Source organism: uncultured Tissierella sp., assembly GCF_902479755.1.
Classification (GTDB): domain Bacteria; phylum Bacillota; class Clostridia; order Tissierellales; family Tissierellaceae; genus Tissierella; species Tissierella carlieri.
The window spans coordinates 1-41,148 of sequence record NZ_CABSQO010000034.1 but is presented as its reverse complement, the minus strand read 5'-3'; the positions used below and the strand labels follow the sequence as shown (position 1 = coordinate 41,148).

Below are 41,148 nucleotides of genomic sequence, written 5' to 3'. Positions count from 1 at the left end.
ATAATAAAAAAGAAAGGAGAGTATGATTTTAGTCGTTGACTATATCATACAAGGAACATATGAAGAAAAGAATATTAATGGCAACTATGATATTTTCTTTAATTATCACTATGGCAGGATGTGGAAAAACTCAAGCTCCAATAGTGAATAAAGAGAGTGTACAAAATGGAAAGAGTATAGACGTAGAAACATCTGCAACTGTCGATGGAACAACATCAGCATCAGTTGTACCAGAAGATTTAGTTGAGGAATATAAGCCAAAAGGTTTTACAGATGGAGATGCAAAGAAAGCATTATTTGTAGTAGGCGATCCAAGAAAATATAGTGTAAACTATGATTTAGTTAACACAGCTATGAAATATTTTGAGGAAAAAGGTGTAGAAGTTGAACTAAGAGATTTATATGATATGAAATTTAATCCAGTACTTTCACTAGAAAATTTCTATTATGCTAAGGATGGTTTTGGTGAACCAACTCCAGAAATAAAAAAAGAACAAGAATATGTAACACAAGCAGATTATATTATATTTTGTTACCCAAATTGGCATGATACTCCAACATCAATAGTTAAAGGATATATGGAAACTGTATTTGCTAAACAATTTGCATACCAAGATACAGATAAGGGACTAGAAGGAATGCTAAAAGGAAAAAGCATTTATACCATAATGAATGCAGGATTCCTAGGTGGTGGTAGAGGTTATATAGGAGATGGAGTAGGAATAAACGATGAAGCTTGGGATGAATATATGAATGCTTTCAGAGTTATGGATGATGATACAGCTGGATTCTGGGGTGTTGAAAATAAAGGAAGATTTGTAAATGATAGAACACCAAAAAATAACTCTGAAAACTACAAAGAAGAATTAACAAAATTAAGGGAAGATTTAGCTGAAAAATTAGATAAAGATTTCTTTAATTAAATATGTAGGACTCCTAGAAATTTATCAAGACCTAATTTTATAAAATATTGAAAAACAAGAGAAGGAGCATATTATACATGTATAGTATGTTCCTCTTTTCCATTATATCTGTAACTTATTAATAAATTTATTTGAAACTTTTATTGCACATAATATAAAGAATGTTCAGCTATTATGATTTTTTAAATTATAAATGTTACTCTTTGTATTCTTTATATCCTTTATATTCCTTGTATTCTTTGTAGTCTCGAATTGATTTTTTTAAATACGGTATAAATAAGGGTATAAAAATTCGAAGTAGAAGAAGCATTGTTGTCAGATTTACGATTGTTTTTAGAGACTGTTGAAGAAACTGATATAAATTATGTTTTCCAGGATAAAATATGCCATACCAACTTAAAGTCCCAAACATTAAATATATATCCAATTTTGACTTTCTAAAAGAATAAAAACAATATATAGCTAAAGGTGTAAAAATTAATATAGTACCAATATCCATAATAATCCTCCTCTCTCTAAAAACTTTTTTGAAAATAGAATTATTTTTTAATTTAATCTATTTTATTTCGCATTTATCTATAAATACGCAACAACTATAATTATATTATACCATTTAGATTAATTTGTTTATATGCCTTTTATAGATATAATATATAAAAAAAGATATAGAATAGGTGGTTATATTAAACTACCTATTCTATATTCATTATACTACATTTAAAGAAATAGGAGCCTTTTTAATCTCTATATTACTCATTGTAAATTATTTGGGTACTTGCTGCTTATTATTTAATTAAATGTAACAGATATATTAAATTAGTAAAAGTTATACTAATTTTGATGATTTGTAATAGCTATAGGATATGGAATTATTAGAAATACAGTAACTTTTAGTTATCTAACTCCAATTACATTAAATTATTAGATATAAAAACAGATGCTCTTTTCTATAAATCTAGAAAGGAACATCTATATTTACTTAACTTGGATTGGAAATATTTTTATTCTCAAGCTGTTCTTCTGCCCTTGTAACTAGATCCCTAGTCATGATTCCATCTGATTTCTCCGCTCTAATTAATTGAGCATCTAATTCATTTGCTATTTCTGTCTTCATCTGATCTAAGGCTATACTAGCATTTCTATCGGACAATCTAACCATAAAATCACCTCTAACTAAATTATTTGGTCTTATTTTGCATATTAAATGCATATTTCATACTAGGAAAATTAATGAAAATTACTGTGAATGAACTAGGAATCAAACATATATTGATAAAATTTATCCCTTATGATACTCTAAATTAAGGATTGGTCTTTATGACAATATGCTAAGTATTTGTGAAAACATAATCACAAAGTACATAATTTAGAGTATGTATTTTATGATTATATTTTTTATAACGAATAGGAAAGTTCTACTTTTATTATATAATATAAGGATGGTGAAAAATATGATTAAAGAAATCCTTTCAAGTGAATATCATATTGTAAAAAAATTTGTGGAAAAGGATATTGCAAGAAATTATTTTATACTTTTAGGACTGGCAAGTAAAAAGCAAGTATATGATAAAATGTATGGAGAATATAGAGACGATGAACTTATAGCTGTGTTATTTAGAAGAAATACTGGAGTCTTACAATTCTTTTCTTCACAAGAATTTGATTTAGATGGTTTTGCTGATATAATCTCTACTTTGAAATATGATTCATTAATAGGTCCAAAATCATATTGTGAGAAATTCTTAGATAAAGGGGTATTTACATCTATAAAGGAGGGAGCTTATATATCTAAGTTGAATAGGGACCGTAAAATGGAACCTTATGAAATCCAGCATAAAATAAGAGATATAACAGTAGATGATCTAGATAAAATAGTGGAATTATATAAAGAGATTTTCCAAGGCTTTAGTTCAAAAGAGGTAATGGAGGAAAAATTAAATAGCAATCGTGGTCGTGGTGTTTGTATTGAAGAAGATGGAAAAATAATTTCTGTAGCTCAGACTGATTTTGAAACAGAGGATGCAGCTATTATTGTAGGGGTGGCAACTGATAATAACTACAGATGTAAAGGATTAGCTACAGAATGTATGCAATTATTATGTAGCACTTTACTTAAAGAAGGGAAAGATTTGTATCTTCAATATGAGAATTTAGAAGCCGGAAAAATATATGAAAGAATAGGATTTAGAGAAATAGATCAAGTAATTCATTGCAGAAAATAAAGAAATGAGGGAAGCAGAATGAGAAATATTAAAAGAATTTTTGTAGTAATATTGGCAATATATATGATTTTTTCATTGGCAGGCTGCGAATATATTATGGAATCTGAATCTAAGGCCGTCACAAATGAGAATCTAGAAGTTCATTTTATTGATGTAGGGCAAGCAGATTCTATTTTAATAAAAAAAGGAAATGAATCCATGTTAATTGATGCAGGGAATAATGCAGATGGTGATTTAGTTGTAAACTATCTTCAGAATCAAAATATAAATAAGCTAAAATATGTAATAGGAACTCATCCGCATGAAGATCATATTGGCGGTTTAGATGATGTAATTGATAACTTTGAGATTGAAAAGGTAATTATGCCGAATGCAATCGCTACAACTAAGACCTTCGAAGATGTACTAGATAGTATAAGTAAAAAGAATTTGTCTATTACAAAGCCTAAAGTAGGAAATAGTTATGATTTAAATGGTGCAGAGTTTATTATTCTTGCACCAAATGGAGAAAATTATAGTAGCTTAAATGATTACTCTGTTGTTGTAAAACTTATAAATGGAAATAATTCATTTTTATTCACAGGAGATGCTGAGGAATTATCAGAGAAAGAAATTCTGACAAATAATAAAAGATTGTTGAAATCAGATGTATTAAAGGTAGGTCATCATGGAAGTGTAACATCGACATCTCAAGATTTTTTAGATGCTGTTAATCCAAGTGCTGCTGTTATTTCTTCAGAAACGGGTAATAGCTATGGTCATCCCCACAAAGAGATATTGGAAAGATTGACTAAAAAAGGAGTAGATATATATAGAACGGATTCACAAGGAACAATAATAATGAAAAGTGATGGTAAGACTATAAACTTCAATGATAAAGAACTTTTTACCTATGATACTTCACCTAAGCCTCAAGTGATAATTAGTGAACTTGATAAGGTAGGAGAAATTGTAACTATAAAGAATGATTCATCAATAGATATTAATTTAGAGGGATGGAGACTATTATCTGTTACAGGTAATCAGGAATATATATTCCCAGATTATGTCCTAAAGGGAAATGCTACGGTTACCATAACTAGCGGAGAAAGACAAGGTGATCTTATCTGGGGCAGTGAAAATATCTGGAATAACTCAAAGAGTGATCCAGCTGTTCTTTATGATAAAAAGGGTAATGAAGTATTTAGATTTGATGATTAGGGGTGATAAGGATGAAAATTACTATTGATAGATTCGAAGAGGAATTTGCCATAGTAGAATTAGAAAACGGAGAGATAATAGAAATCCCAAAGGTCATACTCCCCATAGAGGCTAAGGAAGGGGATGTTGTATCTATTACTGTGGAGAAAACTGAAACTGAGGAGAGGAAGAAAAGGATACAGAATAAGTTTGATAGATTGTTTTGTAGTGAATGAATAGTTTGAGAAATTATTTTATATACTTCCAGAGTACATAATTTAGGCAATGTACTTTGGAAGTATATTTTTATTAAGATTAATAAAGCTGATAATTGACAGCCTGAGAATTAAATAGCTTATAATATAGACTATCTGTTTTTGCATTAAATTTTTATGATTATGATAATCAGAAACCGTTATTAAAAGTTTTTAGCTATTTCTTGTGCATCTTTAATTGTCTTTTCTAAAATGTGATCCACATCATTACCCATGACATCTAACCCATCAGCAGCTATTGTAGTGAAGTCTGTAATGCCGAAAAATCCAAATATTGTTCTTAAGTATCTATCACCCATTTCATATGCTGAAAACGGTTCTACAGAATAATTTCCACCTCTTGCAGAAATATTAATTGCCCTTTTTCCTGTACATAGTCCGACAGGACCCTCTTCCGTATATTTAAAAGTAATTCCAGTAACACATACATAATCCATATAGGCCTTCAAAATTGCAGGGATACTTAAATTCCACATTGGTTCTGCGATTACATATTTATCTACTTCAGCAAATTGATATGCATATTTTAGAATTCTATGATATCTGTTTTCATTTGTTTTAGGTCCAAAGATAGTATCTATATCATCTATTGATAAAAAGTCTATACCTTCATTATATAAGTCAAGTGTTATGACTGTATCATTAGGATGACTTTCCTTATAGGCTTCAATAAAACTATCAGAAATCTTAAATGTTCTTGACTTGCCTTCTGGCTTTGCATTTGCTTTTATATATAATAATTTACTCATATGTTTTTCCTCCAGATGTTTACCTAGTATTTACTTTTAGTTTATATAGTTAAAAAATATTAATACTAGGTAATTAAATGAAAGAATGTAAATTGAATATAGAAATATAGAAAACTTAGAGAGATGGATAGAAGATTTCAATAAAGGGTATAAGGTTATTAATAGTTAGCATAAATTTTGAGTGGAATAGAGAAAATAAATTAGGAGGAATAATATGATCAAAAATCAAATACTTAAAATTGAAAAATTAGATTTTATGTGGGGGACTGAAAATCCGTTTTTATTTTGTGCTCATCATAAAGATGCTTATCCTAAGGGAAATGATGAGCTGGGACCACCTAATTCTGATTTGTTAGGGAGAAATATTGGAAATGATTTCCAAATCAAAGATGGCTGGAGGATGTATCATGGTAAAAAGATACCTGGGTTTCCCAATCATCCCCATAGAGGTTTTGAAACCGTAACTATTGTATTGGAAGGATTTGTAGATCATTCTGATTCGCATGGAGCCAGTGGTAGATATGGTGATGGAGATGTGCAGTGGATGACTGCTGGAAGTGGATTGCAGCACGCAGAGATGTTTCCGTTGATTTATAAGGATAAGGATAATCCACTTCATTTATTTCAAGTATGGCTCAACCTTCCTAAAAAAGATAAATTTACAGACCCTCATTATAAAATGCTTTGGGCAGAAGATATTCCTGTGATAGAGGAAGTTGATTCTAATGGAAGAGAAAGTTCAGTAAGGCTTATAGCGGGTAAATATAATGATATAAGAGCATTAGGGCCAGCACCAGCATCTTGGGCAAGTGACGAGAATAATAATGTGAACATATGGATAATAAAGATGAAGCCAGACGCAATATTTGAGATACCAGCATCCTCTAGTACCATTACTAGGAACTTATATTACTATGATGGAGAGACTATCAAAATACATGATACAGAAATTGATTCATCTAATAGAATTAAGCTTTTAGGTGATGAAAGAATAGTTATAAGAAATGGAGACAGAGAAAGTCATTTATTTTTGCTTGAAGGAGAACCAATAGATGAACCCGTTGTAACCTATGGACCTTTTGTTATGAACACTATGGAGGAAATAAAAGAAGCTTATGAGGATTATAAGGAAACTGGCTTTGGTGGATGGCCTTGGGATCGTACCGATCCAGTACATTCTAGTGAAGAAATTCGCTTTGCTAAATATTCTGATGGGACTATAGAAAGAAGACTGTAATTAAAATGCTCTTTTCTAGATTTATAGAAAAGAGCATTTTAAATTTAAATAGGGTAAAATGTATCCCTGTCTTCTTCTCCAAACTGTTTTTCACCCATTTTAGCCAAATTCCTAGTCATTCCTCCAGCTGCATTGCCTTTACTGGGGTCATATCCTAATTCATTAGCTATTTCCAATTTCATTTCTGCCAAAGCTTTCATAGCGTTTTCGTTTACTGGTTTTCTAGTCAAAAAAATCACCTCAAATTAAATTATTTATCCTTATTTTTATACTTAAAGTATATTTCATACTATGTAATTTAATGAAAATATAAAACTTTATATCTCTTATTGATAAATTTTAAATATTGCCCTTATGATGTTAAATAATATATCCATATCTCATTTTTAGATGTCTCTTTTTTGACAAATGGAATCATCCATAGTACAATGTAATAAACATAAGTTCTAATGTTAATCTATTATAATTAGGTGATAAAATGAATAAGCAAACTGATATGTTCGATATAATAAATATAAATAATAAAAATCCTGATATAAGCATTCCAGAGGGAGTGAAACTAAAGGCAAAAGAGCTTTGGTGTCCTTATTGCTCAAAGCCTGTTATCTTTAAAAAAGATAAGGATTTGGGAGTTCGAAAATGTCCTTATTGCAAAGTAAGTGAAAGAGATTATAATGTAAAGCAAGTAAATAAGAGATGGCTATAATGTCAACCTTTACTTTTTCGAGTAAGGGTTTTTTTGTTGAAAAAATTTATAAAAGGACAGAGTCGAATTATGTCGAAATATGTTAAAATTAACTATAAAAGTAAAAGGAGGATGGGTATATATGTACTAGAAATATGTGGTATTAGAAACTTTATTAGTAAGTTAACTATCTTATGTTGAATGTCTATTAAAAGGAAGGGGAAAAAAGGTGAAATCCATCAAAATCAAAATGTTAGTGAGCATTTTATCCATTGTATTAATAGTATTTGTATCAGTTATTGGATTTATTACAATCAGTTCCTATAATATGCAAGAAAAAGATTCAATAAACTATGTAACGGCAGAAACAGAAAAATATGTAGAAGTAGCTCAGGATGAAGTAGAAAATGCTTTAATAATAGTCACAACACTATCAAAGGTATTTGAAGGAATGAAACAAAGTGGAAATACAGATAGGGCTGTAATGAACGAGGTTATAAAAAATACAATAGAGGATAATCCAAATCTAGTAGGAGTATGGACAGTTTGGGAACCGAATGCTTTAGATGGAAAAGATAGTGAATATATAGATACAGAGGGACATGATAAGACGGGACGATTTATTCCTAACTGGAATCGAGGAAATGGTGCAGTAGCTCTCGAAGCTTGCGACGGCACATACGATAATTCAGATGACAGTGGACTCTGGTATCAGACTTCTAAGAATTCAAAGCAACCAGCAGTATTAGAACCAGTTACCTATAGATTACAGGGTGAAGATGTTATGTTGGTTTCTATTACATCTCCTATTATCTATAATAGTAAAGTAGTTGGTGTAGTAGGAATTGATATTTCATTAGATAGATTACAAGAGGTTATATCTAATGTCACTTTTTATGATAGTGGATATGCTCAATTGATTACGGGAGAGGGATTGATTCTAGGACATAAGGATAAAGAATTGCTTGGTAAAAATGCATTTGAGTTATTAAATGATGAAGAACTTCAGCAAGCTATAGAAAATGGAGAAAAAGCCAATATTGACAGAATATCTCACTCAACAGGACAAGAAGAACATTATGTGGTTGTTCCTATAAATACTGGTGCGACAGGTGCAAAATGGTCATATATATCAGTTATGCCCCGTAATGAGATATTTAAAGAATTAAAAGAATCTACAATTATAGCTGTTATTACCAGTATTATAGGAATAATAGTTTTAATAGGATTCATTTTAATAATTACAAAATCCATAACAGGACCAATTGTGCATGTGTCTAAAATCATTGACAGATTATCAAACTTTGATTTAACTTTTGATAAAAATGGTAATGTAACAAAATATTCAAACAGAAAAGACGAAATAGGGCTTATTACTAGGTCTCTGGAAACTATGCAGAAAAATTTTATAGTTTTAATTAAAAGTATTGCTGACACTTCACAGCAAGTAGCATCTTCCTCGGAGGAATTAACTGCTATTACTCAACAATCAGCCTCAGCTTCTGAAGAAGTAGCGAGAACAATTGATGAGATAGCAAGAGCTGCTGGGGAACAGGCAAAAGATACAGAAAGAGGAGCATCAGAAATCAATATATTAGGAGCAGAGATAGAAAAAAATCAAGAGGATTTAATTAATCTAAATAATGCTGCTGATGAAGTCAATAGGCTAAAGGATGAGGGCATTGAGATTATAGAAGAACTTGTTGAAAATACTAAATCTAGTAATGATTCTGCCGCTGAAATATATGAGATAATTGTAAATACCAATGAAAGTGCAGAAAAGATAAAGAATGCTAGCCAAATGATAAGAAGCATAGCTGGACAAACAAATTTATTGGCCCTTAATGCGGCTATAGAAGCAGCAAGAGCAGGAGAAGCAGGAAGGGGTTTTGCAGTTGTTGCAGAAGAAATAAGGAAACTAGCGGAAGAATCTAATACCTTTACTGAAGATATAACAGTAGTAATAGGGGAGCTAACAAATAAAACAGAATATGCAGTTAATACAATGCAAGCAGTCAGTAACATTTTAAAATCTCAAACTGAAAGTGTAGAAATGACTAATAGTAGGTTCCAAGGAATAGCCTCTGCTATTGAAAATGTAAGGGAAGCAATAGAATCTATAGCACAATCAGGAATAGAGATGGAAGGTAAGAAAGAGGAGATTGTAGAAATAATACAAAATCTATCAGCTATATCTCAGGAAAATGCGGCTGCAACAGAAGAAGCTTCCGCATCTATGGAAGAACAGACTGCTTCTATAGAAGAAATTTCAAGTGCTAGTGAAGCATTATCAAAATTAGCAGAAGAAATGCAAGAAAGCATTGCTAAGTTTAAATATTAAAGATCACATAAATAGACATCTAATTTTTAGGTGTCTATTTGTATTTATTTCTTTAAAAAGAAGGAATTTAAGAATTTTTGTAGAATAATATTAATGAGACAAATTTATACCTTTAGTGTATAATTTATAACAACTTACATTATTAGTGTTAATGGGGGGATAAGATGTTTAGATTTCCAAAGAAGAAAAAGGAAAAAGAGAAACCTGTACTCATGGGGAAGAATAATGAGGTAGAAATAAAAGAAATCTCTAGAGATACAGGAATCTTAAAGAAAAATCAGAAACATATAGTTGAAAGACTTGCTATGAAAATTGATGAAACAGCCTTTGCAACAGATAATTTAATTGAGATTACATACAATTTAGCTGATCATGTTGAAGTTCAGATGGATTCTATTCATAATGTTATAAATGAAATTGGAAATTATTCTGCATTAGCAGAAGAAGTTTACGCTAGCACAGAGAATTCTAAACAAATTGCAGCAGATACCTTGGATATTGCCTATACTGGCAATGATGCTGTGAATAATTCTATTAACGCAATGAAAGAAATAGAGAAATCTGTAATTTATGCTAGAGATGTAGTAAACAATCTAAATGAAAAATCAGAGCATATTAATGAAATGCTAAAGGTAATAAATAATATTTCCTATAATACGAATTTACTTGCATTAAATGCATCTATAGAGGCTGCAAGGGCAGGCGAAGCTGGTCGAGGATTTGCTGTTGTAGCTAATGAAGTAAAAAAGCTTGCGGATAATAGTGCTAGATCAACTAATCAAATAGCTGAAGTAATTAAAGAGATTAATGATGAAGTTGCTAATACAATTAAGGCAATGAATGACAGCATGATTAAGATACAAGAGGGAACAGACATTGCTAATAATACTATGATAGTTTTCAATGAAATCATAGGAGCTGTCAATAACACTACAAAGGTTACTGAAGAAATAAATAACGCTATAGCTAAGCAAACAAAGAGTTTAGAAAATGTAATTGGTTTAACAGCTGATATGACTAACAATTCAAATAAAGTTACATCCCTTGTAGATATTGCATCTCTAAATACTCAATATACTAAGACTTCATTGAATATACTGTCAGGTGTATCTAAAGATCTAAGAGCTGTTTCAGATAGATTATTGAAAGAGATTGAAACAGAAGATTTTCAAGAAACTGTTTTAAATATATCGTTAAACTCCAAACCATTAGAATTTAATCCTCAGCTATCAAATGATCAAGACAGTGCCCAAGTTTTATTTAATATATATGGTTCTCTTCTTTATATTGGTGCCACAGGTGAGGTTTCTCCTGGTATAGCAAAAAGCTGGTATGTGGAAGATGATGGAGTTACTTGGATATTTAGTTTGAGAAGAGGGGCAAAGTTTCATAATGGGAGAGAAATAACTGCAAATGATATTAAGTATTCCTATGAAATGATGATGAATCCAAAACTTCAGTCTCCCAATACTTGGTTTTTAGAGCATATTGAAGGGGCAGAGGCTTATGTCAATGGTAGAGCTAAGGAAATAACAGGTGTTAAAGTACTAGATAAATATAGAATTTCTATTAAGTTGATTAGTCCATATAGTGGATTCCTACTAAATCTAGGTCAGTTTAGTGCATGTATCTTAGCTAAGGAAGATGCTGAAAAGGGAAAATTGACTGGTTGCGGTCCATATATCCTTGAGGAAGTAACTAATGAATACTGTATCCTCAAAGCTTTCCAAGGATATTATGGTGGTGCTCCTTATCAAGATAAAATCATCGTTAACTATAGAGATGATGATATAGTACAAGGATTTATTGAAGGTAAGTATGACTTTGCTACCTTTAATAGCAAAGAAGATCTTGAAAGGATTAAGAAGGTACCGCATACTAGCATAGATTTAAACGATGTAATGGGAACATATTATGTTGGATTTAATTTAGAGGGGAATTCCATATTTGCAAAGAGTAAGGAAGCAAGACGTGCTTTAAATATGGGAATTAACAAAAAGAAAATAATCAGCGATTTATTAGGAGATTTAGGAGAAGAAGCTAAAGGTCCTATTCCTCCTAAAATTATAGATAATGCATATCTTCCAGAATTCCCATATAATCCTTCAATGGCAAAAGAAATACTGAATAAAGAAGGATTATATAAATCAGGACCTATAAAGGTAGTTATAAGAGATGAACTTGAGTCTGCTTTGTTTTATAGAATTAGTGAATGTGTTATTAAAGATTTAGAGGAATTAGGAGTTAAGCTTGAAATAAGTAAAGTTTCTCCTAGAGATTACCTAAAACCTGATACCATTGCAAAATGCCATATATTCATTGGTAGATGGATAGCTGATACAGGAGATCCTGATAACTATCTACAGCCTTTGTTTAATTATAATAATCAAACAAACTTTACAAGATATAATAATCCTAGAGTTATAGAGCTTATGGATAGAGCAAAGGAAATAATAAATCCTAATAGAAAGATGGAAGTATATAAGGATATACAAAGAATTATAGTAGATGATTGTCCATGGGTATTTATCTATCATCCTAAGATAGCATTAGCCTCAAAGAAGGGAATAGTAGGGGCTAGGATGAGTCCTTTGGGAATAATAAATTACGAAAATGTTTTAATTGAATCAGATAACTAATATAAAAGACACTCAAAATGAGTGTCTTTTGGTATAATAGATATAATGATAATTTATTAAATAGTAAGAGGAAGATAATATAATATGAGCAATGTAATTAAGGTATCCGTTAGAAATTTAGTTGAATTTGTTCTGAGATCAGGAGATATAGATAATAGTTTTATGTCGATGTCAAGAGCACTAGAAGGCACTAAAGCCCATCAGAAGGTACAGAAATCTTATGGCTATGAGTATGAGCCGGAAGTTACATTAAAGCATAGTGTTTATTATGATGATTTTACTATAGAACTTCAAGGCCGTGCTGATGGTATACTTACCTATGAAGATGAAGTTATTATAGATGAAATAAAAAGTACTACTAAGGACTTAGAGGATATTGAGGAGAATTATAATGAACTTCACTGGGCACAGGCTAAATGTTATGGATATATTTACTCTCTACAAAATGGTTTGGATCATATACATATTCAGCTTACATATTTTCATATAGAATTGGAAGAGAGGAAAATATTTAAGAGGAGATATACTAAACAGGAATTGGAAGAATTTTTCTTATCTTTAACTGATAAATATATTGAGTGGGCTAGTGTTACTTTTTATTGGAGTGAAACTAGAGATAGTTCTATAAAAAGATTGTTATTTCCCTTTAATAACTATAGAAAAGGGCAAAGGGAGCTTGCAGTAGCTGCCTATAAGACCATAGAAGAAAGAAAAAGCTTATTTGCCCAAGCTCCTACTGGTATTGGTAAAACTATGTCTACTTTATTTCCATCAATTAAGTCTATTGGAGAAGGAATTACATCAAAGATATTCTATCTTACTGCTAAAACCATAACTAGAGAAGTTCCTATAGCTTCTATGGAAATGATGATAAAAAGAGGTCTAAGGGCTAAGACTGTCGTAATTACAGCGAAAGATAAAATTTGTTTAAATGATGAAGTGAAATGTAATCCTAGAGATTGTGCTTTTGCCAAAGATCATTATGATAGAGTTAATGATGCCATAATGGATATCTTTGAGAATGAAGATTTGATCACTAGAGATGTGGCTATTATTTATGCTAATAAGCATAATGTCTGTCCCTTTGAATTTATATTAGATGTGAGCCTTTGGGCAGATGTGATAATATGCGATTATAACTATGTTTTTGACCCTCAGGTATATCTGAAAAGATTTTTTGAAAATCCTATGGAGAACTATGTATTCTTAATAGATGAGGCTCACAATTTAGTAGATAGGTCTAGGGAAATGTTTTCTGCTGAGATAAGTAAAAGTAGTTTTTTAGATATAAGAGATATATTTAAGGAAAAATATCCTCCTATTTATAAGAGCTTAAATAAGGTAAATAGTATATTGAACAAATTGAAGAAGGATTTAGAAATAGAGGGGGAATATTATCAAAGAGAGGGAATAGACGATTTATACTATCCAATTAAGAAGCTTATGACAGTTCTTGAACCTTGGCTTATAGAGGAAAAGAATAATGAAGAATACGATAAGGTTCTGGAACTCTATTTTAATCTAATAACTTTTAATAAGATTTCAGAGTTCTATGATAGCCATTATGTAACATATGTCAAGGAATCATCTAAGGATTTAGTATTAAAGCTATATTGCATTGATCCATCGTATCTTTTAAAAGAAGCATTGTCTAGAGGGAGGAGCAGTATACTTTTTTCAGCTACCTTAACTCCTCTAGATTATCATATGGATCTGCTTGGAGGTAAAGATGGAGACTATAATATAAAGCTTAGCTCACCTTTCCCAAGGGAAAATCTATGTCTTATGGTTGCTGACAGCATCTCTACAAGATATAAGGATAGAGAAAAAACTTATATAGATATTGTAAGATGTATAGAATCCTTTATCGACGCTAAGAGAGGCAATTATTTTGTATTTTTTCCTTCCTATGCTTATATGACTAATGTATATAATTTGATGATGGATAGAAATCAAGATATAAATATAATTATCCAAGATGGCAATATGTCAGAAGTTGAAAAGGAAGAATTTTTGCTGAAATTTGAAGAAGGAAATGATCTTATTGCCTTTGCAGTAATGGGCGGAATATTCTCAGAGGGCATAGATTTAACAGGTGAAAAGCTTATAGGAGCTATAATAGTAGGTGTTGGTCTGCCACAAATTTGCTTTGAAAGAAATATAATTAAAGATTATTTTACTCACAATCTAGGTGAAGGATATGAATATGCCTATGTATATCCTGGTATGAATAAAGTACTACAAGCTGCAGGTAGAGTAATTAGATCTCCTGAAGATAGAGGAGCTATTCTACTTATAGATGATAGATACGGCACTAAAGAATATAAATCTTTATTTCCCAATGAATGGTTAGGAGCTAAAAATATAAGGAATGATATAGCTATGAAAAGGATTCTAGAGAGATTTTGGTGATTAAAAATCTCCTAGAATCCTTTCATATAGTTAATATTTGCTAATCAACATGTCGCAGCCTTGAAACAAGACTTTCCTTTTGAAATAATCTTACTAAAATGCTGGAAACAATAAGCGGAACTATAATGATGATTATAATGTACACCATAAAGTAATATATTGGAAAACGGTAATGAAGATAGGTTGCACCAACATGCTGTAAGACTTCTATTAACCCGTAACCTAGTGTACTACCGAATATCAAAGTGATTATTAAATTTCCAAAAGATAAACTTAATCCTTCAAATTGAATCATTTTTACTAATTGTTTATTACTTAGACCAATGGCTTGAAGCATTGCAAATTCTTTTTTCCTTGAAATAATATTGGTTATTATTGTATTTACTAGATTAATTAAACTGAATAAAATGACGAATCCACTTAATCCTATCATTGATTTATATAATAAATCAAATGACTCCTTATCTTCTATTAGATTTTGTCTTAATGTATGCATCTCTAGTAAAGGGTTTTTATCTATTAACTTATGAAGATTCTCTTCTACTTTGTCTCCTTCAGTTTCAAAATCATTAATAGATACTACCAATGTATCTATTGTATTGAGATCTGGGAATAATAATTCTAGTTTTTCTACTGGCAGCAAAAACCAACCAGAGTGATGTGTCACATTGCTAGGTTTCTCTATAGAACCTGCAATCTTAAATGATTTTTCAACTTCTTTTTTTCCATCAAAATATCTAAAATTAACTTTATCTCCGATTTCAAATTTCCAACCATAGATTTCTTCTGCAACTTTATTATATACAATAAGGATTTCATCATTTTTTATCATTTCATTATAGTCAAATCTTCCTTCTGCCAATGTTTTATTTATTGTATCTATATCTTCTTTAGTAAATGCTGAGAAATGATCTCCTACATTGATTGCGTCTTTATAGTCAAATTTTACGGAGGTTCGATGAAATTCTATGACTTTATTAACCTCTGGTAGTTTATTTATTTCTTGTATCAATTCTTTATCTATTGGATTATCTAATTGAACGCCTGTTACGCCTTTATCCATAGTTTGTACTGTATTATAATCAAAGGAAATAATATATTCCCCAAATTCATATAACCCTTGTCTTGAATATTCTTCTAGAGAAGTTGATACTATTAGTGTTGAACCCATAATAAATAGTACTCCGCCTACTCCGAGAGAAACCAATGTCAAGAAAGATTTATTCTTATTTCTTTTTAGACTTATTTGTGCCATAGAATATGGAGATAGCTTTCTGTGCAAATTCTTTGTTTCTTTTACTCCATTATGTTTATTGCCAGAAAATCTTGATGCTTCCACAGGAGAGATAGAAGAAGCTATTTTAGCTGGTTTTCTAATAGATATAATAATAGTGATATATTCAGCAATTGCCACAATTAAGCTAAGAATAATGGTATATGTCCAACTCCAACCATCTGGATTAATCAAATATGAAACAATCCAAGATATTAACAATCCTACTGGAGTACCCTTAGAAAACATAATTTTTCCTTCTCTTCTTACGATTACTCTAATCTGTTTTTTAGAAGTTCCTATGGTTCTAAGCTGACCAAATCTTTGAATATTTTCTAAAACTGAAATATAAAATACATTATAAACCACCAATATACTAACGAATAGAATTCCTATAGATAGTCCTATAATAAATAAAGCATTTTGTTTTGAAAGGGATAATGAATTGGCGAAGGCGTTATGTGGATTAATGTTTTTTCTTTCAATCCCTGCATATCTTCCAATTCTTCTTACTGTATCCAAAAACTCATTTTCTGACATTCTATCTGCATTTTTTATTTTACAAAGAACTGTGTAAGGGACATCTTTCAACTGTTCTCCACTTTCAGAATACTCCTTAGAAAATAAGACTTGAAAGATATTGGAATTCTCATTTCCTTCAATAAACCCACTTATGTTAAATTCTTCTTCTCGTCCATCCAAAAATTTTATCCGTATAGTATCCCCAATATTTTTTACATTGTGAAATAACTTTAACATAGGTTTATATACTGCGATTTCATTTAATTTTTCAGGATAACTCCCCTGTATTATTGCTGGTGTCTTTATATTCTTTGTATCTTTTTCAAAATAAATTGGATGAATCATTTTAGCCTGTATTTTAAAGCTCTTACCAAACTTTGCCAGAGTCAAAAAATCTATTTCATCAGAGGCTTTTAATTTTTCAATCTGCTCCTCATTAACATCTTCATACATAACATGCTGTACCATATCTAGCTGCCTTTTAATTTTTTGTTCTCTTGCTGATTGGGTAAGAGACATAACTCCTAATAATGAAACAGATAAAATAATAGTTATCAGAATAAAAATATTCCTTGTTCTATTAAATTTGATATTTCTATTAGCCAATTTTCCTATGACTGCTCGATTATTATTTGATATCATTGTCCTACCTCCTATTGATTAGAAATTCTTCCGTCTTCAATTCGGATAATACGATCAGCCAATTGGGCAATTTCATTATTATGAGTGATCATTACAATAGTTTGATTAAATTGTTCACTTGTCTTTTTTAGTAATCCTAATACCTCTGCACTGGTTTTGCTATCTAGATTTCCAGTGGGTTCATCTGCTAAAATAATGGATGGTTTGGTTGCTAAGGCTCTTGCTATTGCTCCTCTTTGTTGCTCTCCTCCTGATAAATAATTAGGAAATCTTCGTTTTTTCTCTTCTAGATGTAACAATTCAATTATTTCGCCTATGTATTTTCCGTCGATTGTTTCTCCATCTAGATCTAATGGTAGAACAATATTTTCATAAAGATTTAGTATAGGTACTAAATTATAATTTTGAAAAACAAATCCTACATTTCTTCTTCTAAAAATAGTTAATTCTTCATCTGAGAACTTAGAAATATCCTTGCCAGTTACAATAACTTTGCCAGATGTAGGATTATCTAAACCACCCAACATATTTAATAAAGTTGATTTCCCTGATCCGGAGGTTCCAACAATAGCGACAAATTCGCCTTTTTCTATTCTTATATTCACTCCGTCTATGGCTTTTACAAGGTTAGACTCTTTTCCATAATACTTTTTTAAGTCAATGGTTTCTAATATATCCATATCTGTATTCCTCCTTTTCTTAATCTAACTCTATCAAGTAAATATAACAGAAATATAACAAAAAATATTTTTTATTAAAAAAAACAATACCAATACTAACTTTTCTGTTAGAATTGGTATTGAATATAATCTTTATAACTCATTTGGTAAAAAGATAGAAAAAGTAGAGCCTTCTCCTAGAGTAGAAGATACTTTTATATAGCCGCCTTGTCTCTGAATGATTTCTCGTGATAGATACAACCCAATTCCAACTCCTTCTTCATCACAACCATTTTCTCCCCTAAAAAATCTTTGAAATATTTTTCCGAAATATTCTTCTGATATACCTATACCTTCATCTAGGACATCAATTTTTGTATACATTTCCCATCTGTATACTTTAATTTCCATTTTGGTATTCTCTGGCGAATACTTTATTGCGTTTTCTAATATATTAAATAGTGCTTCTGCCGTCCATTTTTTATCATGTGGTAAAATATAATTTTCTGGACAACTCACAAGAATTTCTATGTTTTTTCTTGCTGCTTTTACTGTAATACCAGATATAGCTTCTACAATTGTATCAAATAAATTGTAGGAGGTTTTATTTAATTGGATTAAACCTGTTTCTAGTCTTGATGATTTAATCATAGATTCTAATAAAAAACCTATTTTATCTAGCTGTCCTTCCATAGATTTTAATAGTTGATCCTTATGTTCTTTGGATATTCTTTCATTTTCTAAAGCTGTTTGTAGCATTTTTAAATTGGTCATAGGTGTTTTTACCTGATGAGAAACATCTGAAATTAGACTTTGTAAGTTCTTTTTTTCTTTTATTCCTCGTAGGGATTCATCCTGCCAAATCTCCCATAATCGTATTATCTTTTTATTAACTTTTGAATCAAAGGTTTCATGTAAAGTCTGTAGCTCATTTAATTTTTTATAATCCCGATTGATTAGATGGCTTAGTGAATCATTGAAGGAACTGATGAATTTCATATACTGATTAACAGATTTTTGTGTGCTGCGATAAAAAATCAACATAATAGTAAAATAAGTAATCAAGGAGAATAATAATAGTTTAATATTATAAAAATAGGAAATTAAAAAAATATGATATATAACTCCTATGATAATGACACTGAGTATTGTAGAAAAATTCCTATTCTTCATAGGCATCTCCTATCCATTGATAACCAATTCCATAGATTGTTTTAATATATTTTTTATCTTTGGTCTCAATCTTTGTCCTAATTCGACTAATCATCATAGTCAAGGCATTTTCGTCAACATATTTTTCATTATTATCCCAAAGCTTTTCTAACAATAGATTTCTTGTAAGAACCATTTTATAATTGATAACAAATAAATATAATAGATTAAATTCTCCAGTAGTCAATTCAAGATTTTCTCCTTGTAACTTAGCGGTTCTATTTGTGAAATTTAATAATAAGTTTCCATCATCATAGATATGTTCTGTATTTTTTTTATCAGTATTCTTTAATAAGATTCCTATTTTCTTAAGAAAAACACTAACATGAAATGGCTTCGTGATATAATCTTCTCCTCCTAATTCATAGCCCTTTAGCATATCACTTTCCATATCATTCGCAGTTAAAAATATAATAGGAGTTGTTATTTTACCTCTCCATATTTTACATAATTCAAAACCACTTCCGTCAGGAAGGTTTATGTCTAGTATAATCAAATCAAAACCATCTTTTGAGAGATAATCTTCTGTAGACTTTATATTATGGGAAGAGATAACTTCATATCCTTCTGCCGTTAAATGGTAGGCTAAGGTTTGATTTAGTAGTTTATCATCTTCTACTAATAATATTCTTTTCATTTTTATTCCCCCCTATCCGATACAGAGCTATTTTAATCATATTATATACCATACTCTATATAACTAAAATAACATTTCTATGCTGTTGTGTAAGATATTGTCCAGATTCTTGTATATATTCCTTATATATTGGATCCATTTAATTGAGATTAAATTAGAACATACACTATATTAATATAATAAATTTGGATAGGCTGTTCCACTATTAGGTGAAAATATAGTAAAATGGAAGAGAATTGAATTTATAAGAAGGATATTGGAGTTATATAACATCTGGAGTTTTTATTATTGAGATAGAGGTATAATAAGGCTATATGGAGTATGTGACAATACTCAATTGTAAAAATATGAAACATCCAATGGAAGAAAGAAAAAATAACTGTGGAGAAGAGGAAGCTATGAGAATTATTATTTCACCTGCTAAAAAGATGAGAATAGATTCTGATGACCTTGGGCATCGTCATATTCCAGAATTTATAAAGGATGCAGAAATCCTGCTTACCTATTTACAGGGACTAAACTATAAAGAAGTGAAATCAATATGGAAATGCAATGATAAAATTGCAATGCTTAATTATGAGCGTATTAGAAATATGGATTTACATAGAAATCTGACACCTGCCATTCTATCCTATGAGGGAATTCAATACCAGTATATGGCTCCCGGAGTATTTGAAGAAGGGGAACTAGAATACATAGATGAGCATTTACGTATTCTATCTGGGTTTTACGGAATATTACGTCCCTTTGATGGTGTTGTTCCATATAGGCTGGAAATGCAGGCTAAACTTATAGATTGGCATTTTAATTCACTATACCAATTCTGGAACGATAAACTTGCTAAAAAACTTTTTTCACAAAGTAAGTGTATTGTAAATCTGGCATCAAAGGAGTATAGCAAATGTATATTCAATTACTTAGATGAAGGAATGAAATTTATTACCTGTGTATTTGGTGAACTAATTAATGGCAAGGTAGTTGAAAAAGGAACCTTTGCTAAAATGGCAAGGGGAGAAATGGTACGCTTTATGGCAGAAAAACGAATTAAAAATGTAGAGGAGATAAAAGATTTTGATAGACTTGGCTACATTTTTAAGCATGAGTTATCTAATGAGAATACTTATGTTTTTATTAAAAATAACAATGAAGGTTAAGCTATAATAGATAGAATATACATTATAGATTGAATTATAATTTGAATAGAAGAGCATTTATGAGCACAACCTTATGATACTTGTAAATACTATGGCTTTTCTGTATAATTGTTCTATCAATAAAAAGATAGATATTATTTAATGGTAGGTGGATTATGGTAAAGAAAAATGATTTAATTGAATTTGAGATAAAAGAAGTAGGTTTTCCTAATAAAGGTAAAGCTGTATTTGAGGAGCATAATATTAAGTTTAAAGGTGGAATAGAAGGGCAAAAGGTACAGGCGAGGGTAAGTAGAAAGAGAAAAGGCTATATTGAGGCTAAACTAGTAAATGTACTTGAAAAATCTCCGCTTGAGACTGAAATATCCTGTCCTCATTTTGGATTCTGTGGTGGCTGTACTTATCAGTCATTATCCTATGAAAACGAATTAAAATTAAAAGAAAGGCAAGTAAAAGCCTTATTTGAACAAGAGGGACTAGATATTAATTTCTTAGGAATAGAGAAAAGTCCAGTAGTTGGCGGATATAGAAATAAAATGGAATATACCTTTGGTGATGAAGAAAAGGATGGTCTATTAGCATTAGGACTTCATCGTAAGGGCAGATTTTATGAAGTAGTTAATGTGGGAAATTGTAATATAGTAGACAATGATTTTACCACAATACTTGCAGCAGTTCTTAACTATTTTCAAGAATTAAATACAACTTATTATAATAAAAGATCCCACTCAGGATTTTTAAGACATTTGGTAGTTAGAAAGGCTTTATCTACGGGAGAAATACTTGTAAATCTAGTAACATCTAGTCAGGGAGAATTAGATAAGGAAGGATTTATAGATAGACTAATCAATCTTTCGACTGTAGGTAAGATAACAGGAATTTTTCATACTACTAATGACAGTTTATCTGATGTAGTAAAGGCAGATAAACTTGATTTACTATATGGTAAGGATTATATCATTGAAGAAATGTTGGGATTGAAATTTAAGATATCGCCATTCTCTTTCTTCCAGACCAATACCTTTGGTGCTGAGAAATTATATTCTATGGTAAGGGAATTTGCAGGAGATATAGATGATAAAATAGTTTTTGACTTATATTCAGGCACAGGTACTATTGCGCAAATAATGGCGCCTGTGGCGAAAAAGGTAATCGGTATTGAGATAGTAGAAGAAGCAGTAGAGAAAGCTTGTGAAAATGCAAAGCTAAATAATTTAGATAATGTAGAATTTATAGCTGGGGATGTACTAAAGGCTGTAGATGAACTAAAGGAAAAACCAGATTTAATAGTTATAGATCCACCAAGAGATGGAATTCATCCAAAGGCTATAAATAAGATTATAGATTTTAATCCAGAAGTATTCGTATATGTATCTTGTAATCCAGTTACTTTAGTAAGGGATTTAAAGGTATTTATTGAAAGAGGATATAAAATAGAGAAGGTTAAATGTATGGATCAGTTCCCGAGAACTCCTCACGTTGAGTGTGTGGTAAGACTATTGAAAAGTTAGTCTACATGATGCAACTAAGAATAAATCTAGTAGTATTAGCAAACAACATTAGTATATTAGCCAAGTCCATGAAACAAGGAAAAATTCTAATTGTTTTTTTCTACAGTAATTTTACACTATCTACAGGTTGTTCTAAGTTGCATTAATGTTGTAAAAGTAATTATATATTATTATAAATAATTAGCAATTGGAAAGGGTTTTCAAAATGAAAAAATTATTAAGGATGTATTCATATTTGATACAGCCAACTATATATAAGATTACATCAAGGGCATTTTTAGGAATTACTTTTTCACTACTTTGGAATCATTTTACAAATAAGAATGAAACATACATAATGGTTGAAAAAGCATTCTTTTTTGTGGGAGTTGTTCTATTAACTATGGCATGGTTTAGCTATCTAAAGTTAGATGGAATTAGTATTGGCATGGCAAGGAAGGGTAACAAGGGAAAAGATAAGTCAGGGCATCAATCAAAGAACATAATTGACTTTTTAGAAGAAGATGTTACAAGTGACGAGCTTGAAGAAGAGGATGAAATATTATCAGCAATGATAGCTAATATTTTTACAGGGATTTGTTTTTTAATTCCTTCAATAATCGCTATATATTTATAAATGATTGTTGGTTTTCAAAAATATAAAATAAAAAACTAGATAGATTATGTCTATCTAGTTTTTTATAGCATAAGGATATTATATAAAATTTATCAATTAAAATATAAATTATCATAAATGAAATTAAATATACATCTGAACTAATAAAATTAAAACAAATATTTATGAATAACTTAAATTAGTGGATATGGAATTTTGGGGGAGTTATGTAATTTATTGGCATTTATAAGAGTGTTAAGCCATTTCAAATCTGATTGACAATGTAGATTGTTTTTGATAAACTATTTTCAAAAGTATAATCAATGTTCAGAATATTACCAATAACTTTTATTTTCCAAATAGTAAATATCCACATCAAAATTATGGTAAAATGAATGATTATATTTTGTTACTTTTTTATTAAAAAAAGGGGGAAATATTATGAAAAAGTCAAAGTTCAAGTTATTATCATTGATTTTAGTATTAGTTTTAATGCTTAGTGCTTGTGGCAGTGGAGGTTCAAAGACTACTGATACTAGTGACAATGGTAGCAACGATGTTGTTAACAATGAAGAACCAAAAACAGCTAAAACTATTAAGGATTTAGTTATATCTAAGGTACAAACCAGAGAACTAGAAACATTCAATATTTTATATAGCCAAAGAGCTGAAGACTCTGAAAACTTGACTAATTTACTTGATCCATTGCTAGAAGTGGATACATATGGTGAATTGGTTCCAGGAATAGCAGAAGAATGGGGTACAGAAGATGGCGGATTAACATGGACATTTAAAATTCGTGATGGCGTAAAATGGGTAGGTATGAATGGTGAGGAAAAAGCAGCTCTTACAGCAGAAGACTTTGCAACAGGACTTGAGTGGATTCTTAATTTCCATAAAAACGATTCATCAAATACATCAATGCCAATTGAAATGATAAAAGGCGCTGAAGAGTATTATGAGTGGACAAAAACTCTTTCGGCAGAAGAAGCAAAAGCTTTAACAGCGGAAGCGGGTTCAAAGTTCCGTGAAATAGTTGGATTAGAAATAGACGGTAATAAATTAGTTTATAAATGTATAACAGAAAAACCATATTTTGATACAGTAGCAACTTATAACTGCCTATATCCATTGTCACAACAAATGGTTGATGAACTAGGTGGAGCAGACAATGTCAGATCTATGAATAATGAAAACATGTGGTATAGTGGAGCTTATACAATGACCCAATATATCCAAGGTAATGAAAAAGTATTTACTAAAAATCCATTATATTGGGACAAAGCAGCAAGTTTATTTGATACAATAACTATAAAAATGGTTGAGTCTCTAGATGTAGCATATCAATTGTATCAATCAGGAGAAATTGACTATGTTCAATTAACAGAAAGTCAAGTAAATACAATAAGTAAAGATAAAAATCACCAATTCTATAACTATTTAGTACCAGACGTACTATCTAAGTACTCATTTCAAATCCATTTTAACTTTAATAAAAATAAAGAAGATGGAACACCTGATACAAATTGGAATACAGCAATTGCAAATAAAGCATTTAGACAAACTTGGTACTATGGATTAAATTTAGAAAATTATTATAAGAGACAAAATCCCTTAGACCCATATATAGGAGAGAATAATTTCTATACCATGAAGGGCTTAGTATATACTTCAGACGGTACAGAATATACAGAATTAGTTAGACAAGAAATGGGCTTACCAGAACTTAATGGAAAGAAAATGGTGAGACTAGATGAAGCAAAAACAGCTGCGTTAAAGAAACAAGCTATGGAAGAATTAACAGCATTAGGTGTTACTTTCCCAGTAGAAATTGATTATTATATCGCAGCAGGTAACCAAACTGTTTTAGATACAGCTAACGTATTAAAACAAATATTCTCAGAGAGCTTGGGAGATGATTTTGTTAAATTTAATATAAAAACTTATGTATCATCAATAAGAAAAGAAGTTGTACAGCCGCATCTTCACTCAATAGCAATTAACGGATGGGGTGCAGACTATGGTGATCCACAAAATTATCTAGGACAGGAAACCTATGGCAATGACAATGCTTATTATTCAGCAAACTATTCATATATAAATGATATAACAGAAGAGACAGAAGCAAACAAGGAATTACTTGCAGCTTATAAGGAATTTACTAAATTAGTAGAAGCAGCAGATGCTATAACCACTGATCTAGATGCTCGTTATAAGGCTTATGCAAAGGCAGAAGCATACATGCTAGAAAATGCATTTGCTGTACCAGCTATGTATCAGCAGATGGTTGCATTGGCTAAATATGACAACACTAGTAAAATGAATGCCATGTTTGGTATACAAAATGAAAAATTTAAAAATATCAGAACAAATTCTGATGGATACACTACAGAAGAAGCTGCAGCTCTTCAAGATGCACATAATGCAGGTAAGAAATAGGACGGTGACTATATATGGTTAAATATAGTGCTAAAAGACTGTTACAATCTATTGTAACAGTCTTACTAATAGCAACAATAGTATTTTTGCTTATGAGAATGCTTCCAACGGATTATTATTTTACTGAAGAACAGTTGATGAAGTTTACAGAAGAACAGAAAAATGAACAATTATTAGCTGCAGGATTACTAGATCCTATACCAAAACAATTAGTCGATTTTTATGGGAAATTAGTTCGTTTTGATTTTGGGGAATCCCGAAGAATTCAAAATGGTGTACCTGTAGTTAAAATCATATCTGATAGATTTGCTATATCTATGAAACTAGGAATAATGGCACTAGGTATTTCATTAATTACTGGAGTTACAATGGGTATGATGCAATCAAGGTTTAAAGATAAACTAGGAGATCATATTGGTACAACCTATACTATTTTCGCTAATGCGGTGCCGCCATTGGTATCATATTCATTGATCTTAATATTTGGTACAAGACTATTAAAATTACCATCGATGTATTCTACAAGAAATCCAGGACCATCAAGTATATTACCAGTTATATGTTTATGTATAAGTAGTATTGCATGGTGGGCACTATGGACTAGAAGGTATATGGTAGATGAAATAAATAAAGATTATATAAAACTAGCAAGAATAAAAGGAATGTCTACTAGAAAAATAATGGGCAAACATATACTTAGAAATGCATTTGTACCATTGGCACAGTATTTGCCAATGTCATTTCTAACAACCGTAGGCGGTTCAATCCTTGTGGAGCGTTTTTTCTCTATACCAGGGATGGGTCCTTTATTAATTGATTCAATAACTAGATATGACTTAAATGTTGTCCAGACAGTAACTATTTTATATGCAACTCTAGGTATATTAGGTGTATTTTTTGGAGATATACTTATGATGTTAATTGACCCAAGAATTACACTTACCAGTGAAGGAGGTTCTAGATAATGACTGCTCATATTAAAACATTAGAAGAAGAAATAATAAATGAAGATGAGCTTTTTCACTTTGTAGAGTATTCTCCGGAAGCTGCAGAAAAAATTGGATATTCAGATTATTCCTATTGGAAGTCTGTATTTCAGAACTTTTTAAAGAAAAAATCAGCAGTAATTTTAAGTTTTATATTTTTTGCATTGGTAATATTTTCTTTTATAGCTTTAAGAATAGGCAAATATGATTATGCATCCTTAGTTCCAGATACTACAAAAGGATTTTTTAGCCCAAACTCTGAGTATTGGTTTGGGACAGATAACTTAGGCCGTGACTATTGGTCTCAAGTTTGGTATGCTTCTCAGATATCTATTAAACTAGCTTTAATAGTTGGCTTAGGAGAGTGTATATTAGGTGTTATTATTGGCTGCCTATGGGGATATGTTAGAAAATTAGATAGATTTTTTACAGAGTTGTATAATCTAATAAACAATGTTCCAAATATAATATATTTAACCTTAATTGCACTTATGGTAGGACAAGGCTTTTGGATTATGGCATGTTCTCTTATTGCATTTGGTTGGTTAGTAATGGCAAGAAACGTACGGAACCTAGTTATGATTCATAGAGATAGAGAGTATAATCTTGCATCTAGATCATTAGGTACACCTACATGGAGAATTTTATTAAAAAATATTCTGCCACAATTAATAAGTGTTATTATACTAAGATTGGCATTGTCAATACCACAAACAATTGCCACAGAATCAATGTTATCATACTTGGGACTCGGGCTTGATATAAATACACCTTCATTAGGTATATTACTTAGAAATGCTAGAACATTCTTCTTGGATTATCCATATTTATTGGCATTCCCAGCAGCTATTGTATCTATTATTTCTATAACATTCTATCTTTTAGGAAATGCGTTTTCTGATGCAGCAGATCCAAGAAATCATGTATAAATTTAAGAACAGGAGGAAGAATCAATGGCAAAAAAACTAATTTTATCCGTAAAAGATGTTGAGATTCAATTTAGTTTACGTGGACAAAAATTAAAAGCAATCCGTAACTGTTCTCTAGATTTATATGAGGGTGAAACATTAGCAATTGTAGGAGAATCAGGTTCGGGAAAATCCGTATTTACAAAATCTTTTGTAGGTATGTTAGATGCCAATGGTAGTATTACCAATGGATCTATTATGTACAAAGGAGAAGATATTTCAAAATATAAGACAGAGAAAGAATGGCTTAATATTAGAGGTAAAGAGATAGCTATGGTAATGCAAGATCCTATGACTTCCCTTAATCCATTAAAGGTTGTAGGAAAGCAGATTCAGGAAAGTATAGAGTTGCATCAAGGTTTAAGGGGAGAAGATGCTAAAAAGATTGCAATTAATATGTTGGAGAAGGTAGGAATTGATGATCCAGAACGTCGTTATAATCAGTATCCACATGAATTTTCAGGTGGTATGAGACAGCGTGTAGTTATTGCCATAGCAGTAGCTTGTCTTCCCCAAATATTAATTTGTGATGAGCCAACAACGGCTTTAGATGTTACAATTCAAGCTCAGATATTAGATTTAATTCGTAGTTTACAAAGAGAATTCAATATGACAGTTATATATATAACTCATGATTTAGGCGTTGTAGCCAATGTAGCTGAACGTGTAGCAGTTATGTATGCTGGTCAGATAGTAGAATATGGACTTATAAATGAAATATTTTATAATGCATGGCATCCATATACTTGGGCGTTATTGTCATCACTACCTCAGTTAACTGTAAAAGGCGAAGCATTGCCATCTATAGAGGGAACTCCACCAAATTTATTCCATGAAATAAAAGGTGATGCATTTGCTCCTCGTAATAAAAGAGCATTAGCAATAGATTTTGTAAAGGAACCACCATTCTTTAGTGTATCCGAGACTCACAAGGCAAAAACTTGGTATTTAGATCCAAGATCTCCAAGGATAGAACAGCCAGAGACTATTCAAAGATTACGTGCTCATAGCCATAATATAGGGAGGAGTTAAAGGATGACAGAAAGAGAAAAATTAATTGAATTAAAAGATTTGCAGATAACATTTGGAAAAGGGAAAAAGAAATTTGTAGCAGTAGATGATGTTAACTTTCATATTTATAAAGGTGAAACTTTTTCCTTAGTAGGGGAGTCAGGCTCTGGAAAAACTACCATAGGTCGTGCTATATTAAGATTAAATCCAACATCATCAGGTGAGATTTATTTTAAAGGGCAAAAGATAAATGGCAAAATTTCTAAAGAATTAGATGAAGAAGTTATCAGAAAATGTCAGATGATATTTCAAGATCCTATGGCTTCTCTAAATGAAAGAGCAAAAGTTGAATATATAATATCAGAAGGATTATTAAATTTTCGTCTATATAAGGATGATAAAGATCGGGCAGAAAAGGTTCAAAAAGCATTACTTGAAGTAGGTCTTTTGCCAGAGTTTGCTTCTCGATTTCCACATGAATTTTCAGGTGGTCAAAGGCAACGTATTGGTATAGCAAGGGCATTAGTTATGGAACCGGAGTTTATAGTAGCAGATGAACCCATATCAGCATTAGATGTTTCTATTCGTGCACAGGTTCTTAATTTACTAAATGAACTTAAAAAAGATAAAGAATTAACATATTTATTTATTTCTCATGATTTATCTGTAGTACGTTTTATATCTGATAGAATCGCAGTTATAAGTAAAGGTAGAATAGTGGAGTTAGCAGAATCTGAAGAATTATTTAGACATCCTTTACATCCATATACAAGAGCTTTACTATCAGCAGTACCACAGCCAGATCCAGAAATAGAAAAGAATAAAAAGCTAATTGTTTATGATCCGTCAGTTCATGATTACTCTGTAGATAAACCAATTTGGGAAGAAATTATTAAAGGACATTTTATCTATGGAAATCAACGTGAACTTGAACAATATAGAAGAGAAATTGCTATAATGGATGCAATATAGAATAATATTAATGATTTTAAATACACCTTAGAAAGATAGATATCTTTACTAAGGTGTATTTTTGTGTATTCATTAGAAATAAAGAGTTCAATGATTAATAGTGGTTCTATTGGAGCTGCTTGAAGTTTTATTGCGTGCAATTGACCGCTAAAGTAGTAAATGAAGCACAGCAAGGATAGAAATCTATTGAGTAAATCCAATTCAATATTGCTTTCTAAATGAATATAAATTAAACTAAAGGTATGTAGCATAACTGCACTTGATAATCATTCAACAAATATGTTTAAAAAATATAAAACAAATAAAAAGGGAGGGAGTTACCAAGGAATAGAGACATTACAAAAATGTTCAAATTATAGATTTTTATAAATCTTTGGTAGCAATAAAATGAATAGAAAGTTATTTGATAAAACGAGAACAAGGTTATTAGGATTAATAGCTTTTATTGCAACTGGAGGGGGATTGATTATCTCAACAGCAGCTAATGAAGAAAACTTTTATAAGACAGAAATTTTAATAATTTTTGGATGTTTCTTTGCTATAAGTTTAGCGGATCACTTTAGAAAATTGATAGAAAGAGACGACAAAAGTAGGGTTAATAAAAGAAATTTATATGTTCTGATATGTTCATTTATAGGGGTTACTTTAACATGGTTTATAAATCATAAAATGGGATACGGAGCAGTTATTGCTAATGGATTAGTAGGTGTAATGGCTGCTATATTTCTTCCAAACGACTTGGCTGGTATAACATATACATCATCCTTTGTTGGGATGAGTTCATTGGCAGTAATACCTTCTATGGCAGCAGCTGCACTAGGAAGTTTGATAGTAGGACTAATTCTTTTAGCTACTGCGGAAATTTATGCAGGCATCGGTGGAAAAGGTGGAACTACCGCAGCATTGTCTACAATAATTACGAAAGCAATAATGAGAATTTTTAGTTAGGAGGTATTACATGGAGGAAGTGATTATTTTAATAATATCAATAGCTGCAGGCATGGCTACTTATATAGTATCCAATATTTTAAAGAGAGGAGCGGTTATTGCTTCAGCCATCATAACTTTGGTGTCGGGGCTTATGCTTCCCTATTTTTTTCCTTTAATGGGTGGTGTATTGGCAACAGCTGCAGCCTGTTCTTCTTATGCTGGAATGATTTCCGTTGAAAATGCATTAAATCTTTTGGAAATGGCTGTAATATCTTTAATGACAGGAATATTGTTTATAGCAGCTAGAAGTGCATATGCAGGTATTGGTGGAAGGCTCGGTACAATAGCCGCTATATCATGTTTTGCATGGCTGGGCTTTAAGAAGGTATTTGTAGGGATAGATGAATAGTCTGAGAGCTAAATCTTTGTTATATAAAGTCTGAAGTGCAAATGGTAAAACGGAGGGAGCAATTTATGAAGATTAATAAAACAAAATTAATAGCATATTGTGGGATGATAGCCTTGTTAGCTAGCTTGATTGTAGGTTTATTAGGATTTTCATACAGCACCAAAGAAATGGATAATATTAAAAATCAATTGTTAAAAAAGAATGTTGAAAATAATATAAATTTAACAATGAAATATATCAATAACTCTTATGGTACATTAACTCAAGGAGATGGAACTTTACTTGATAGTGATGGTAACAGTATAGAAGGTAGATTTGGAGTGGTAGATACTGTATTAGAAGATTTAGGAGATAAGTCTTCTATTTTTGTTAAAGTTAACGATGACTTTAAAAGAATTTCAACAAATATTATGTCTGAGGAAAACGAAAGGGCAATAGGTACATTCTTAGGTACTGACCATAATGCATATCAAACAGTAATGAATGGAGAGTTATATATAGGGGAGGCAGAAATACTAGGTGAAAGCTATTATACGGCTTATCAACCGATAAAAGATAAAAATAATAATATAATAGGGTTATTGTTTGTAGGTACACCAACAAGAATATTGGATAATATTATAAAAGTACATGATGCTACAATGAGTAAAATCAACATATTAATTATTGTATTAAGAGCTATTTCACTAGGTTCATTAATTGCATTGGCCAGTGCATCTGTAAGGGATAGAGAATTAGATGGGCAGGACTTAGCAAAAAGATAGAATAAATTAAGATAATAGTTAGCAAATTATAAAGTTAGTATAAACTATATCTACTGTTAATAGTTTATATAACTTTTATCATTATAATCCATTCCTACGATGCAATAATCTGGTTTCTGATTTTCTTCCAATATAATATCATCTGTTTTATTGATAAATAAAAAAATGATTGAAAATATGACATTGCAAGAATTGAAAGGGGTTTCCATGAACTGAAATGAAATACATATCCTGAAGAAGCAGATGTACGTCTCATATCAGGAATGTCCAAGAACACGAGAGTAGCGAAATGTGATTGGTAACATTCTACGGCGGAGAGTATAATTCTGATGACGTATTATGGCGACAAGAAGAAATAAGGTGGCAAACAAATGAATTTCTTTCTCTATATTAAAGAGAACTTATATCCCATGTAAGGAGGATAAGTATGAAAAACTTTCAAAGAAAAGACCTAATGTTTTCATTATGCGGTTTGAATTGCGAACTTTGTACTATGAAATTGGATAATTACTGCCCGGGTTGTGGTGGAGGTGCAGGTAATCAGGGTTGTGCTATTGCCAGGTGCAGTTTACAGCACGGAAACATTGAATACTGCTATCTTTGCCATGAATATCCTTGTGAAAAATATAAAGGCATAGATGAATTTGACTCTTTTATTACCCACCGCAATCAGCTTAAAGATATGAAAAAAGCGCAGAAGATAGGTACAGAGCAATATAATTCTGAATTAATAGAAAAAGCTGAGATACTAAAACATTTGCTCGCAAACTATAACGATGGACGTCGAAAAAGCTTTTTTGGTATAGCTGTAAACCTTTTAGATTTGCATGATCTGAAAAATATTATAGAACAAATCAATTCCAAGACCGCATATGAAAATTTAACGCTAAAAGAAAAAGCAAGTGTTGCAGTAACAGTTTTTCAAACTGTTGCAGAACAGAAAAATATTGTCTTAAAGCTTAACAAAAAGCATACAAAGAAGTAATATATTTCAGTAACAAATATTTGATTAATGATTAAATAGGCTAAGCCTTAGGTTTCTTAAGACCTATAGACTTAGCCTATTTTTTGAACACAAGGGGACGGTTATTGTGTGTTAATTTTTGTATTATCAAAATTGCCCTTTTGATTTATCTGGAAAAGAAGTAATATGTAGTTTCACTATTGACTTGATTCAAATGACACAAGAGAAACGTCCTCTTGTGTCCCTAACAGGTCAAATTGTTATCGAAGGAGTTGAATATGGTCAGTTTGATGAAGCGGAAGTAGAAGCAAATCCATACGAAGAAGAGCCTGTAATTACAAAGAAGAAAACTCGTAAAGGATATTCAAGAGAAAAGGCTTTGATTAATCTTCCAGAAGAAGATAGAGTATTGAAGGAGATAAAATCTGTAAAATTGATGGAGATAATTTACACTATGCAGGAAAGAAGTATATGCGTAGTGAAATTGAATATATCCCTGCAATCATGAAACTTGTACATATCTATGAAGAAAATTGTGAATGTAGAATCTGTCGTAAAGAAGAAAGAACATATCTTAAACAAGCTAAAGCAGATACTCAACTTCTACAGCATTCCATGGCATCACCATCTAGTGTTGTGTGGACTATGTACCAGAAATATGTTAATCATGTTCCTTTATACCGTCAAGAAAAGGACTGGCAAAATCTCGGAATGGAAATCAAAAGGAGCACACTATCCAATTGGATAATTAAAACATCAGATGAATGGTTACATAAAATAGCCATAAGACTCCATGAAGAGCTTCTTAAAGACAATTATCTACATGCTGATGAAACTCCCATTCAAGTAATGAATGAAGAAGGTAAGAAAAATACCGCAAAATCATACATGTGGGTATACACAACAAGTAGCCATAGCAGCAAGCAGATTCGGATTTTTGAATACAGTTCTGGTCGTGCAGGTGTAAATGCAGCAGACTTCCTAGATGGATATAATGGATATCTCCATACAGATGACTATAAAGGTTATGGAAAGATAGAAGGGGTTACTAGATGCCTCTGTTGGAGCCATGCTAGAAGATATTTTACAGATGCTATTCCAAAAGACATAAAAAGTCCAGAAGCAACATTACCAACACAAGGTTTGGCATATTGCAATAAACTTTTTGAAATCGAAGAGAAACTAAAAAATTTATCACCAGAAGATCGTAAAGAAGAGCGCCTTAAATTGGAGAAACCAGTATTGGAGACTTTTGGGTCATGGGTTGATTTAAATATAAATGGAGTATTGGCAAAATCTAAGATTGACCAAGCTTTACAATATGTAAAAAATCAACAATCTAGCTTAATGACATATTTGGAAAATGGGAATTGTGAAATTTCAAACAGCCTTGCAGAAAACAGCATACGCCCATTCACTGTGGGAAGGAAAAATTGGCTTTTCGCAGGAAGTCCAAAAGGAGCAACAGCAAGTGCAACAGTTTATACTCTAGGAGAAACAGCAAAAGCAAATGGATTAAATCTTACAACTTTTACTTGCTGCATTACCTAAAGATAATATTCTAATAGATAATTTACTTCCGTGGAATCCGCAAGTCCAAGAAGTGTGTAAAATTAAATAAATTAGATAAAATATGAATGCAGCCATTTAGATGTGATATTGGCTACATTCATTATATATACATGTGATTATTTATCGCTTACTTTTAAATCTTACAAATAAAGAAAAAGCAAGCCTTAACAGACTCGCTCTTTTTTTTAAGAGCTGTTGTTTTTACAACAACTCCTTTATATTTATATATTGATCAAAAATTTTATAAACTACGCTTAATTAACAACTAGCGGTAACAATAGTATTAATAGTTAACGGCTTTTTGTGGAAGATAGTTGGCTCACTAGCAAGCTGAACCGCCACCGCCGCCACCACCGCCGCCACCACCGCCGCCACCGCCGCCACCTCCGCCTCCGATGCCTCCGCCTCCGCCGCCGTCGAAGCCACCATCACTTGACATCGGACTAATTCCAGAACCTGGTAGGGAAGTAAATAGCTTGATAAAATCTAAATCAATATCCATAAGGTCTCCTAAATTAATATTATCCATTACTTAACCTCCTTTTTGTAATAAATACAACTTACTTTAGGTATAGCTAAACAACTTTTACATACATTTACGTAGACACAATCATTACATAAATAATTTTTAAAAGATAACTTGTGTCTTTTGCCAGAAAAGAAGCTATCAATGTTATTATATGTTGTATCTATTTTCCGACAATTAAAAATATTAAATTTTTGATCAACTATATATATATCCTTAGTTCCTGTACAGTTTATACAGTCCTTTTTCTTTAATATTTGGTTCATTACATCATCGATTAATATATTATGTTCAATAAAAAAAGGTATCCATAAATGCTCTTTAAAGCTATAAAAAATTTTAGGCACTAATCTATTTTCTTGGTTAAAATAAAAATGTGATTTATCGCAAAACACCTTATTAAGATAATCAATATTCTTTTCAAATAATATAACTAAATCATCTTCTGTTAAGACATTTTCTAAATCGGAAGCACTCCAATACCTTCCCCATGTAAAATCATCAATAATAAAATTTTCATTTAGCAAGAAATCGAATAAGGAAATTATTTCTTGGTTATTCTTTTTTGATGCGGTAAAATGAATACGTACCATAGAATTGTTTTCTTTAAGTAATTGTATTCCTTTTAAAGCTGTTTTAAAACTTCCTTTACCGCGTATATAATCATTAGTTTGTTCTAAACCATCTATGCTCAACATAATATCGTTACTATTATTTATTACGCTTTCTATGCGTTCCCAATTATTGACTATCTCATTAGGATTGCATTTAAGCCCATAAGTAACATTATTTGTAAGACAGAAGTCAACTAAGGCATCAATTTGAGGATATAGTAAAGGATCTCCGCCTATAAAATCAACTTTTAGTTTTTTATTAAGACGAGTTGCTAAATCTTTGCTTTTTAAAATAAAATCACAACATTCTTCAAAATCTATATCGCCCATTGTAGGAATTTCATGGAAATAGCAATGAGTACATTTATTACCGCATCTATTTGTAATATGGATTTGGAAATAAAGTAAATCAGAAAAAAAATTGTCTCTATCCAAAACCCATTTATTTATGTATAGTTTTAGTTTCTTATCTAAGTCTAGTATCATTTTCACCCTCACAATCTATAAATACTAAATTAATAAAACACTTAAAAAATAGATAATTATATGTTAAAATATATAATAATATAGTATAGCACAAAAATCCTTAAAACAAAAGAAGTTTATAGTGCATTTTTATAGGACTTGGATATTCCATAAAAAATTAATTGATAATAAAAAGAAGCATATTATGATTATTAATCATGATAAATTAAAATTAAAGGGTTGATCTTGAGTGAAACATTTTAAAAATTGCCTTAATTTCTTAAAGACGATTTGTAATATTAATATTGTTTATTTTATTTTTACATGTATTTGCATAACTTGTATGAGTATTGTAAATATTAGTGCTGCATATATAATGAAGAATATAATATATACATTAAACGATAAAAACAAGCTTTTGTATTTTATTTTCTTATTTATAATTATACAACTTCTATTGATAGTTTTTAAACATACTTGTGAATATCTTAAGTTTAATTATAAAGAAAAATCCAGCATAGAAATTTTCAAAAAATATTTACAAAAGTGTTCAGATACTGACTATAGTAAATTTGAATATTCAAACACCTACGATATAATTCAAAGAGTTGATGTTTTTATAAATACTAGGCTAAATGACTTAGTAGAGGGTATTTTCTCATTATTTGAATCATTGACTGCAATTTTACTAAGCATCTTTATAATAATAAATATTGATTTTAAACTTATTTTTATATTATTTATTTTACCGTTTATTTCTATTTTTTACTTTAGGGAAATCAATAAAATAGAATATCAATATTTGCTAAAAAATACTGTGAAAAACAGACAAATTATTTATTATACTTCTTTATTGACGAAGGATTATTTGGTTAAAGATTTAAAAGTACATAATTCTAATAATTATATATTAAAGAAAGCATCACTTTTTAAAAAGGATTTATTTAAAGAAAAAAGAGACCTAATATCAAAAAAAATAAAGCTTGAGATTTCATTTCAACTCATATACTTATTTTTTATTGTTATGTTTTTATTTTATTTTATTTATGAGAGTAATGATTCTTTTGATGCTGGTTTTTTAGTTTTTTACTTCAGCATAATGAACATATTAAACAATAGTACTATGTTATTTTCAAGGTCAGTGGTTTCATTTGTTAAAAACATTCCTTATATAAATGATTATTATTCAATGTTTGAGTATTCAAAAGAACATGGAGAGAACATTTCTAGAATAGATTCAGTTGAATTTAGAAATATAACATTCACATATCCAAAATCTAGTAAACCTGCATTAATAGATGTATCTTTTTATTTGAAACGAGGAATGCCCTTAATAATCAAGGGAGTCAATGGTTCTGGGAAAAGTACTATAATTAAATTACTTTCAGGACTTTATACGGAATATAGTGGTGAAATTTTGATTAATGGGGTTGATTTAAGAAACATTAATAAAGCAACTTTTAGAAACAATATTTCTGTTCTATTTCAAGACTTTAATAAATATGAATTGACTGTTCTTGAAAACTTAAGTTTAAACAATAATAATTTAGAATATATAATACCTCAAGTAAAAGCTATTACTCACATTACTGGTGTAGAAAAACTAATAAATAGTATGAAATACAACTATCGCCAACAATTAGGGAACTGGTTTGATGGTGGAATTCAACTATCTGGTGGACAATGGCAAAGGCTTGCCCTTACACGTGCATTAATTAAAGATGCTGAATTACTGCTGTTTGATGAGCCTACTTCTATGTTAGATGATGAAGTTACGAAAAAATTTTTTCATAACTTAGATGATATATGTAAAGATAAGTTCTGCATCATAATAACTCATAGAGATATCCTTAATGAGAAAATGCAAAAAATAACATTACATGGAGGAAAGATAATTGAAGAATATTAAATCAAAGGGTTATATACTTGTACATGAACATTTATTTAACCTCTATCCATATTCCAAAACAGAAGAGAATACCAAATATGCTTTGAAATTACTAGATAAGGTATCAAAATATAATATAGATTATATTGTAGACTTAACCCCTTATGCTAGTTTAAATAAATACTTAGATATTATTGACAATTCTCCAGTTGAAATTATATGCTGCATAGGGTTCTATTGTGGTCGTCAAGTGAAAGCAAGTGATAAAAGAAAAACTGTTGAAGAGCTATATCAAAGCCTAAGAAATAAATATATAAAAGGGATTAGTAATAGAAAAATTAAACCAGGGATAATAAAGATTGCAACTAACTCAAGAAACCAACTTAAAGATTATGAGTGTAGATTTATCAACGCAGCTATTAAATTAAGTAATGAGTTTAATCTTCCTATTGCATTTCATTGTCCAAATAATACATATGATCATTTTTGTGAACTTTTAAAAATGGGTGTGAATCCTAGATTACTAATGATATGTCATTATGAAAAACAATATAATAAACTTAGTAGTGAGCAATTTATTTCAGAGGCGTTAACAATTGCAAATAGCGGAAGCTTTTTACAGATAAATGATTTTGGTACAGTACCAAAATCAAAGAAAACTAAAGCAATAATGAAATTTGTTGAGTCACTCATTATTGAAGGATACACAAAAAATATATTACTAAGTTCTGACTGTAATTGGAAGTGGAAAAATGGTTCTCCTTGTTTGAATCAGGGTAATTTAAACTTAGGATACAACTATTTGTTTGAATACACAATCCCCCTATTACAATCCATAGGTATATCAGCCAGAGATATTACTAATATACTTGAAAATAACCCAAGAAGATTACTAAATATAATAAGCTAGAGATTGTTTATTTTATAATTAAATTAATTCACAATATGATCATATTATGAATTATCAAAGATTTTGATATATATAGAAATTAAAATAAAAATAGTTAGTTACAATGAAGCTATTTTATGTGGGAGGGTATAGTATGAAAAAATTAGAAATAAGTAATATTGAAGGATTGCATAACGAACTTTATTTTCCTGTAGATTTTGAAAAACTTACTAATGTTAACGATAGTTCATATTTTTTTAAAAACTTAAATACTTTTTTTTGGAAAGAAATATTAAGTGTAGACTTTATTAGAAAAATTCTTAAAATAATGGATAAATCTGAAATTAACGAACTTAGTGTTTGGGAAAAAGCAGTATTATATAATAAAAAAAACTTTGAAAATAATGTGTTACACTCTTTAAAACAATTAGTATCGTTCCAAGTAACTCAAGAAGAACTATTTTATGCACTTGAAACATTAACTTTATATTGCAATTTATTAAGCAAATATTATTTCAATCCAACTTTTATTTCTATACAGGAAGGTATCATAGGAATTGATAACTCATTTAGTAAGTTGCTTGCACAGGTTAATGAAGATAACGAGTGTAAAAAATTCTTAACTAACTTTATTTCTCCGTATTTACAAGACGTAGATTTTATATGGATTAACGGCACTTTAAAATACTCTAGTTTACTAGTTATTAAATTGCTAAGAGAAATAAATAGTGAACTCTTTGTTGGATTAAAATCACATGATTCTGAATATTTCTCATATAATAAAATAGAAGATTATTTGCAAACAAATAACGATTTTTTTGAATATATAGATTGTATTATACTAGATAGTAGTAATAAAACTGTAGAGTTAGTAGAGGAAAATTTTAAAAATTATGATAAATTAGAGTATATATCAAATATTATGTTCAAGAATAAAAATAATAATAAGATCCAAAAAACAACCCCCAAAAAGATAATATATAGTACGAATGATTTTATTAGAATGCCATATGAACCGAATACAGAACAACGATTCAATATTTCGAAAATAGTGAATATGCGTATCTTTGCTAATAAAAGCTGTTATTGGCACAAATGTGCATTTTGTGGAATAAATAAAAAATATAAATATCAATTTAATGACGCAAATGAGACTTTTGAAGATGCTATTACAATCATTAATAGGTTTTATAATATAGGGTACAAATATTTTTGGTTTGAAGATGAAGCAATTACTAAGGAAGATTTAATTGATTTTGGAGTACAACTTCTAAATAGAGAAATCAGTATACTCTGGCAAGCTAGAACAAGATTCGATAATTTTTATAGTGCTACTGATTGTCAAGTATTATATAATGCTGGATTACGAGAAATTAGATTCGGCTATGAATCAGGCGATAAAGATGTATTAGTAAGTATGAATAAGTATCCAGAAGATTTTGACTATGATATAGTAGAACATAATATAAAAATATTTTCTGAATCTGGTATACATGTTCATTTACCTACTATATTAGGATTTCCTACTGAAACAGAAGAAAAGAAAAATAAAACAATTAATTCTTTATTGAGTTACAATGAACAGTATGACACTACATTTAACTTAAATAGGTTTTTATTAGATGTATCATCAGATGCTTTCAAATACTTTTACAGATATAATATTTATGAGCTTAATATTCCTTGTACATATAATGATTTTTTAGGAAACTTTGCTAATTATAACTACTCAAGTGATATGATTAAACTAGATAACGAAAGAAATACAGTGATGAAAAATACATTATATCCATGGATGCCAAACACAAGCTTATTATCACCAATAATTTATTATAGACTAGCAGAATCATTAAGAATGACTTTATTATGGGCAGCAAATAGTAATAATAGCGACACCCTTAATGACTTTACTCCAAAATACGAATTGAATAAAAATATTTCAATTATTGAAAATGGATACATAATAATATATATTTGGGATAATCACTGTATAGTTAAATATGATAAAGATACATTTCAAAAAATTAGCAGTATGGATATAAATAATCTTCCTCCTAATGTTTTAGAGCAATCTATAAATAAAAAAGTTATTATATAATATCAAGGTGAATTAATATAAATTATGGCCTTCCGCCAATGAATTATACCATAAAAGTAGGCAGAAGTAAAACTACAAATTAAAGGAAAGAAGGTTATAAAGACAAGCATCTTGACTGAAAGGCATCTACTTTAATATAAACCCAAAAGACATCGTTAAATGATAAGCGTCCAATAAAAGATGCATTGTAAGCGTCTAATAATCTCATGGATTTAAAAGTATGATGTAACATGAGATGATATCCCTAGGACACAAGGGGACGGTTCTTGTGTGTTAATTTTTGTATTACCAAAATCGCCCTTTTGATGAAGCGGGAACTTTTAATAGTGATGTTAGAAGTACGTGACTTTAGTCATATGAGGTTCACAAATATGTGTAATCATGTTATAATACTTTTAAATAATAGAAAGGAGAGTTGCAAGATGGGTGTTATTATAGTAAGAATCCGCAATTTAGTTATTAAATAAAACTAAATAAAATTAATATAAGGTAAATTGCCTAAAATTTAGGCTCTATTTATCGCGCCTTATATTAGTGGATTCTTGTAATGAAAACCCATGCAGCTAACTATATTTTATATTATAATTTCTTATATTCTCAAAAGGGATATCTTTGCGCCTTTTTATAATGGCTAAATAGCCGTAATTTACCAAGGGGCAAATTTATCATTTGATATAAATTTTTGAACAACAGAATATCGTTAAAGTTAGGAGAGCTATAGATGGATAGGTTGTAAGCGGTCAATAATCCCATGGATTTAAATGCATTAAGAATCATGAGATAATA

36 protein-coding genes are annotated in these 41,148 nt (G+C 30.2%); 26 read left to right on the top strand and 10 right to left on the bottom strand.

What is annotated here, in order from left to right; all coding sequences use genetic code 11:
* Nucleotides 1-59 precede the first annotated feature (59 nt).
* Nucleotides 60-923: an NAD(P)H-dependent oxidoreductase gene (locus tag RDK80_RS15690; RefSeq protein WP_308524833.1), complete on the top strand. Its 864-nt coding sequence runs from the start codon at nucleotides 60-62 to the stop codon at nucleotides 921-923.
* 196 nt (nucleotides 924-1,119) lie between these two features.
* Here the strand turns inward: RDK80_RS15690 and RDK80_RS15685 are convergent, their stop codons facing one another.
* Nucleotides 1,120-1,422: a hypothetical protein gene (locus tag RDK80_RS15685; RefSeq protein ID WP_308524832.1), complete on the bottom strand. Its 303-nt coding sequence runs from the start codon at nucleotides 1,420-1,422 to the stop codon at nucleotides 1,120-1,122.
* 480 nt (nucleotides 1,423-1,902) lie between these two features.
* The gene (locus RDK80_RS15680; RefSeq protein ID WP_308524831.1) at nucleotides 1,903-2,082 is read right to left on the bottom strand and encodes a small, acid-soluble spore protein, alpha/beta type; all 180 of its coding nucleotides are present in this window, start codon (nucleotides 2,080-2,082) and stop codon (nucleotides 1,903-1,905) included.
* A gap of 292 nt (nucleotides 2,083-2,374) precedes the next feature.
* On the opposite strand from RDK80_RS15680, the gene RDK80_RS15675 reads away from it, so the two are divergent.
* From RDK80_RS15675 to RDK80_RS15665, 3 genes are read left to right on the top strand one after another with little or no spacing between them, the layout of a single operon-like run.
* On the top strand, nucleotides 2,375-3,145 hold the full coding sequence (locus RDK80_RS15675; protein ID WP_308524830.1) for a GNAT family N-acetyltransferase: 771 nt from the start codon (nucleotides 2,375-2,377) through the stop codon (nucleotides 3,143-3,145).
* An 18-nt stretch (nucleotides 3,146-3,163) separates the two neighbouring features.
* Nucleotides 3,164-4,345 carry an MBL fold metallo-hydrolase gene (locus tag RDK80_RS15670; protein WP_308524829.1) on the top strand — a complete coding sequence of 394 codons (1,182 nt, stop codon included), beginning with the start codon at nucleotides 3,164-3,166 and terminating at the stop codon, nucleotides 4,343-4,345.
* 11 nt (nucleotides 4,346-4,356) lie between these two features.
* On the top strand, nucleotides 4,357-4,560 hold the full coding sequence (locus RDK80_RS15665) for a DUF3006 domain-containing protein (RefSeq protein WP_256311369.1): 204 nt from the start codon (nucleotides 4,357-4,359) through the stop codon (nucleotides 4,558-4,560).
* 182 nt (nucleotides 4,561-4,742) lie between these two features.
* Here the strand turns inward: RDK80_RS15665 and RDK80_RS15660 are convergent, their stop codons facing one another.
* A complete protein-coding gene (locus tag RDK80_RS15660) occupies nucleotides 4,743-5,348 on the bottom strand; it encodes an FMN-dependent NADH-azoreductase (protein WP_094901249.1) in 606 nt (201 codons plus the stop codon).
* A 214-nt stretch (nucleotides 5,349-5,562) separates the two neighbouring features.
* Between RDK80_RS15660 and RDK80_RS15655 the strand changes: the two genes are divergently transcribed.
* Nucleotides 5,563-6,585, top strand: a complete 1,023-nt coding sequence (locus RDK80_RS15655; RefSeq protein ID WP_308524828.1) for a pirin family protein — start codon at nucleotides 5,563-5,565, stop codon at nucleotides 6,583-6,585.
* A gap of 44 nt (nucleotides 6,586-6,629) precedes the next feature.
* Here the strand turns inward: RDK80_RS15655 and RDK80_RS15650 are convergent, their stop codons facing one another.
* A complete protein-coding gene (locus RDK80_RS15650; RefSeq protein ID WP_094901253.1) occupies nucleotides 6,630-6,815 on the bottom strand; it encodes a small, acid-soluble spore protein, alpha/beta type in 186 nt (61 codons plus the stop codon).
* 248 nt (nucleotides 6,816-7,063) lie between these two features.
* Between RDK80_RS15650 and RDK80_RS15645 the strand changes: the two genes are divergently transcribed.
* From RDK80_RS15645 to RDK80_RS15630, 4 genes are all read left to right on the top strand, one after another.
* On the top strand, nucleotides 7,064-7,291 hold the full coding sequence (locus tag RDK80_RS15645) for a hypothetical protein (protein ID WP_094901255.1): 228 nt from the start codon (nucleotides 7,064-7,066) through the stop codon (nucleotides 7,289-7,291).
* Between the two features lie 208 nt (nucleotides 7,292-7,499).
* Nucleotides 7,500-9,611, top strand: a complete 2,112-nt coding sequence (locus RDK80_RS15640) for a methyl-accepting chemotaxis protein (protein WP_308524827.1) — start codon at nucleotides 7,500-7,502, stop codon at nucleotides 9,609-9,611.
* Between the two features lie 164 nt (nucleotides 9,612-9,775).
* Nucleotides 9,776-12,250 (top strand): ABC transporter substrate-binding protein, encoded by a 2,475-nt coding sequence (locus RDK80_RS15635; RefSeq protein ID WP_308524826.1) that lies wholly within the window; start codon nucleotides 9,776-9,778, stop codon nucleotides 12,248-12,250.
* An 84-nt stretch (nucleotides 12,251-12,334) separates the two neighbouring features.
* Entirely contained in the window at nucleotides 12,335-14,662 is a 2,328-nt protein-coding gene (locus RDK80_RS15630) for an ATP-dependent DNA helicase (RefSeq protein ID WP_308524825.1), read from the top strand.
* 40 nt (nucleotides 14,663-14,702) lie between these two features.
* Here RDK80_RS15630 and RDK80_RS15625 read toward each other — a convergent pair whose 3' ends face one another.
* From RDK80_RS15625 to RDK80_RS15610, 4 genes are all read right to left on the bottom strand, one after another.
* On the bottom strand, nucleotides 14,703-17,099 hold the full coding sequence (locus tag RDK80_RS15625; protein ID WP_308524824.1) for an FtsX-like permease family protein: 2,397 nt from the start codon (nucleotides 17,097-17,099) through the stop codon (nucleotides 14,703-14,705).
* Between the two features lie 11 nt (nucleotides 17,100-17,110).
* Nucleotides 17,111-17,779 (bottom strand): ABC transporter ATP-binding protein, encoded by a 669-nt coding sequence (locus RDK80_RS15620; protein WP_308524823.1) that lies wholly within the window; start codon nucleotides 17,777-17,779, stop codon nucleotides 17,111-17,113.
* A gap of 132 nt (nucleotides 17,780-17,911) precedes the next feature.
* Nucleotides 17,912-18,931, bottom strand: a complete 1,020-nt coding sequence (locus RDK80_RS15615; RefSeq protein ID WP_308524822.1) for an ATP-binding protein — start codon at nucleotides 18,929-18,931, stop codon at nucleotides 17,912-17,914.
* Nucleotides 18,921-19,607, bottom strand: a complete 687-nt coding sequence (locus tag RDK80_RS15610) for a response regulator transcription factor (RefSeq protein ID WP_094901269.1) — start codon at nucleotides 19,605-19,607, stop codon at nucleotides 18,921-18,923. The genes RDK80_RS15615 and RDK80_RS15610 overlap by 11 nt, the downstream gene beginning before the upstream one ends.
* A 314-nt stretch (nucleotides 19,608-19,921) precedes the next feature.
* Between RDK80_RS15610 and yaaA the strand changes: the two genes are divergently transcribed.
* The 14 genes from yaaA (at nucleotide 19,922) to RDK80_RS15540 (ending at nucleotide 33,861) form a co-directional block, all read left to right on the top strand.
* The gene (yaaA, locus tag RDK80_RS15605) at nucleotides 19,922-20,761 is read left to right on the top strand and encodes a peroxide stress protein YaaA (protein ID WP_308524821.1); all 840 of its coding nucleotides are present in this window, start codon (nucleotides 19,922-19,924) and stop codon (nucleotides 20,759-20,761) included.
* A 155-nt stretch (nucleotides 20,762-20,916) separates the two neighbouring features.
* Entirely contained in the window at nucleotides 20,917-22,272 is a 1,356-nt protein-coding gene (rlmD, locus tag RDK80_RS15600; protein WP_308524820.1) for a 23S rRNA (uracil(1939)-C(5))-methyltransferase RlmD, read from the top strand.
* Between the two features lie 205 nt (nucleotides 22,273-22,477).
* The gene (locus tag RDK80_RS15595; protein WP_308524819.1) at nucleotides 22,478-22,888 is read left to right on the top strand and encodes a hypothetical protein; all 411 of its coding nucleotides are present in this window, start codon (nucleotides 22,478-22,480) and stop codon (nucleotides 22,886-22,888) included.
* 420 nt (nucleotides 22,889-23,308) lie between these two features.
* On the top strand, nucleotides 23,309-25,306 hold the full coding sequence (locus RDK80_RS15590) for an ABC transporter substrate-binding protein (protein WP_094901275.1): 1,998 nt from the start codon (nucleotides 23,309-23,311) through the stop codon (nucleotides 25,304-25,306).
* A 14-nt stretch (nucleotides 25,307-25,320) separates the two neighbouring features.
* Complete coding sequence (locus tag RDK80_RS15585; RefSeq protein ID WP_094901277.1) at nucleotides 25,321-26,271, top strand: ABC transporter permease; 951 nt, start codon at nucleotides 25,321-25,323, stop codon at nucleotides 26,269-26,271.
* The gene (oppC, locus tag RDK80_RS15580; RefSeq protein WP_094901280.1) at nucleotides 26,271-27,221 is read left to right on the top strand and encodes an oligopeptide ABC transporter permease OppC; all 951 of its coding nucleotides are present in this window, start codon (nucleotides 26,271-26,273) and stop codon (nucleotides 27,219-27,221) included. The genes RDK80_RS15585 and oppC overlap by 1 nt, the downstream gene beginning before the upstream one ends.
* A 24-nt stretch (nucleotides 27,222-27,245) precedes the next feature.
* Nucleotides 27,246-28,292: an ABC transporter ATP-binding protein gene (locus tag RDK80_RS15575; protein ID WP_094901282.1), complete on the top strand. Its 1,047-nt coding sequence runs from the start codon at nucleotides 27,246-27,248 to the stop codon at nucleotides 28,290-28,292.
* Between the two features lie 3 nt (nucleotides 28,293-28,295).
* Entirely contained in the window at nucleotides 28,296-29,243 is a 948-nt protein-coding gene (locus RDK80_RS15570; protein ID WP_094901284.1) for an ATP-binding cassette domain-containing protein, read from the top strand.
* A 387-nt stretch (nucleotides 29,244-29,630) separates the two neighbouring features.
* Nucleotides 29,631-30,191 (top strand): hypothetical protein, encoded by a 561-nt coding sequence (locus tag RDK80_RS15565; RefSeq protein WP_201259823.1) that lies wholly within the window; start codon nucleotides 29,631-29,633, stop codon nucleotides 30,189-30,191.
* Nucleotides 30,192-30,201: 10 nt separating this feature from the next.
* Nucleotides 30,202-30,582 (top strand): hypothetical protein, encoded by a 381-nt coding sequence (locus tag RDK80_RS15560; protein WP_256311346.1) that lies wholly within the window; start codon nucleotides 30,202-30,204, stop codon nucleotides 30,580-30,582.
* 65 nt (nucleotides 30,583-30,647) lie between these two features.
* Complete coding sequence (locus RDK80_RS15555; protein WP_308524818.1) at nucleotides 30,648-31,346, top strand: Cache 3/Cache 2 fusion domain-containing protein; 699 nt, start codon at nucleotides 30,648-30,650, stop codon at nucleotides 31,344-31,346.
* A 427-nt stretch (nucleotides 31,347-31,773) separates the two neighbouring features.
* Nucleotides 31,774-32,331, top strand: a complete 558-nt coding sequence (locus RDK80_RS15550) for a DUF3795 domain-containing protein (RefSeq protein ID WP_308524817.1) — start codon at nucleotides 31,774-31,776, stop codon at nucleotides 32,329-32,331.
* A 118-nt stretch (nucleotides 32,332-32,449) separates the two neighbouring features.
* The gene (locus tag RDK80_RS15545; RefSeq protein ID WP_308524816.1) at nucleotides 32,450-32,818 is read left to right on the top strand and encodes a hypothetical protein; all 369 of its coding nucleotides are present in this window, start codon (nucleotides 32,450-32,452) and stop codon (nucleotides 32,816-32,818) included.
* Entirely contained in the window at nucleotides 32,782-33,861 is a 1,080-nt protein-coding gene (locus RDK80_RS15540; RefSeq protein WP_308524815.1) for an IS66 family transposase, read from the top strand. The genes RDK80_RS15545 and RDK80_RS15540 overlap by 37 nt, the downstream gene beginning before the upstream one ends.
* A gap of 343 nt (nucleotides 33,862-34,204) precedes the next feature.
* On the opposite strand, the gene RDK80_RS15535 is transcribed toward RDK80_RS15540, so the two are convergent.
* The gene (locus RDK80_RS15535; RefSeq protein ID WP_308524814.1) at nucleotides 34,205-34,411 is read right to left on the bottom strand and encodes a hypothetical protein; all 207 of its coding nucleotides are present in this window, start codon (nucleotides 34,409-34,411) and stop codon (nucleotides 34,205-34,207) included.
* The gene (locus RDK80_RS15530) at nucleotides 34,411-35,508 is read right to left on the bottom strand and encodes a radical SAM protein (protein WP_308524813.1); all 1,098 of its coding nucleotides are present in this window, start codon (nucleotides 35,506-35,508) and stop codon (nucleotides 34,411-34,413) included. Before RDK80_RS15530 ends, RDK80_RS15535 begins: the two co-directional genes overlap by 1 nt.
* 322 nt (nucleotides 35,509-35,830) lie before the next feature.
* Between RDK80_RS15530 and RDK80_RS15525 the strand changes: the two genes are divergently transcribed.
* The 3 genes from RDK80_RS15525 (at nucleotide 35,831) to RDK80_RS15515 (ending at nucleotide 40,362) form a co-directional block, all read left to right on the top strand.
* On the top strand, nucleotides 35,831-37,396 hold the full coding sequence (locus RDK80_RS15525) for an ABC transporter ATP-binding protein (protein ID WP_308524812.1): 1,566 nt from the start codon (nucleotides 35,831-35,833) through the stop codon (nucleotides 37,394-37,396).
* Entirely contained in the window at nucleotides 37,383-38,285 is a 903-nt protein-coding gene (locus tag RDK80_RS15520) for a TatD family hydrolase (RefSeq protein WP_308524811.1), read from the top strand. Before RDK80_RS15525 ends, RDK80_RS15520 begins: the two co-directional genes overlap by 14 nt.
* Before the next feature lie 133 nt (nucleotides 38,286-38,418).
* Nucleotides 38,419-40,362, top strand: a complete 1,944-nt coding sequence (locus RDK80_RS15515) for a hypothetical protein (RefSeq protein ID WP_308524810.1) — start codon at nucleotides 38,419-38,421, stop codon at nucleotides 40,360-40,362.
* The last annotated feature ends 786 nt before the right edge of the window (nucleotides 40,363-41,148 follow it).

What these genes read in the sequence shown, in the direction of transcription:
- RDK80_RS15660 (WP_094901249.1), bottom strand. Translation starts at nt 5,348, where the DNA reads ATGAGTAAATTATTATATATAAAAGCAAATGCAAAGCCAGAAGGCAAG.
- RDK80_RS15630 (WP_308524825.1), top strand. Translation starts at nt 12,335, where the DNA reads ATGAGCAATGTAATTAAGGTATCCGTTAGAAATTTAGTTGAATTTGTT.
- yaaA (WP_308524821.1), top strand. Translation starts at nt 19,922, where the DNA reads ATGGAGTATGTGACAATACTCAATTGTAAAAATATGAAACATCCAATG.
- RDK80_RS15540 (WP_308524815.1), top strand. Translation starts at nt 32,782, where the DNA reads ATGCGTAGTGAAATTGAATATATCCCTGCAATCATGAAACTTGTACAT.
- RDK80_RS15620 (WP_308524823.1), bottom strand. Translation starts at nt 17,779, where the DNA reads ATGGATATATTAGAAACCATTGACTTAAAAAAGTATTATGGAAAAGAG.
- RDK80_RS15610 (WP_094901269.1), bottom strand. Translation starts at nt 19,607, where the DNA reads ATGAAAAGAATATTATTAGTAGAAGATGATAAACTACTAAATCAAACC.
- RDK80_RS15595 (WP_308524819.1), top strand. Translation starts at nt 22,478, where the DNA reads ATGAAAAAATTATTAAGGATGTATTCATATTTGATACAGCCAACTATA.
- RDK80_RS15635 (WP_308524826.1), top strand. Translation starts at nt 9,776, where the DNA reads ATGTTTAGATTTCCAAAGAAGAAAAAGGAAAAAGAGAAACCTGTACTC.
- RDK80_RS15535 (WP_308524814.1), bottom strand. Translation starts at nt 34,411, where the DNA reads ATGGATAATATTAATTTAGGAGACCTTATGGATATTGATTTAGATTTT.
- RDK80_RS15585 (WP_094901277.1), top strand. Translation starts at nt 25,321, where the DNA reads ATGGTTAAATATAGTGCTAAAAGACTGTTACAATCTATTGTAACAGTC.
- RDK80_RS15560 (WP_256311346.1), top strand. Translation starts at nt 30,202, where the DNA reads ATGGAGGAAGTGATTATTTTAATAATATCAATAGCTGCAGGCATGGCT.
- RDK80_RS15680 (WP_308524831.1), bottom strand. Translation starts at nt 2,082, where the DNA reads ATGGTTAGATTGTCCGATAGAAATGCTAGTATAGCCTTAGATCAGATG.
- RDK80_RS15550 (WP_308524817.1), top strand. Translation starts at nt 31,774, where the DNA reads ATGAAAAACTTTCAAAGAAAAGACCTAATGTTTTCATTATGCGGTTTG.
- RDK80_RS15565 (WP_201259823.1), top strand. Translation starts at nt 29,631, where the DNA reads ATGAATAGAAAGTTATTTGATAAAACGAGAACAAGGTTATTAGGATTA.
- RDK80_RS15590 (WP_094901275.1), top strand. Translation starts at nt 23,309, where the DNA reads ATGAAAAAGTCAAAGTTCAAGTTATTATCATTGATTTTAGTATTAGTT.
- RDK80_RS15575 (WP_094901282.1), top strand. Translation starts at nt 27,246, where the DNA reads ATGGCAAAAAAACTAATTTTATCCGTAAAAGATGTTGAGATTCAATTT.
- oppC (WP_094901280.1), top strand. Translation starts at nt 26,271, where the DNA reads ATGACTGCTCATATTAAAACATTAGAAGAAGAAATAATAAATGAAGAT.
- RDK80_RS15690 (WP_308524833.1), top strand. Translation starts at nt 60, where the DNA reads ATGAAGAAAAGAATATTAATGGCAACTATGATATTTTCTTTAATTATC.
- RDK80_RS15615 (WP_308524822.1), bottom strand. Translation starts at nt 18,931, where the DNA reads ATGAAGAATAGGAATTTTTCTACAATACTCAGTGTCATTATCATAGGA.
- RDK80_RS15665 (WP_256311369.1), top strand. Translation starts at nt 4,357, where the DNA reads ATGAAAATTACTATTGATAGATTCGAAGAGGAATTTGCCATAGTAGAA.
- RDK80_RS15525 (WP_308524812.1), top strand. Translation starts at nt 35,831, where the DNA reads ATGAGTATTGTAAATATTAGTGCTGCATATATAATGAAGAATATAATA.
- RDK80_RS15530 (WP_308524813.1), bottom strand. Translation starts at nt 35,508, where the DNA reads ATGATACTAGACTTAGATAAGAAACTAAAACTATACATAAATAAATGG.
- RDK80_RS15675 (WP_308524830.1), top strand. Translation starts at nt 2,375, where the DNA reads ATGATTAAAGAAATCCTTTCAAGTGAATATCATATTGTAAAAAAATTT.
- rlmD (WP_308524820.1), top strand. Translation starts at nt 20,917, where the DNA reads ATGGTAAAGAAAAATGATTTAATTGAATTTGAGATAAAAGAAGTAGGT.
- RDK80_RS15570 (WP_094901284.1), top strand. Translation starts at nt 28,296, where the DNA reads ATGACAGAAAGAGAAAAATTAATTGAATTAAAAGATTTGCAGATAACA.
- RDK80_RS15685 (WP_308524832.1), bottom strand. Translation starts at nt 1,422, where the DNA reads ATGGATATTGGTACTATATTAATTTTTACACCTTTAGCTATATATTGT.
- RDK80_RS15645 (WP_094901255.1), top strand. Translation starts at nt 7,064, where the DNA reads ATGAATAAGCAAACTGATATGTTCGATATAATAAATATAAATAATAAA.
- RDK80_RS15655 (WP_308524828.1), top strand. Translation starts at nt 5,563, where the DNA reads ATGATCAAAAATCAAATACTTAAAATTGAAAAATTAGATTTTATGTGG.
- RDK80_RS15515 (WP_308524810.1), top strand. Translation starts at nt 38,419, where the DNA reads ATGAAAAAATTAGAAATAAGTAATATTGAAGGATTGCATAACGAACTT.
- RDK80_RS15625 (WP_308524824.1), bottom strand. Translation starts at nt 17,099, where the DNA reads ATGATATCAAATAATAATCGAGCAGTCATAGGAAAATTGGCTAATAGA.
- RDK80_RS15670 (WP_308524829.1), top strand. Translation starts at nt 3,164, where the DNA reads ATGAGAAATATTAAAAGAATTTTTGTAGTAATATTGGCAATATATATG.
- RDK80_RS15555 (WP_308524818.1), top strand. Translation starts at nt 30,648, where the DNA reads ATGAAGATTAATAAAACAAAATTAATAGCATATTGTGGGATGATAGCC.